The organism is Patulibacter ginsengiterrae (genome assembly GCF_056269115.1).
Window position 1 is genome coordinate 114,224 of sequence record NZ_JBWDOG010000009.1, and the last position, 57,145, is coordinate 171,368.

General features: G+C 71.9%; 50 protein-coding genes (2 of these 50 cut by a window edge). 30 read left to right on the forward strand and 20 right to left on the reverse strand.

Annotation, left to right across the window (positions count from 1 at the left end; all coding sequences use genetic code 11):
• On the reverse strand, positions 1-240 hold the 5' portion of the coding sequence (locus tag ACVUH9_RS13660) for a hypothetical protein (RefSeq protein WP_475757791.1). Its footprint begins 120 nt before the window's first position; only the first 240 of its 360 coding nucleotides appear in the window; it begins with the start codon at positions 238-240; its stop codon lies beyond the left edge, outside the window.
• Between the two features lie 347 nt (positions 241-587).
• On the opposite strand from ACVUH9_RS13660, the gene ACVUH9_RS13665 reads away from it, so the two are divergent.
• Complete coding sequence (locus tag ACVUH9_RS13665; protein WP_475757793.1) at positions 588-995, forward strand: helix-turn-helix transcriptional regulator; 408 nt, start codon at positions 588-590, stop codon at positions 993-995.
• Between the two features lie 126 nt (positions 996-1,121).
• On the opposite strand, the gene ACVUH9_RS13670 is transcribed toward ACVUH9_RS13665, so the two are convergent.
• The 3 genes from ACVUH9_RS13670 to ACVUH9_RS13680 all read right to left on the reverse strand — a co-directional run bounded on the left by ACVUH9_RS13670 (position 1,122) and on the right by ACVUH9_RS13680 (position 5,066).
• Positions 1,122-1,535 carry a VOC family protein gene (locus ACVUH9_RS13670; RefSeq protein ID WP_475757795.1) on the reverse strand — a complete coding sequence of 138 codons (414 nt, stop codon included), beginning with the start codon at positions 1,533-1,535 and terminating at the stop codon, positions 1,122-1,124.
• 159 nt (positions 1,536-1,694) lie between these two features.
• Positions 1,695-4,385 carry an MMPL family transporter gene (locus ACVUH9_RS13675; RefSeq protein ID WP_475757797.1) on the reverse strand — a complete coding sequence of 897 codons (2,691 nt, stop codon included), beginning with the start codon at positions 4,383-4,385 and terminating at the stop codon, positions 1,695-1,697.
• 69 nt (positions 4,386-4,454) lie between these two features.
• A complete protein-coding gene (locus tag ACVUH9_RS13680) occupies positions 4,455-5,066 on the reverse strand; it encodes a TetR/AcrR family transcriptional regulator (protein ID WP_475757799.1) in 612 nt (203 codons plus the stop codon).
• A 288-nt stretch (positions 5,067-5,354) separates the two neighbouring features.
• Between ACVUH9_RS13680 and ACVUH9_RS13685 the strand changes: the two genes are divergently transcribed.
• Positions 5,355-5,693 (forward strand): hypothetical protein, encoded by a 339-nt coding sequence (locus ACVUH9_RS13685; protein WP_475757801.1) that lies wholly within the window; start codon positions 5,355-5,357, stop codon positions 5,691-5,693.
• Between the two features lie 90 nt (positions 5,694-5,783).
• Here the strand turns inward: ACVUH9_RS13685 and ACVUH9_RS13690 are convergent, their stop codons facing one another.
• The 3 genes from ACVUH9_RS13690 to ACVUH9_RS13700 form a co-directional block, all read right to left on the reverse strand.
• Complete coding sequence (locus ACVUH9_RS13690) at positions 5,784-6,017, reverse strand: hypothetical protein (RefSeq protein WP_475757803.1); 234 nt, start codon at positions 6,015-6,017, stop codon at positions 5,784-5,786.
• A gap of 1,712 nt (positions 6,018-7,729) precedes the next feature.
• Positions 7,730-8,041: a hypothetical protein gene (locus tag ACVUH9_RS13695; protein ID WP_475757804.1), complete on the reverse strand. Its 312-nt coding sequence runs from the start codon at positions 8,039-8,041 to the stop codon at positions 7,730-7,732.
• Positions 8,042-8,887: 846 nt separating this feature from the next.
• The gene (locus ACVUH9_RS13700; protein WP_475757806.1) at positions 8,888-9,625 is read right to left on the reverse strand and encodes a hypothetical protein; all 738 of its coding nucleotides are present in this window, start codon (positions 9,623-9,625) and stop codon (positions 8,888-8,890) included.
• 537 nt (positions 9,626-10,162) lie between these two features.
• Here ACVUH9_RS13700 and ACVUH9_RS13705 point away from each other — a divergent pair.
• From ACVUH9_RS13705 to ACVUH9_RS13735, 7 genes are read left to right on the forward strand one after another with little or no spacing between them, the layout of a single operon-like run.
• Positions 10,163-11,473, forward strand: a complete 1,311-nt coding sequence (locus ACVUH9_RS13705; RefSeq protein ID WP_475757808.1) for an MlaD family protein — start codon at positions 10,163-10,165, stop codon at positions 11,471-11,473.
• Positions 11,473-12,945: an MlaD family protein gene (locus ACVUH9_RS13710; RefSeq protein ID WP_475757810.1), complete on the forward strand. Its 1,473-nt coding sequence runs from the start codon at positions 11,473-11,475 to the stop codon at positions 12,943-12,945. Before ACVUH9_RS13705 ends, ACVUH9_RS13710 begins: the two co-directional genes overlap by 1 nt.
• Positions 12,942-14,384 carry an MlaD family protein gene (locus ACVUH9_RS13715; RefSeq protein WP_475757811.1) on the forward strand — a complete coding sequence of 481 codons (1,443 nt, stop codon included), beginning with the start codon at positions 12,942-12,944 and terminating at the stop codon, positions 14,382-14,384. The genes ACVUH9_RS13710 and ACVUH9_RS13715 overlap by 4 nt, the downstream gene beginning before the upstream one ends.
• On the forward strand, positions 14,381-15,898 hold the full coding sequence (locus ACVUH9_RS13720) for an MlaD family protein (protein WP_475757813.1): 1,518 nt from the start codon (positions 14,381-14,383) through the stop codon (positions 15,896-15,898). The genes ACVUH9_RS13715 and ACVUH9_RS13720 overlap by 4 nt, the downstream gene beginning before the upstream one ends.
• Positions 15,895-17,250 carry an MlaD family protein gene (locus ACVUH9_RS13725; protein ID WP_475757815.1) on the forward strand — a complete coding sequence of 452 codons (1,356 nt, stop codon included), beginning with the start codon at positions 15,895-15,897 and terminating at the stop codon, positions 17,248-17,250. The genes ACVUH9_RS13720 and ACVUH9_RS13725 overlap by 4 nt, the downstream gene beginning before the upstream one ends.
• Entirely contained in the window at positions 17,247-18,758 is a 1,512-nt protein-coding gene (locus tag ACVUH9_RS13730; protein WP_475757817.1) for an MlaD family protein, read from the forward strand. The genes ACVUH9_RS13725 and ACVUH9_RS13730 overlap by 4 nt, the downstream gene beginning before the upstream one ends.
• Positions 18,755-21,418, forward strand: coding sequence for a lytic murein transglycosylase (locus ACVUH9_RS13735; protein WP_475757819.1), 2,664 nt, complete (start codon positions 18,755-18,757; stop codon positions 21,416-21,418). Before ACVUH9_RS13730 ends, ACVUH9_RS13735 begins: the two co-directional genes overlap by 4 nt.
• A gap of 312 nt (positions 21,419-21,730) precedes the next feature.
• Here the strand turns inward: ACVUH9_RS13735 and ACVUH9_RS13740 are convergent, their stop codons facing one another.
• The gene (locus ACVUH9_RS13740) at positions 21,731-21,994 is read right to left on the reverse strand and encodes a helix-turn-helix domain-containing protein (protein WP_475757820.1); all 264 of its coding nucleotides are present in this window, start codon (positions 21,992-21,994) and stop codon (positions 21,731-21,733) included.
• A 193-nt stretch (positions 21,995-22,187) separates the two neighbouring features.
• On the reverse strand, positions 22,188-22,448 hold the full coding sequence (locus ACVUH9_RS13745) for a helix-turn-helix domain-containing protein (protein WP_475757822.1): 261 nt from the start codon (positions 22,446-22,448) through the stop codon (positions 22,188-22,190).
• A 354-nt stretch (positions 22,449-22,802) separates the two neighbouring features.
• Between ACVUH9_RS13745 and ACVUH9_RS13750 the strand changes: the two genes are divergently transcribed.
• A complete protein-coding gene (locus tag ACVUH9_RS13750) occupies positions 22,803-23,345 on the forward strand; it encodes a hypothetical protein (protein WP_475757824.1) in 543 nt (180 codons plus the stop codon).
• Positions 23,346-23,982: 637 nt separating this feature from the next.
• Here ACVUH9_RS13750 and ACVUH9_RS13755 read toward each other — a convergent pair.
• Positions 23,983-24,702 (reverse strand): TetR/AcrR family transcriptional regulator, encoded by a 720-nt coding sequence (locus ACVUH9_RS13755; RefSeq protein WP_475757826.1) that lies wholly within the window; start codon positions 24,700-24,702, stop codon positions 23,983-23,985.
• 137 nt (positions 24,703-24,839) lie between these two features.
• Positions 24,840-25,325: a hypothetical protein gene (locus ACVUH9_RS13760; protein WP_475757827.1), complete on the reverse strand. Its 486-nt coding sequence runs from the start codon at positions 25,323-25,325 to the stop codon at positions 24,840-24,842.
• Positions 25,326-25,631: 306 nt separating this feature from the next.
• On the opposite strand from ACVUH9_RS13760, the gene ACVUH9_RS13765 reads away from it, so the two are divergent.
• On the forward strand, positions 25,632-26,561 hold the full coding sequence (locus ACVUH9_RS13765) for an SDR family NAD(P)-dependent oxidoreductase (protein WP_475757829.1): 930 nt from the start codon (positions 25,632-25,634) through the stop codon (positions 26,559-26,561).
• On the opposite strand, the gene ACVUH9_RS13770 is transcribed toward ACVUH9_RS13765, so the two are convergent.
• From ACVUH9_RS13770 to ACVUH9_RS13785, 4 genes are all read right to left on the reverse strand, one after another.
• Positions 26,553-27,659, reverse strand: a complete 1,107-nt coding sequence (locus ACVUH9_RS13770; protein ID WP_475757831.1) for a hypothetical protein — start codon at positions 27,657-27,659, stop codon at positions 26,553-26,555. The two genes, ACVUH9_RS13765 and ACVUH9_RS13770, sit on opposite strands and share 9 nt — an antisense overlap.
• 55 nt (positions 27,660-27,714) lie before the next feature.
• Positions 27,715-28,566 carry a hypothetical protein gene (locus ACVUH9_RS13775; RefSeq protein WP_475757832.1) on the reverse strand — a complete coding sequence of 284 codons (852 nt, stop codon included), beginning with the start codon at positions 28,564-28,566 and terminating at the stop codon, positions 27,715-27,717.
• Positions 28,567-28,590: 24 nt separating this feature from the next.
• Positions 28,591-29,271 carry a hypothetical protein gene (locus tag ACVUH9_RS13780; RefSeq protein ID WP_475757834.1) on the reverse strand — a complete coding sequence of 227 codons (681 nt, stop codon included), beginning with the start codon at positions 29,269-29,271 and terminating at the stop codon, positions 28,591-28,593.
• A gap of 801 nt (positions 29,272-30,072) precedes the next feature.
• Positions 30,073-30,291, reverse strand: coding sequence for a heavy-metal-associated domain-containing protein (locus tag ACVUH9_RS13785; RefSeq protein ID WP_475757836.1), 219 nt, complete (start codon positions 30,289-30,291; stop codon positions 30,073-30,075).
• Positions 30,292-30,420: 129 nt separating this feature from the next.
• Here ACVUH9_RS13785 and ACVUH9_RS13790 point away from each other — a divergent pair, with 129 nt between their 5' ends.
• The 3 genes from ACVUH9_RS13790 to ACVUH9_RS13800 all read left to right on the forward strand — a co-directional run bounded on the left by ACVUH9_RS13790 (position 30,421) and on the right by ACVUH9_RS13800 (position 34,020).
• A complete protein-coding gene (locus tag ACVUH9_RS13790) occupies positions 30,421-30,792 on the forward strand; it encodes a metal-sensitive transcriptional regulator (RefSeq protein ID WP_475757838.1) in 372 nt (123 codons plus the stop codon).
• A 105-nt stretch (positions 30,793-30,897) separates the two neighbouring features.
• Complete coding sequence (locus tag ACVUH9_RS13795; RefSeq protein ID WP_475757840.1) at positions 30,898-31,902, forward strand: lysophospholipid acyltransferase family protein; 1,005 nt, start codon at positions 30,898-30,900, stop codon at positions 31,900-31,902.
• 9 nt (positions 31,903-31,911) lie between these two features.
• Positions 31,912-34,020 (forward strand): AMP-binding protein, encoded by a 2,109-nt coding sequence (locus ACVUH9_RS13800; RefSeq protein WP_475757841.1) that lies wholly within the window; start codon positions 31,912-31,914, stop codon positions 34,018-34,020.
• A gap of 9 nt (positions 34,021-34,029) precedes the next feature.
• Here ACVUH9_RS13800 and ACVUH9_RS13805 read toward each other — a convergent pair whose 3' ends face one another.
• The gene (locus ACVUH9_RS13805) at positions 34,030-35,031 is read right to left on the reverse strand and encodes a cupin domain-containing protein (RefSeq protein ID WP_475757843.1); all 1,002 of its coding nucleotides are present in this window, start codon (positions 35,029-35,031) and stop codon (positions 34,030-34,032) included.
• Positions 35,032-35,107: 76 nt separating this feature from the next.
• On the opposite strand from ACVUH9_RS13805, the gene ACVUH9_RS13810 reads away from it, so the two are divergent.
• Together ACVUH9_RS13810 and ACVUH9_RS13815 are read left to right on the forward strand one after the other, a co-directional pair.
• Positions 35,108-36,604 carry a MurL-like N-terminal domain-containing gene (locus ACVUH9_RS13810; protein ID WP_475757845.1) on the forward strand — a complete coding sequence of 499 codons (1,497 nt, stop codon included), beginning with the start codon at positions 35,108-35,110 and terminating at the stop codon, positions 36,602-36,604.
• A gap of 118 nt (positions 36,605-36,722) precedes the next feature.
• Positions 36,723-37,967 carry a winged helix-turn-helix domain-containing protein gene (locus ACVUH9_RS13815; protein WP_475757915.1) on the forward strand — a complete coding sequence of 415 codons (1,245 nt, stop codon included), beginning with the start codon at positions 36,723-36,725 and terminating at the stop codon, positions 37,965-37,967.
• 79 nt (positions 37,968-38,046) lie between these two features.
• On the opposite strand, the gene murD is transcribed toward ACVUH9_RS13815, so the two are convergent.
• Positions 38,047-39,552 carry a UDP-N-acetylmuramoyl-L-alanine--D-glutamate ligase gene (murD, locus tag ACVUH9_RS13820; protein WP_475757847.1) on the reverse strand — a complete coding sequence of 502 codons (1,506 nt, stop codon included), beginning with the start codon at positions 39,550-39,552 and terminating at the stop codon, positions 38,047-38,049.
• A gap of 165 nt (positions 39,553-39,717) precedes the next feature.
• Here murD and ACVUH9_RS13825 point away from each other — a divergent pair, with 165 nt between their 5' ends.
• Positions 39,718-40,893, forward strand: coding sequence for a PQQ-dependent sugar dehydrogenase (locus ACVUH9_RS13825; protein ID WP_475757849.1), 1,176 nt, complete (start codon positions 39,718-39,720; stop codon positions 40,891-40,893).
• Positions 40,894-40,915: 22 nt separating this feature from the next.
• On the opposite strand, the gene ACVUH9_RS13830 is transcribed toward ACVUH9_RS13825, so the two are convergent.
• Complete coding sequence (locus ACVUH9_RS13830; RefSeq protein ID WP_475757850.1) at positions 40,916-41,734, reverse strand: NlpC/P60 family protein; 819 nt, start codon at positions 41,732-41,734, stop codon at positions 40,916-40,918.
• Between the two features lie 58 nt (positions 41,735-41,792).
• Between ACVUH9_RS13830 and ACVUH9_RS13835 the strand changes: the two genes are divergently transcribed.
• The 13 genes from ACVUH9_RS13835 (at position 41,793) to ACVUH9_RS13895 (ending at position 54,765) form a co-directional block, all read left to right on the forward strand.
• The gene (locus tag ACVUH9_RS13835) at positions 41,793-42,113 is read left to right on the forward strand and encodes a hypothetical protein (RefSeq protein ID WP_475757851.1); all 321 of its coding nucleotides are present in this window, start codon (positions 41,793-41,795) and stop codon (positions 42,111-42,113) included.
• Positions 42,114-42,246: 133 nt separating this feature from the next.
• A complete protein-coding gene (locus tag ACVUH9_RS13840) occupies positions 42,247-42,939 on the forward strand; it encodes a hypothetical protein (protein WP_475757852.1) in 693 nt (230 codons plus the stop codon).
• Positions 42,936-44,819 (forward strand): copper resistance CopC/CopD family protein, encoded by a 1,884-nt coding sequence (locus ACVUH9_RS13845; protein WP_475757854.1) that lies wholly within the window; start codon positions 42,936-42,938, stop codon positions 44,817-44,819. The genes ACVUH9_RS13840 and ACVUH9_RS13845 overlap by 4 nt, the downstream gene beginning before the upstream one ends.
• A gap of 353 nt (positions 44,820-45,172) precedes the next feature.
• Positions 45,173-45,892 (forward strand): YcnI family copper-binding membrane protein, encoded by a 720-nt coding sequence (locus tag ACVUH9_RS13850; protein ID WP_475757856.1) that lies wholly within the window; start codon positions 45,173-45,175, stop codon positions 45,890-45,892.
• A gap of 106 nt (positions 45,893-45,998) precedes the next feature.
• The gene (locus ACVUH9_RS13855; protein ID WP_475757858.1) at positions 45,999-46,838 is read left to right on the forward strand and encodes a DsbA family protein; all 840 of its coding nucleotides are present in this window, start codon (positions 45,999-46,001) and stop codon (positions 46,836-46,838) included.
• The gene (locus tag ACVUH9_RS13860; protein ID WP_475757859.1) at positions 46,838-47,590 is read left to right on the forward strand and encodes a DsbA family protein; all 753 of its coding nucleotides are present in this window, start codon (positions 46,838-46,840) and stop codon (positions 47,588-47,590) included. Before ACVUH9_RS13855 ends, ACVUH9_RS13860 begins: the two co-directional genes overlap by 1 nt.
• 101 nt (positions 47,591-47,691) lie before the next feature.
• On the forward strand, positions 47,692-48,537 hold the full coding sequence (locus ACVUH9_RS13865) for a thioredoxin domain-containing protein (protein ID WP_475757861.1): 846 nt from the start codon (positions 47,692-47,694) through the stop codon (positions 48,535-48,537).
• Positions 48,537-49,046, forward strand: a complete 510-nt coding sequence (locus tag ACVUH9_RS13870) for a vitamin K epoxide reductase family protein (RefSeq protein WP_475757863.1) — start codon at positions 48,537-48,539, stop codon at positions 49,044-49,046. Before ACVUH9_RS13865 ends, ACVUH9_RS13870 begins: the two co-directional genes overlap by 1 nt.
• 147 nt (positions 49,047-49,193) lie before the next feature.
• On the forward strand, positions 49,194-49,973 hold the full coding sequence (locus ACVUH9_RS13875; RefSeq protein WP_475757865.1) for a thioredoxin domain-containing protein: 780 nt from the start codon (positions 49,194-49,196) through the stop codon (positions 49,971-49,973).
• Between the two features lie 13 nt (positions 49,974-49,986).
• Positions 49,987-50,214, forward strand: coding sequence for a ribbon-helix-helix domain-containing protein (locus ACVUH9_RS13880; protein ID WP_475757867.1), 228 nt, complete (start codon positions 49,987-49,989; stop codon positions 50,212-50,214).
• Entirely contained in the window at positions 50,211-50,627 is a 417-nt protein-coding gene (locus ACVUH9_RS13885) for a type II toxin-antitoxin system VapC family toxin (RefSeq protein WP_475757869.1), read from the forward strand. The genes ACVUH9_RS13880 and ACVUH9_RS13885 overlap by 4 nt, the downstream gene beginning before the upstream one ends.
• A 34-nt stretch (positions 50,628-50,661) precedes the next feature.
• The gene (locus ACVUH9_RS13890; RefSeq protein WP_475757870.1) at positions 50,662-53,490 is read left to right on the forward strand and encodes an aconitate hydratase; all 2,829 of its coding nucleotides are present in this window, start codon (positions 50,662-50,664) and stop codon (positions 53,488-53,490) included.
• A 117-nt stretch (positions 53,491-53,607) separates the two neighbouring features.
• Positions 53,608-54,765: a M20/M25/M40 family metallo-hydrolase gene (locus ACVUH9_RS13895; protein WP_475757872.1), complete on the forward strand. Its 1,158-nt coding sequence runs from the start codon at positions 53,608-53,610 to the stop codon at positions 54,763-54,765.
• Between the two features lie 77 nt (positions 54,766-54,842).
• On the opposite strand, the gene ACVUH9_RS13900 is transcribed toward ACVUH9_RS13895, so the two are convergent.
• Both ACVUH9_RS13900 and ACVUH9_RS13905 read right to left on the reverse strand, forming a co-directional pair.
• Entirely contained in the window at positions 54,843-56,060 is a 1,218-nt protein-coding gene (locus ACVUH9_RS13900; protein ID WP_475757874.1) for an HtaA domain-containing protein, read from the reverse strand.
• Positions 56,061-56,130: 70 nt separating this feature from the next.
• On the reverse strand, positions 56,131-57,145 hold the 3' portion of the coding sequence (locus tag ACVUH9_RS13905) for an HtaA domain-containing protein (RefSeq protein ID WP_475757876.1). The gene runs 239 nt beyond the window's last position; 1,015 of the gene's 1,254 nt are visible here — the last part of the coding sequence; its start codon lies beyond the right edge, outside the window; the stop codon is at positions 56,131-56,133.

Genomic DNA, 57,145 nt, shown 5'->3' on the forward strand with positions numbered 1-57,145 from the left:
CCGCAGGTCGTCGGTCGCGTCGCGCACCTGCAACCGCCAGCCGCGTCGGCGCGCGTGCAGTTGCAGGCGGAGCAGCGCGTCGACGACGTCGAGGTCGACGGCGCGCGTGCACGCGTGACCGACGATCCTCTCGCGCCCGTCGGCGAGGACCATCACCACGGTCATCGGCTTGTCTCTCGGATCGTGCACGAACCCCTCGTCTCGCTTGCCATCAAGACGGCAGGGAGACGACGAACTCATCGGGCGGCGTGGTGGACGCCTGCCTGGCGGCGGGGCGGGCGGGGCGGGCGGGACGCGGAAGTCGGTGGGGGCGACGGGGGCCGGCGGGCGCCCGGGCGGGGCGACGGGGCGGGGCGACGGGGCGGGGCGACGGGGCGGGGCGACGGGGCGGGGCGACGGGGCGGGCGGGACGACGGGGCCCGGCGGGACGGCGCGGCGCGCCGGGGCGGGTCCTGGGGTCAGCTTGCGTCGGACGATCCTTCCGGAGTCATCTCGCGTCGCATAGCGGGGCCAAATGACCCCACCCGCCAGGCCCGACGCAACGTGACCCGCTTCGTCGGCCGGCCGCGCCGTACGATCTCGGCGAGATGGCCCTGACGATCGCCGACCTCGCCCACCTGCGCCGTGCGCGGGACCTGATCGACCGCGAGTACGCACGCCCGCTCGACGTCCCGGCGATGGCCCGGGCGGCCCATGCGTCGCCGTCGCACTTCGCCCGCCAGTACCAGGAGGCGTTCGGCGAGAGCCCCTACCAGCACCTGCTCACGCGGCGGGTCGAGCGGGCGATGGCGTTGCTGCGGGCGGGGGAGCTGTCGGTCTCGGAGGTCTGCCTCGAGGTCGGCTTCCGCAGCCTCGGGTCGTTCAGCGCGCGGTTTCGCGAGATCGTGGGGATGACGCCGAGCGCCTACCGCGCGGCGGTTCGGGAGGCGCCGGGGGTGCCGGCCTGCGCCGCCCGCGCGCTGAACCGCCCGCGACGCCACCCGGCCAGCGGCTGAACGGGCCGGCCCGCGGCGCCACCCGGCCAGCGGCTGAACGGGCCGGCCCGCGGCGCCACCCGGCCAGCGGCTGAACGGCGGCGGCGCGCGGCGCCCCCGGCGGCTGACGAGCCGGCCCGCGGCGACCTAGCCGTTCAGCAGCTGACTGAAGCGGAGGTGGTTGCCGGACGGGTCGCGGAAGCCGCAGTCGCGCACGCCGTAGGGCTGGTCGATCGGCTCCTGCGTGACCTCGGCTCCGGCGGCCCGGAGCCGCTCGAAGGTCGCGTCGCAGTCGTCGGTGACGAAGATCAGCGAGGGCATCGAGCCCTTCGCCACCAACTGCCGGATCGGCTCGTGGTCGGCGGGCGGGAGCGGGCTCCCGATCGCCTGCAGGGTGATCTCGACCCCGGGCTGGTTCGGCGGCCCGACGGTCAGCCAGCGCATGAAGTCGAGCGGCGCGTCGGTCCGGACCTCGAGGCCGACGGGCCCGGTGTAGAAGGCCAACGCCTCCTCCTGGTCGCGGACGTAGAGGAAGACGTGGGAGAGGCGGGTCGCGGTCATGCAGGTGACCCTAGGCGACGCTCCCGACGGTCGTTTCTCCGTTTCTGCTCGGTTGCAGTCCGAGGACTCCGTGTGCCAGTGGGACCGCGTCCCGCAACTGGTGGGAGGCAGCACGGGACGGGCCACGCCGGACGCGGTAGGTCGGCCCCGGGTGGCGCGTTATCGGAGGGGAGACGGAGGCGAGAGCGGTTGCGTGGAGGGCGGCGGGGCGGGGGAAGGAAGAGCGGGCGGGAGCGGCTGCGGGCAGGGGAGCGGCTGCGGGCGGGGGGAACGGGGTCCGGCCGGGGAGCGGGGTCCGGCGGGGGAGCGGGGTCCGGCGGGGGAGCGGGGCCTGGCGTCATCTCGCGTCGTTCGCGCCGCCCGACCCACGAAACGGTGCGTTCGATCGGCGTTCGCCCGCGAGCGCACCGCGATGGGGAATGAGACGACACAACGGTGCGTTCGTCGCCGCCCTGTGGTGAGCGCGCTGATCCCGCTGTTCGGGGGCGAGCCGAGCGGCGGCAGGCCCCCCCCGGGGCCGACGACCCCCCCGCTACACCGCGTGCCGCTTGCTCCCGCGCCGCCTCCGCACCCCCCGACCGCTCCCGCACCCCCGACCCCCCGCCATACCGCCTGCCCTCCCGCGCCGCCTCCGGCGCCCCGACCGCCTCCGCGGCCCCGACCGCTCCCGCACCCCCGCCCCCCCCCCCACACCCCCCCCCCCCTTCCCTCCCGCGCCGCCTCCGGCGCCCCGACCGCCTCCGCGGCCCCGACCGCCCCCGCACCCCCGACCACCGCCGGCCGCCCCCAGAGTCGATCGCCCAGCAGGGTCAGCGCGGCGGGGGCGAGCAGCAGCCGCACGAGCGTGATGTCGACCAGGATCGCGCTCGCCAGCCCGAAGCCGGACATCTTGATCGTCGAGTCCGGGTCGGTCGCGAAGCCGAGGAAGACCGCGATCATGATCGCCCCGGCGGCCGTGATCGTCCAGCGGGTGCGGGCGGTCGCCTCCGCGACGGCCGGCGGCACGTGTCCGAGCCGCTGCCACTCCTCGCGCACGCGGGAGAGCAGGAAGACGTTGTAGTCGGTCGAGAGCCCGAACAGGATCGCGAACATGAACAGCGGCACGTAGGGCACGACCGGCTGGACCTCGACCCCAATCAGGTCCGCCCCGCCGCTGGTCTGGAACAGCAGGTGGATGATCCCGTAGGCGGCCGCGATCGAGACCAGGTTCAGGACCGCGGAGAGGACGGCGACCTTGAACGAGCGGAAGGTCAGCGCGAGCAGCAGCAGCGAGAGCCCGACGACGACCAGCGCGAAGGCGGGCAGCCGGTCGCTGATCCGCTGGGCCTCGTCGACCAGCCGCGCGTTGTAGCCGCCGACCAGCGCCTCGACCTGCGTGCCGTCGACCGCGGTCGGGATCGTCGTGTCCCGCAGCCGGTGGACGAGGTCGGCCGTGCGGCTGTCCTGGGGCGAGCTGCGCGGGAAGACGGTCAGCAGGGCCGCGTCGCGCTGCTGGCTGAGGACGGGCGGCGTGACGGAGGCGACGTCACCTTCGGCGGCGATCGCCCGGCGCAGCTTCGCGGCGGTCGCGGCGGCGTCCCCGCCGCGCTCGGCGTCGACCGCGATCACGAGCGGCCCGTTGAAGCCGGGGCCGAACGCGGCGGCGAGCCGGTCGTAGGCGACGCGCTGCGTCTGGTCGGTCGGCAGGTTGCCGTTGTCGGGCTGCCCGAGCTCGAGGCCGGTGGCGGGGATCACCAACGCGACGGCGACGATCCCGCCGAGCAGCAGCGCGAACCACGGGCGCCGCACGGCGAAGCCCGGATGCGCGGTCCCCGGATCCGGGGCGAGCGGGTGGCTGCGCTCGCGGCGGGGCAGCATCTTGTGGCCGGCGGCGGCGAACAGCGGCGGCAGCAGCAGGACGGCGACCAGCGCGGTCACGAGCACGAAGAGCCCGGCGACGACGCCGACCTTGCCGACGAACGGGATCCCGGTCACGAGCAGGCCGCTGATCGAGATCAGCACGATCGCGGCCGCCGTCACCGCCGAGTGCCCGGCGGTCTCGTTGGTCCGGATCGCCGCGGCGGTGGGGCGCTTCCCGCGCCGCAGCTCCTCCTGGTGGCGAGCGGCACTGAGCAACGCGTAGTCGATCCCGGCCCCGAGCCCGAGCATCGCGGCCATCGTCGGCGCGAGGCTGGGGATCTCGACCCCGGTCGCGGCGAGCCTCATCAGCGCGAAGCCGAGCGCGAGACCGACGAACGCGGTCAGCAGCGACGAGAGCGCGGCCCGGACCGAGCGCAGGACGAGCAGGAGCAGGAGCAGCGCGACGACCACGCCGGCCAGCTCGCCGATCGGCAGCTTGCCCTCGTTGCCGGCGTCGACGATCTGCCCCGACATCGCGACCCGCACGCCGGCCCGTTCGAGCGGGGCGGTGGCGTGCTCCAGCCGTTCGCGTGGTTGGGCCTTCAGGTCGTCGGCCTCGGCGTCGTAGGAGACGGTCGCGAACGCGGTCCGGCCGTCCCGCGAGAACCGGCCGGCGGCGAACGGGTCGTCGACGGCGGTGACGTGCGGTTGCCGCTCGATCGCGGCGAGCGCGTCGCGGATCGCGGCGGTCCGGGCGGGCGTCTCCAGCTTGCCGGCCGGGACGCTGAGGACGATGGTGGCGGCGTCGCCGCGCTGGTCGGGGAAGCGCTCGGCGATCAGGTCCTGGGCCTTCTGGGACTCGATCCCCGGGACGGTGAAGTCGTCGACGGTCTGGCCGCCGACGGCGAACCCGCCGCCGATCAGGCCGATCAGGAGGACGAGCAGGAGCACGATCGACAGCCGTGGCCGGCGGGTCGTCGCTCGGGCGAGGGTGCGGAGCAGGGCGGTCATGCCCCGAACGTAGCGAGACGCAGTCCAGAAATCGACGGAGTCTCGGAAATATGCCAGCTGGCCGGAGGGTTAGGCGGGGGTTTTCCCCAGTCGTGCGAGTCCGCCGTCGACGAAGGCGATCGCGTCGTCGAGCAGGCGGTCGACCTCGGCCGGCGAGAGTGCCTGTCCGCTGCTGCGCATCCGCTGGGCGGCCTCGTGCTCGACGGCGGCGAGCGCTGCGGTCAGCGAGCTGGCGACGAGCCGCGGCGCGAGCGGGCGGGCCGGGTCCATGGTGGGGGCGAGGGCGGTGGCGATCGTCGTCTCGACGCTGCGCAGCATCCGCGAGCGAGCGGCGTTGACGGCGGGGACCTCCTCCGCGAGCTGGCTCTGGAGCAGCAGGTCCGGCTCCATCCAGCCGGCGAGCGTCCGCAGCCACTCGCGGACGGCGGTGATCACGCTGGCCTGGTCGCTGGTCTCGGCGAGCAGCGCCTGGAGTGCCTCGATCGCCAGCGGGGCCTCGCCGAGGACGATGTCCTCCTTGGCGGGGTAGTAGGTGAAGACGGTGGCGCGCCCGACCTCGGCGGCCTCGGCGATCTCGGCCACGGTCACGGCGGCGTACCCGTGCTCGGCGAACAGCCGCATCGCGGCCTCGTGGATCGCGGTGAAGGTGCGGTGACGCTTGCGTTCGCGGAGCCCCGGCATGGCGATCGATCCTACGTGCGGGCCGGGGGCGGTGGGCCCGGCAGGGGGAGGTGGTTCGGTGGGGGGAGGCTGGGCCCGGCGGAGCGTCGTGGGGCGTCCATCGGGTCCTGACTGTCGTCCCGAGTGTGGTCTGCCCCTCGACTTGAGGGTCTGGGTCGTCGTCCCTCGTCCGCCCTCGCGTCGTCGATCCGCCCGGGCCGGGGGTTTCCCCCACCGGCGCGGATGGGGCCTGCTCCAGAATTCCTGGACGCCGTTGAAATCCAGACGGCGACCAGCAATCCTCGGCCCATGTCCACTCGCTCCGCGCCCGCCGTCACGGCTGAGGACCTACGTGCCACCGCCGCGGCGAACGCCGAGCTCGGCCGCGACTACGAGGACGCCCTGGCGGCGTCGCTCCTCGAGCGGGTCGACGCCCACATCGAGCGCGGCCCGCGGGCCGACAGGCTCTCGCTCCTCCACGACCTGGTGACGATCACGATCGCCCTCGGCTCGATCGGCCTCGGTGTCCTCGTCTTCGCCTCCTCCGACGGCCTCGGCCCCTTCGGCGGCACCCTCGCCGTGATCGTGGCGTGGGTGGGGATCGCGGTGATCAACGTGGCGCATGCGCGAGGGCGGCGATCCCGGTAAATACAGAAGGCCCTCGCTGGTTGCGAGGGCCTTCTCATCCGTCTACTCGCTTCGTGCGGCAGGCTGCCGAGCTGCCGGTACGAATTGGGGCTACGGTGCCTTCGGCGCGCCGGCGGGGACGGTCCGCTCCTCGCCGTTGGCCTCGCGCCACGTGAACGTGGTCGGCCCGCCGCCAGCGACGACCGTATCGACAATGTTCTCGGTCACCGGAATCGCCTCGGTGGTGCCGTCCTTGAGGGCGATCTTGAACGTCTCGACCCCATCGGGAAGCATGAACGCGACCCGCCAGTGATTGGCGTCGACGACGTCGAGTGCGCCGAGCATCGGGACCTTCTCCAGGCCTGGCCCGCAGCCAAAGCTGGAGCCGTACTTGCCGGTGAGGAGGGAGGCAGGTGCCGTTCTGGTCGTCGACGACGGCCAGCGACCGATCCACAGTCCCGCTCGGGGTACGCGCACTGTGGCGCTGGCGTTGTTCAGCGTTGCGGGGCCTTTCCCGCCGTCTGCTGCCTTGTCTCTCAGTTTCGCGAGGGCCGGGGGAATGATCGTGCCTGCCGTCGGCCCCCGTTCGGGTAGCGAGACGCGAGCGCCGGGACTTGCGGCTTGCATGGCGACCGCGGGGCGTTTGCGTCGGCGCGGTGGGCGCGCTATCCGCGCCGGCGATGATTGGACTGCGGTGGCTGCGCCCGCCGCTAGGGCGAAAGCACCGAAGGTCAGCGCGCCGCGTCGGGCGCGTGAGACATTCTGGCTTGACGTAGACATACGGGTTCGTGCTTCCTGAATCATCTTAATTTTCGCGGCGCTTCTTCCGTCATTTTGGGGCATGGCTAGGTATCTGACCTGCCGGCTATATACGGCGCAATTACGGTGCATCCTCCGCGGAATACGTATCCTCTACTGTACGGGGTGGGCCCTGAAAGAATGGAGCCTTGGTCCGCCACTCCATATTGTATCCTGACCCTGTGCGAATATTTCCGACTGCTGTGGATGCGTAGGCGCGAATTGTCTCTACGGCTCGACTGTTGCCCGAGGCATCCGACGTGCCGGCGAATACCCACGCCCAGGAATGGAGGGCCACCTCCGGGTCATACTGTGTCGTCCACTCAAGGTCGGCGGTGGGACCCCAAAGGTGGGTGAGGGCCTGGGCATCGCTGGGTACCGTCATTGCCAAAGCGGCAGGCAGGCTGACAAGTGTTGTAGCGATGCGAGATCGACTCATAGGTTTCCTCGGTTGTGGTTCGGTGAGCTCGCGCGGTCTGTGTCGCCGCGTCTCGGTCGATTGCTTCGCAAGCGTTTCACGCGGCGCACGGCTAGAGTCGATCGTCTTAGTCGTGGGGCTCATTAGGCCGTTCTGGTAAAAGGGTATCTGTCGAACTCGGGCGCCTCCGGGTATCGTTCGGGTTGGCCGTCGCCCATTCGTGGTTGTCGCGCCATATCCTCGGTAGTCCGAAGGGCCTCTCCTCCTCGCCACTGGGCGGTGGAGCTGGGGCGAGTGGGCCATGTAGTGGCGCGGTTCGGTCTGCGAGGCCTCCAACGACTCGGGCCCCTGATTCAGGGGCAGGCGCTCTTGTGGGGGTCCTGGCAGAGCTATGACTGGATGCTCTTCGGGGCCTTTGCCGTCGTTGTAGAGCCAGCCCTTCGGGAGCTTGATGGCGACCTTCGTCACGATCGGCTGGCTCTCGCCGTCTTCGCCGGTGGCCGTGACCGAGCCCGTGACGCTAAGGGCGATGGTCTGCGTGAGGCCGACGGTCTGGGGCTTCTTTTCGTGCCCGCCTTGTTCGACGAGGCGGTCGGCTTGACGTCGATCGACGTGACGGGCCGGGGGCCACTGGGCGTACGATGATGGGACGTCCATGACCGCGATCAGGGCGACGATGGATGGGGGCGCTGTGATGAGCGTGGCGCATGCGCGGGCCGGCTCGCGAGGAACGACGAGGGGCCCCGCCGAGGCGGGGCCCCTTCGTGCGCCGCCCTTTTGGTGGCAAGACCAGTCGCGGGAGGTGGCGCGCGCATGCGTGCGGGCGGGCCCCCAGGTACTGCTAGGGGGCGCAGGTCGACTGGTTGATGACCCAGCGTGCCATCTTGCCCGAGGGCTGCGATGTGCCGTGGCCGATGTAGCTCGTGATCCCGGGATTCATGATCGGCCCGTAATCTTCGATGCGAAAGTAGCCACCCTCGGGAATGATGTAGAGCAGGGTGCCGATGGTGGTGTGAAACACGGGTCCCCCTCCGGTTCCTCCTGCCACGCGGCAGAGGTCGCCCGGTGTGCCTGCCTGCGCGGCTCCCGGCAGGCCGAGTGCCGCGGTTGCGGCCAGCACGGTGGCGGTGGTCATGATCGACTTAATCTTCATGTTTTCTCCACGGTTAGTACGGGACAATGCGCGAAGCTCGCGTCTGTCCTTTGACAGGGCACAGGTCCTCATCGGGCGCCCTCGCAGGAGAGCACCTGCGGGCGCCGCCCGTTGAAGCGGCGCAGCGTGTGGTGGGGCGTAGTGCCGTGTGCCGGTCTACGCCTCCATGGCCGCGAGACCGAGTCTTTCATCCAAGCGGCAGGGCGGCCAGAGTCGGTCGTCATAGTCTAGGTGCGCGTTGGACTGTACCGCATCGGAGTTCTATATTAGGTAGCTACCCCCGGGGTTTGCCCTGCTCGCCGTATTTTGCTCAGGGCTCTCTCGCCCGTCGCGCCCCGGGGTAAGAGGGCGCAAGGGATCTCTCCACTCTCGTGGTGGCGTTGCTAGGGCGCGTGCCAGCGCGGGCGGGATGCCGCGGAAGGGGGACGGCTACGACGCGTTCTGAGCCTCTGGGATAGTGGGCCGGGTGTTGCTTGGCGGCGCTCGTTGAGATGGCGAATCAACTAGCGGTTACGACCGCGGGTCGGGGGTCGCGGCGGCGGTGAGCTCTGCGTTCGGCCGCGACTGCCGAGGGGTACTTGGCGCCGTGTGGGGTGGCGAAAATCTCGCTTCCCCTCGAGTGCTCGCCTGCTCCTGGCCTGGCCCTGGCCGGTGCGGTCGGCCGTGATTCTGGCTTGGCGCGTAGGCGGAGTTGTGTCAGCCGCGCACCGCTTCGACAGCGAAACGGGGCCCCTGAAATCAGGGGCCCCGAGGAACTGTCGGACGCCGTAGGTGTCCGTGGCAACGTCGAGTCCGCTGCGTCGCACTAGGGCGACGCGCAGATTCGCGCTGCTGTAAAGCGGTCTGCTACTTGCAGGGCACCGAGCTGGCGAAGGTCGCGTCAGCCGTGGTGTTCTGCGAGCTGATGACCTCGAAGGGCCACTTCTTGTCCTTCGGGCAGGACGTCGTCTGCAGCCAGTTCTGCTTCTTGGCGTTGGCGTTCGTCTTGATCTTCATCGTGCGAAGGGAGATCGGCACGCCGCCCACGACCTGCAGCTTCTGTGGGACGACCGCCGTGGCGATGTACGCCCACTGGCCGGTGCCCTTCTTGATGCTGACCGGCACCGGGGTCTGCACGACGGCCGGGTTGGTCATCTCGGTGTAGAGGAAGGCCTTGTTGGCGCCGCCGTTGACGAGCGTGAACTTGGCCGTCGTCGAGACGGTGTCGGCCCAAGCCGTTGCGGAGCCGGCGCCCATGATCGAGCCCGCCGGGCACTTGGCCTTCGGGAGGCCTGAGTTGATCGCCGATTCACTGCACTTCGGGGCCTTGCCGCCGTTGTAGAGGCTGCCCTTCGGGAACTTGATGACGACCTGCTGCACGATCGGCTTGTTCTCGCCGTCCTCACCGGTGGTCGTGACCGAGCCCGAGACGTCGAGGCTGACGGTCTGCGGCTTCTTCTTCGTGCCCGCCTTGTTGGGCGAGACCTTCGGCTTGACCTCAATGGTCGTGACCGGCGTGGGTCCCTGGGCGTAGGACGGCGCGACGGCCGCGGCCGACAGCGCAATCAGGGCGACGGTGGGGATGGCGAGCTGGAGCTTGCGCATTGGGAGACCCTCTTCTCCTCGGGGATGAACCTCAGGGCGCTCGCGCAGGTCGCGTTCGACGCGACCGACGGTAGAGCCGACCCCTGAATAGGCCAAACGTACACGTTTGCCACGATCTGTGACGCAGTTCGCTTGACGGCCTCCTGTCCGCCTGGCCAGCCGTCGCGCTGGACGTCGGCTATTGTGCGCCCCGTCACGGCGCGGCCGGCAGGTTTCGCAGCGACGGGAGAGGGACTCTGCAAGATGTCGACCGTCCGCGCGACGGCAGGCGCTGGGAGAAGCAGAGAAGGCGCGCCTGCGTCATGCTCTCGTCGGACCCGAGGTAGGAACGATGTTCCTGGCCGAGGGGTCAGCAGCACCGCGGCATAACGAAAACAAAACCGGTTTTCAGCCTGAGACTCGATGTATAGTCAGATCGCTCGCGCAGCTCGTCGGCCCTTCGGCGCCGCGTGAATTAGGAGAAAAGCCCTGTCCCGTTCCGCCATATCCCTGCGCCGTACCCGGCGCTGGACGCCGATTGCCCTCGCTCTGATCGTGGTGGCCGTCGTTGCGTACCTGCTGTTCGCGCCGGAACCATCGCGCGAGTACCGACTGGTCTTCCAGAACTCGAGCCAGCTCGTCAAGGGCGGCGTCGTGCGCATCGGCGGGACGCCGGTCGGGACCATCAAGAACATCCAGCTGACGCACGACGACCTCGCCGAGGTTCGCGTGTCCGTCAGCGACGAGTTCGCCCCCCTGCACCAGGGGACCACCGCGGGCGTTCGCGCTCAGGGCCAGGCGGGCGTCGCCAGCCGCTACGTCGACATCAGCCCGGGCTCGAACCTCGAGCCCGAACTGCCCGACGACGCGGTCATCCCGGTCGACGCCACGGCCTCGACGGTCGACCTCGACCAGATCTTCAACGCGATCGACGGCAAGACCCGCGCAGGCCTGCGCCGGTGGATCGACGGCTTCTCGCAGTGGTATGACGGGCGCGAGGCCGAGGGCAACGCCTCGGCCGAGCAGCTGCCGAAGGCGCTCGCCGCCTTCAAGGACCTCGGCGCCCAGATCAACGCGCAGAACTCCGACTTCGAGCGCCTGCTCACGACCAGCGGTCAGGCGCTCGGTGCGCTGGGCCAGCACAGCCAGCAGCTGACCGGCGCCGTCGGCGGTGCCCGCGGGACCGTCCAGGCGATCGGTGCCGACACGGCCGCGCTCAACGGCGTGCTCGACGACATGCCCGCCACGCTCAAGAACGGGAGCGAGGCGCTCGCCAGCCTGCGGCCGGCGATCGACGACTTCCAGAAGCTGGTCGACGCGTCCGACGAGCCCTCGCGGATCCTCGCGTCCTACTTCCGCAACGACCTGCGGCCGGTCCTCAACGACTCGGTGCCGGTCATCAAGAGCTTCCGCACGCTGCTCGAGCGTCCCGGCGCCGGCAACGACCTGCTCGACTCGCTGCGCGACCTGCCGGCGGTCGCCAAGGCGACCGACTCCGCCTTCCCGCAGGGGATCAAGGGCCTGAAGACCTCGACGCCGATGCTCTCCTTCATGCGCCCCTACGCTCCGGATCTGATGGCCTGGTTCCGTGGCTTCGGCGCGGCGGCAGGTACCTATGACGCCAACGGGCACTACGTCAGCTCGCTGCCGGTGACCGACGCGTACAAGCTGGTCGAGGACGGCGCGGGCGGCAAGCTCGAGCCGAAGCCGCCGTCCGAGCGCGGCAAGGACTTCAGCACCGGCAACCTCAAGCGCTGCCCGGGTGCCGCTGCGCCGGCCCCGAGTGACGGCTCCGCGCCGTTCCGCGACAAGGGTCGGCTGGCCAACGTCGACTGCGATCCGTCCCAGACGCCGGGAGCCAAGAAGTGATGCGTCGTCGTTGGTGGGTTGCACTCGCGGCGGTCGTCGTCGCGCTGGTGGTCGCGGTCAGTGCTCTCGGGTCGAACGGGAGCGACGAGGGCGGCGACCGGTACCGCGTGCGCGCGGTCTTCGACAACGCCAGCTTCATCATCCCGGGCGAGGACGTGAAGGTCGGCGGCGTGATCGCCGGCAAGATCGAGAAGACGGAGCTGAGCGACGACAACAAGGCGATCGTCGTCTTCAGTCTCGATCCCGCCTTCCAGAACCTGCGTCAGGACGCGACCTGCCACGTCGGCCTGCAGTCGCTGATCGGCGAGCAGTTCATCGAGTGCGTGCCGACGCAGCCGCGCGGCGAGGGCGTCGCCCCGGTCGCGCCGCTCGCGGTGATCAAGGACGGCCCGGGCAAGGGCCAGCGGTTCCTGCCGGTCACGCAGACCAGCAGCCCGGTGGGTCCGGATCTGCTTGCCAACATCATGCGGGTCCCGCAGCAGGAGCGCTTCCGCCTGATCCTCGCCGAGTTCGGCGCCGGCTTCGCGGGCAACGGTACGGAGCTGCGCGCGGCGATCAACCGGGCCAACCCGGCGCTGCAGCAGACCAACCGCGTGATCCAGGTCCTCGCGGACCAGAACGAGCTGATCGCGCGGCTGGCCACGCAGTCCGACCAAGCGCTCGCGCCGCTGGCGGCCAAGCGCAAGGACCTCAGCGGCTTCATCCGCACGGCGGGCCAGACCGCACAGGCGACCGCGGAACGTGGCGACGCGTTCGAGAAGAACCTCGAGCTCTTCCCGGCCTTCCTGCAGGAGCTGAAGCCGGCGATGGAGCGGATCAGTGCGCTCTCCGACCAGCTCGGGCCGAGCGTGGCCAACCTCTCTGCCCAGGCCGACTCGCTGAACAAGGTGACGACGAACCTCGGGCCGTTCTTCAAGGCGGCGACCCCGGCTTTCGTGAGCCTCGGCGACGTGGCCGATCGGGGTCGCAAGACCTTCCCGGAGATCTCGACCCTGGTCGACCGGGCGGGCAAGCTGACCAAGCCGCTCGGCCCGCTGGCGAAGGACCTCGCCAACCTCGGTGACGACTTCGACAAGAACAACGGGATCACCAACCTGTTGCGGACGATCTACTACTACACGGGCGCGATGAACGGGAAGGACGAGACGTCCCACTACATCCGTGCCAGTCTCTTCGTCGGTGTCTGCGCGGATCGCGTCGCCCGCTTCGATGCAGACTCCTGCTCGGCGCGATTCTCCACGAAGGCGGATCCGCAGCCGAGCGGGCAACCCCTGGGTACGGCCGGTCCGCTCATGGGGCCGACCAGGACGCCCGCGGGTACGACGCCGGTCGCAGGAGCGCCGGCTGCGCCGGGCGCGGCGGCACCTGCTGCTTCCCGTTCCAACGCCGAGGTTGGCGATAGCGCCGAGACGAAGCAGTTCGTAGAGAAGCTGGACTCGCTGCTCGGCACGGCACCGAAGGGCACCCGATGAACCCGCGCACGAAGCGCAGCTCGCTGGCCGCCAACCCGGTGCTGATCGGCGCGGCGACGATCCTGATCGCGATGGTCGCGATGGTCCTGGCGTACAACGCCAACAAGGGCCTGCCGTTCGTCAAGACCTACGACATCAAGGCCCAGCTGCCCGATGCCTCGGGTCTGATCGTCGGCAACGACGTCCGCAAGGGTGGCGCCCGGATCGGCGCCGTCAGCAAGATCTCCCCGCGGACGGCGCCCGACGGCAGCGTCGGCGCGACCGTCTCGCTCAAGCTCGACGACTCGGCCCGCCCGTTGCCCGTCGACAGCGTGATCGCGGTACGCCCGCGCTCGGCGCTCGGTCTGAAGTACGTCCAGCTCGTCGCGGGCACGTCGAAGCAGATGCTGCCGGCCGGGGGAACCATCTCCCTCCAGTACGCCGATTCGAAGCCGGTCGAGCTGAACGACTTCTTCACGATGTTCGACGAGCCGACGCGCACGGGCTCGCAGGAGAACCTGCTCGAGTTCGGCAATGCGCTCGCCGGTCGTGGCCCGGACCTCAACCGTGCCTTCAAGGACCTGCTGCCGCTCGTCGAGCACCTCGAGCCGGCGATGCGCAACATCATGCGGCCGGAGACCGGGTTCACCCGCTTCTTCCCGGCGCTGGCCCAGGCCGCGGGCGAAGCCGCCCCGGTCGCCCAGCAGCAGGCCACGGCCTTCGTCGGCCTGCACCAGACGTTCGGTGCCCTGGCCAGCGTTCGCGACGACCTGCAGCAGACGATCGCCTACGGGCCCGCCGCGCTGCAGGCGGGGATCGACGAGTTGCCCAAGCAGGCCTCGTTCCTGAACGAGTCGACCGAGCTGTTCCGCCGGTTGCGGCCGGCGTTCGCCTCGCTCAGCAACGCGGCACCGAGCCTCGCCGGTGCGGTCACCGCCGGCGTGCCGGCCCTCCGTCGCTCGCCGGACCTGAACAAGCGCGTTGTGACGACGCTCGAAGCGGTCAACCGCTTCGGCACGGATCCGAGCGTGCTCAACGGCATCAGCGAGCTGAGCAGGACGGTCAACGTCCTCAAGCCGACCGTGGCCTTCATCACGCCGGCGCAGACCGTCTGCAACTACTACGGCCTGCTGACACGCAACCTGGCGAGCACACTGTCCGAGTCGACCTCGACCGGCAGTGCCTTGCGGACCGGGGTCATCGTCCTGCGCCAGCAGCCGGGTAGCGAGATGGGTCCGGCAGCAGTTCCGGCCAACGGGCCGCAGATGTACGACCCGTTGAACAACGCGCAGTACGACAGCTTCCTGCACAGCAACCCGAACCCGAACACCGCGGCTCCGGGTCAGACCCAGGAGTGCGAGGCAGGCAACGAGCCTTACGTCATGAACAGCGGCAAGGTCATCGGCAACGTTCCGGGCAATCAGGGCAAGAAGACCATTCGTACGAAGGGCACCCCGTGAAGAAGGCTCACGCGAAGCGCCCGGGCCCGGGCATGAGCCCGATCAAGGCGGGCATCCTCCTGATCGTGCTGATCTTGATCGGCGTCTTCTTCGCCTTCACGAAGCAGATCCCGGGCAAGCAGCACTACGAGATCAAGGCCGTGGTCCAGACCTCGAACCTGCTCGCCAAGGGCGCCGTGGTCCGGATCGCCGGGGTCAACGTCGGCAAGGTCGTCGACAGCGGTCGCTACCGCGACAGCAACCTGGCCGAGATCACGATGCGGATCGACGGCAACGGCCGTCCGGTTCGCAAGGACGCGACGATCAAGATCCGCCCGCGGCTGTTCCTCGAGGGCAACTTCTTCGTCGACTTGCAGCCCGGGACCCCCGGTTCGCCGCAGCTGCCCAACGGCGGGGTGATCCCGCTCGGCAAGACGGCGGTCCCCGTCCAGTTCGACCAGGTCCTCAGCTCGCTGAAGGCCGACTCGCGCAAGGCGCTCCAGCAGACCGTGCAGGGCCTCGGTGCCGGCTTCGGCTCGACGCCGACCGCGCAGGAGGACGTCAGCCAGGATCCCGAGGTCGCCGGCCTGACCGGTGGTCAGGCGCTCAACCGCACGCTCGAGACGAGCGTCGACTCCCTGCGTGGCGGGGCGAAGGTCGCGAACGCGCTCGGGGGCGAGAAGCCGGGTGACCTCAGTCGTGCGCTCGAGGGCATCGGTGACGTCACGACCCAGCTCGCGGCCAACCAGGGGCAGCTCGTGAGCCTCGTCGACCACTTCGACAGCACGATGCGCACGATCGCCAGCCGCTCGCCCGAGCTGCGGGCCACGATCCAGAAGCTCAGCGTGACCGCAGCCCGCGGCAAGCTGACCTTCGCCCAGCTCAACGAGGCGTTGCCGCCGACCCGTGCTGCGGTCCGCAACCTGACCCCGGCGATGGCCGAGGTGCCCAACGCCGTCGAAGCGTCGCGTCCGTGGCTCAAGCAGGCCAAGTCGTTGGTCTCGCCGGCGGAGTTGCAGGGTTTGCTCGACGACCTGACGCCCTCGCTCGGCGACTTCGCCCAGCAGCTGCACACCTCCCGCACCTGGATCCCCGAGATCGATGCCTTCTCCCGCTGCATGAACGAGGTCTTCCTGCCGACCCTGTTGGTCAAGGTCGACGATGGTCCGCTCTCCTCGGGTGTCGAGAACTACAAGGAGTTCTGGTACGCGATGGTCGGACAGGCTGGGATCGGCCAGAGCTTCGACGGGAACGGCAGCAAGCTGCGGATTCTCGCTGCGGGCGGCACCAACTCGATCAAGAGTGGACTGGTCAACTTCACCGGGCGCCCGCTGTTCTCCAACATGACCTCGCCGTCCGCAGGCACGAGCCCCGCCTTCAGCGGGCAGGTGCCGCTGGTGCGTCGCGACGTGCGCTGTGACCAGAACCCGGTGCCGGACATCAACGGGCCGGCGTCACGCGGCACGGGCGACGGCGCGACGCCGAGCGCCACGGCTCCGCCGTTCCCGCCGATGAACGTGGAGGCGAAGAAGTGACCCGCGGATGGCGTGGACATCTCGTCGAGAGTGGCTTCATTCTCGTCATCGCCCTGCTCGGGATCCTGGTCGGCGGTTACATCTTCGCTCACCAGAAGGTCACCGCTCCCGGCTGGGTGCCGGTGATCGGGCAGGAGTACTACAAGCTCGAAGCGCGCTTCACCAGCGCCTCCGGCGTCATGCCGGGTCAGGGCCAGACGGTCACGATCGCGGGCATCAACGTCGGCAAGGTCCAGGGCATCCGTCTCGACCAGGGCAACGCCATCGTCACGATGCGGATGGAGGTCAAGTACAAGGACCGGATCTTCCCCGACGCGACGATGCTGCTGCGTCCGAAGACGACGCTCAAGGACATGGTCATCGAGCTCGATCCGGGCCACCGCGCGTCCGGTCCGCCGCTCGAGCCGGGAACGGTGCTGAACACCTCGGCGACCGCGCCCGACGTCAACTTCGACGAGATCATGGCCACGCTCGACACCGACACCCGCGCATCGCTGGCGATGCTGCTGGGCGAGGCGGGCACCGCGATCGGCGGCCAGAAGGGCGGCCGGGCGCTGGCCCGGGCCCTGCGGCGGTTCGAGCCGCTCTCCCGCAACGGCAAGACGGCCTCCGAGCTGCTGGTCACCCGTGAGGCGTCGCTCAAGCGCGTGATCACCAACCTCGGTCTCGTGACCAAGGAGCTGGGCAGCAATGACGCTCAGCTGGCCGGCTTCGTCCGCGAGAGCGACAAGGTCTTCCGGCGCTTCGCGGCGCAGAACGCCAACATCGGCAAGACGCTCGACGCGCTCCCGGGCGCGCTCGACTCGACCAACGTCGCGCTGCAGAAGGCGGGCCGGCTCTCGGTCACGCTCGAGGACGGCCTCCGCAAGTTGAAGCCGACGACGGAGAACCTCGCGCCGGCGCTCAAGCAGGTCGCACCGTTCTCGCGCACGACCACCCCGGTCCTGCAGAACCAGCTGCGGCCGTTCGCCCGCGACGCCCAGCCGGTTGCTCGCAAGCTCGTTCCCGTCGCCGATCAGCTGGCCAAGGCGACGCCGGACCTCGACCGCTTCACCGGCTTCCTCAACAACCTCTTCGACTCGATGGCCTACGACCCGCCGGGCAACGGCAAGAGCCAGCAGAGCTTCCTGTTCTCGCTGCCGTGGGCCAACCACAACAGCAACTCGGCTCTGTCGGTTCAGGACGGGGTCGGCCCCCTGCAGCGCGGCTTGCTGCTGATCTCCTGTGGACAGCTGAATCTGCTTGAGCCGTTGCGAAAGTACAACCCGACGGTGACCGTGCTGACCCAGCTGCTCAACCTGCCGCAGTTCAGCGACCCCAACGGCTGCAAGAGCAGCATCACCACCAAGTGATCAAGACGATCCCCACCATCCCGAAGCTGTTGGCCATGGTGATCTTCGCCTTGGGCAGCTTCAGTGCGCTGCTGTTCCTCTGGGTCTCGTTCGGCGGCCCCGTGCCGCTGCACGCCAAGGGCTACCGCTTCGAGGTGCTCTTCCCGCAGGCCGCGCAGCTCGCGCGGCAGGCGGACGTCCGCATCTCCGGCGTCACCGTCGGCAAGGTCGTCGCGCTCGAGAGCGGCGTCGGCAACCGGACCCGGGCCACGATCGAGCTGCAGCCGCGCTACGCGCCGATCCCCGCGACGGCGAAGGCGATGCTGCGCTCGAAGACGCTGCTCGGCGAGACCTTCGTCGAGCTCGCTCCCAACCGCTCGGCTGCGAACGCGCGCCCGCTGCCCGAGAACGGCAGCCTCCCGGCCTCGGCGGTCTCGCCGACCGTCGAGCTCGACCAGCTGCTGCGGGCCTTCGACCCGAACACCCGCAAGGCCTTCCGGGTCTGGATGCAGACCCAGGCCGGCGCGATGCGCGGGCGTGGACAGGACATCAACGCCGCGCTCGGGCAGTTCCCCGGCTTCGTCGACGAGATGGAGAAGCTCGTCGCCACGATCGACACCCAGAGCACGGCCGTGCAGCGGTCGGTCTCCGGCACGGGCCAGGTCTTCGACGCGATCAGCAAGCGTCAGGGCGACCTGCGGGGCCTGATCGAGGCGAGCAGCAAGACCTTCGGCACGATCGGCGCCCGCAACCAGCAGCTGGCGGCGATCTTCAAGAACTTCCCCGCCTTCGAGCGTGAGGCGACGGAGACGCTGCCGAAGGTCACCGCCTTCGCCGACCGCTCCCAGCCCGTGGTCGAGCGCCTGCAGCCGGTGGCGACCGAGATGGCCCCGACCTTCCAGGCCATTGAGCGGCTGAGCCCCGACCTCGAGCGGCTGATGAACCAGCTCGGGCCGGTCATCGACGCGTCCGACAAGGGCCTGCCGGCGCTCGATCGGATCCTCAACGGCCTGCCGCCGTTGCTGGACGCTTTCGATCCGTTCCTGCAGAACATCAACCCGTTGCTGCGCTACTTGGGCGAACACAAGGGCGACTTCACCTCGTTCGCGGCCAACATGGCGATGGCGTCACAGGCCAGCCAGTTCCTCGGTGGCGATGACTCGCCCCCTGGCTTGTCGGGGGTTGCGAACTACCTGCGGGTTGCGCAGACCATCTCGCCGGAGAGCCTGGTCCTCCAGAAGCGCCCGCTCGGGCAGAACCGGAGCAACGCCTACGTTGCGCCGGGCGGGATGAGCAAGCTCGCAAGCGGACTGGAGTCCTACAGCGGGGCCTCCTGCAACAATGGGGATCCGGCACCGCCCACGCTTGAGCCTGGCGCACCGGACTTGGCCCAGTATGTGTTCCGTAGCAGCGGCCGCGATTCAGCGCGACCGGCCTGCACGGTGCAAGGCAAGCAGCCCGGATACCAGACGATCTTCCCTCAACTGCAAGCCGATGCCCCCGTGGGCACCGAAGGAGGCGCGCGATGAGCGCACCCCGCACGACGAGCGGTGTCCTGGTCGTCGTTGCTGGCCTGTTGGTCCCGAGTGCAGCGCATGCGCTGCCGACGACGACGTCTACGACGCCGACGACCACCAGCACCAGCGCGACGACCACCAACGTGGTCCCGCCCCCGGCGGCGACCACCACGGAGACGGCACCGGCGCCGACCACGGAAGCGGCACCGACCACCACGACCGCACCGCCGGCGACCCCGCCGGCGGAGCCCCCTGCCACGACGACGCCGAAGGCGTCGACGAAGGACAAGGGCAAGGACAAGACGCCGGAGACGCCCGTCGCCGACGACAGTGGTGGGGACGGCCGCGCCGCGGCCCGTCGTGCTCGGCGCGCCGAGGAGCGTCGCGCCGCCCGCGAGAAGGTCAAGGCCGAGAAGCAGGCCGCGCGGGACGAGAAGCAGCGTGAGAAGGCGGCCAAGGAGAAGGCCGAGAAGCGCAAGAAGAAGCAGGCCGAGAAGCAGGCCCGCGAGGCGGCGGCGCAGGCCGGCGGCACGACCGGCGGCAACGCGGGCGCAGCCGGCGGCAACGACGGTGGCATCCCCGGGGGCGAGATTCCGGCCCCGCCGGCGTCTGCCGTGCCCAACTTCTTCATCGACCAGTTCCAGATCCCGCCGTTCCTGCTGCCGATCTACCAGGCCGCGGGCATCCAGTACGGGATCCGCTGGGAGATCCTGGCCGCGATCAACGAGATCGAGACCAACTACGGGCGCAACCTGAGCATCTCCAGCGCCGGTGCCCTCGGCTGGATGCAGTTCATGCCGCCGACGTGGAAGTCCTACGGCGTCGACGCCAACGGTGACGGCAAGGCCGACCCGTTCAACCCGGTCGACGCGATCTTCGCCGCCGCGAACTACCTCAAGGCCGCCGGCAGCGACACGGACATCCGCAAGGCGATCTTCGCCTACAACCACGCGGACTGGTACGTCAACTCGGTCCTGGCCCGGGCCCGTGTCATCAGCGGCCTGCCCGCCGACGTCGTCGGTTCGCTGACCGGTCTCACGCAGGGCGTGTTCCCGGTCGAGGGCGACGAGGCGACCTACCCCGGCGACACGACCGGTGACGCCGGCGGCAACGACGAGGCCGCGAAGGCCGACGCCGCTGCGGCTCCGGACGACGCCCAGAAGCGCAGCATCGAGATCGAGGCCCCGAGCGGCTCGGACGTCGTCGCGGTCCAGGACGGCACCGTCACCAGGATCGGCGAGAGCGAGCGACTCGGCAAGTTCATCGAGCTCCGCGACGTCTACGGGAACCGCTACACGTACGGCCACCTCGCGTCGATCGCCAAGACGTACCCGGCCGCGGCCGAGGACAAGACGGCGGACCCGAAGGCCGAGGACGGCAAGCCGGCCAAGCTGCCGGCGCCGACCGAGCCCGCGACCGCCGGTACGCAGCAGCCCGGCGACACGAGCCCGGCGACCGACGCCAAGGCCGACGCCAAGCCCGCCCCGACCGACGGCCCGATCGCGACCGATGTTCCGGTTGCCACCGACGGCGAGCTCGGCAAGGAGCGCCTGTTCGCCAACCCGGATCGTCCGGGAGCGCAGCAGGCCGACGTGTCGACGGAGGAGCCGGCGGCTGAGGAGCCGAAGGTCGAAGCCGGCGTGACGATGAAGCCGCTCGTGCGTGGTGCGCGGGTGGTCAGCGGCACCAAGCTCGGCACGGTCGCCAAGCTGGCCGGTCGCAAGAAGGACGCGGCGAAGGACGACGAGACCACGGCGCTCGACCAGGACGCGACCGTCCCGGCCGACACGACGAGCCCGAACGATCCGAACGCCCTCACCGGCGTGACGACCGACGAGGCGCTCGCGACCAACCCTGACGCGGGGACGCCGGAAGGCAGCGAGCCGGGGGCGATGACCTTCGAGATCCGCCCCGCCGGCAAGGGCACGCCGCGGATCGACCCGACGCCGATCCTCGAGGGCTGGAAGCTCCTGCAGACGACGTCGACCTACCGCGCGAAGGGCAACAACGCGCTCTTCGGCGGTGCCGGCAGCCTCAACGCCTCGGCGGGCCAGGTCCTGCTGATGAGCAAGGAACAGCTCCAGCGCCGGGTGCTCGCCGACGACCAGATCGAGATCTACCCGCGGGGGATCGAGCAGATCCGCGCCGGGATGATCGACCGCCGGATCCTGGCGACGCTGGCCTACCTCTCGGCCAACGGCCACAAGCTGTCGGTCTCCTCGCTGGCCCGACCCGGGGCGATCACGAGCTCCGGCAACGTCTCCGAGCACGACTCGGGCAACGCGGTCGACATCGCCAGCGTCGACGGGCAGGTCATCTCCTCGTCGACGCAGGGCAAGGGCACGATCACCGAGGACGCGATCCGCCTGCTGCTCCAGCTGCAGGGGACCGCGAAGCCGCACCAGATCATCAGCCTGATGACGCCGTCGGACTTCGGTGGGGCGGACAACATCCTCTCGCTCCCCGACCACGACGACCACATCCACGTCGGCTTCCGGTCCGAGGACAGCAACGACCCGACGCTCGGCCGCCAGCTGACCTCGGTCCTCAAGCCGGGCCAGTGGGACGACCTGATGGCCCGCCTCGGGAAGATCGAGAACCCGAAGGTCGCCTCGAAGCCCTCGAAGTACGCCCTGCGGACCACGGTCCCCAAGCGCGCCAAGAAGAAGTAGCCACCGCCACAGAGCGGTAGCGGTCGAACGGGGCGCGCTCACTGAGCGCGCCCTTCTTCGTGGTGCGGGCAGGTCTTCGCGCAGGGTGGGGGCGGTGTCCTCGTGAGACGGGTCTGCCTGTGGCCTTCCCGGGCCTCGGGGACGACCTCCGGGCGGGCGGCGTCCCAGAACGCGAACGGCCGCCCCTCATCGTGAGAAGCGGCCGCCTACGGCTCTCGTCTGCCGGGCACGGACGTCGGGAGGGCACACGCTTCCCTCCGGACAAGTCCTCCCGTGCCGCGCTGAGCGGCCCTCGGGCCCTGCTGCGCCCCCCTAGGGCACCACCCGCGGCATGATCTGGGACGGTTGGACGCCGAGACCGATCGCGAGCTTCTGCAGGACGCGGTAGCCGACGTTGCGAGTGCCGCGCTCGACCTGACTGATGTAGGTCCAGTGGAGCCCAGCCCGGTGGGCGAGCTCCTCCTGGGTCAGATTGCGGACCTTCCGCAGCTCACGAACCTGATCCCCGAGAGCCAGCAGCTCGGGGTCCTTCTCTGGTGACGCAGGTGTGGTGTCTGGCGTTTGGGACGGGACCATGCCGATGGATCAACTCACGCAGTCGGCCACCACTCCAGAGATCATGCGTCCAGTGCCGGCCGCGACCGCCCGCGCTGCTCCCCGGTGGGGCGGAGACGACCTCCGTCGGGCGACTCCCGGGACACGCTCCCAGGGCCACGCGACGCGGTCGCCTTCCGGCGGGCCGGAGTGCGAGAACGGGCCTCCGTGCAGGTCAGGGGCGGTCGGGCATCACCTGGGACGGCGACAGGTCGAGGCCGCGGGCGAGCTTTCTCAGCGCCTTGTAGCTGATGTCGCGTTTGCCTCGTTCGACTTGGCTGACATACGTCCAGTGGAGCTCGGCGCGATGGGCCAGCTCCTCCTGGGTCAGCTCGGCCGAGTGGCGCAGATGGCGCAGGTGGAGCCCGAAGGAGATCAGCTCCGGGTCCTTGCTCGACGGTGAATCCTGGTGCGAATCGGGACGGTTCTTCGACATACCCTTCCATCAACTCATTCGGCAGACGATCCATCCAGAGACGATAGGCTCAAAATGCCACGTAAATGTACGTTGTCCGGGCCGGGACTCCCACGCTTTTCCCGTTCCCGCTGTAGTAGTTCGCACGGGAATCACTTTCGAGCGGCAACCCGCCAGAATTCGCGAAGACCGCTTTCCCTACTGGCGTTTGCGCATCTTAGGGCTCGGCGCGGAGGGCCGCGTCCCAGCGGGGTTCGCGATTCGTTGCACGATTCCCATGAAGGCGTTGGACGACGTAAACGAATGTTGGCTTGCCCTGGACGTTCCGGTCAGTTAGCTTCGCGTCCTGAGCTGCCCCGGCAGGAGGAGTGTGGTATGCAAGTTGATCATCCGCGTGACAGTCAGGCCCGCCAGGACCAGACGGGACCGCTGCTCACGGCGTGGGAGCAGGCGTTCACGGCGCCAACTTCCTGGCGAGAATCACTCGCCGCAGGCATGGACGCCATGATCGAGCTGTTGGAGGCTGATCGCTCCGTCGCCAAGACGTGCGTCCTGGCCCAGCTGCCGGTCTCGACCGGAGGGCCACTGGTCTGGCACCGAGAGCTGGTCCGTGGTCGCATCGTCGACGTGATGCACCGTCAGTGGGACCGCTGCGGCGGCCCGCCGGTGCCCTCGGTGCACTTCGAGGTGTTCCTGGGCGAGGCCTGTACGTTGCTGCGCGACCGCGCAGCGAAAGGCACCAGTTACGCCGACCTCACCGGCCTCGTCGTCGCCCTCTGGGGCAACGAGGGGGGCCCTGGTGTGAGCGAACGGTCGTCGAGCATCGATGCTGATGCCGGCGCCGCGACGGACGACGGGGTGCAGCACCGCCCCGCCCGGAAGCGCCCGAGCGGGCACACCCGCCCGGCGGCGCACTAGACGTTCCCCGAGCAGTACGCCGTCGCGCCTGCGCGCGGGGTGGGTATCCGGGCTTCAGTGCCTGGATCCCGCCCGATCGGTGTCCGGCGGCGCAGCCGCCGCCCCCTTCGCGATCAGGGCCGCGATCCGCGTCCCCGGTCGCGGGGGTGTTGGGCCATGGCCGTGGCCGAGGCCGAGGAGGGATGGCGGACGGGCCTCGGGGTCAACGAGCGCTCGAGCCGGCGGCCGAGGCTGGAGGAGTTGGTTCGGAGGGGTCGGCCGGGGCTTGCTCGGAGGGCCTTCCCGAGGAGCTTGCCTGGAGGGGCCGACGGACTGGCCTGGAGAGGCCAGCGGACTGGCGTGGCGGGCCGTCGGACTGGTCTGGAGAGGCCAGCGGACTGGCCTGGAGGAGTCGCGGACTGACCCGGAGGGGGCAGGGGGAGCTGGCCTGGAGGGCCGGAGGTGTCGGCCTGGAGGGGCCCCGGAGGACTGGCCCGGAGGGGCCGGCGGGGCGCTTGGAGCCGGTCGGGGGCCGGCGGGGCCTGAGAGGGGAGCGTCGGGGAGGCTGCCGCGGGAAGGGACACGCGCGACGGCAGGGCCGGAGCTGCTCGGTGACCGGAGGAGGCGTCCTGGCCCGCCTCCGTGTCGACCCTCGGTACTAGGAGGTCTTCTCGGTCTGCTGCTGCTCGCGGCGGACGCGCTGATGCTCGACCGCGGCTTCGCGGGCGGCCGTAGCGCCTGCGGTCCCGGCGTAGGGGAGGAAGAGGCCGTAGACGAGGTCCGGGACGGCCTCGCGCAGCTCGTCGAGCTCGCCGCGCAGAACGCGGGCGTAGACGACCTCGTGGATGCCGCCGGCGATCGTCTCCGCGGTCAGCGGGGGAACGCCCTCGCCGCCCTGGGCCTGCTTGACGCCCTCGGAGATCAGCCCGGACAGGATCTGCATCGTCTTGTCGCGGCGGGCCACGGCATCGGGGCCGGCACCGAGGACCTCGACGACGCACATCTCGGCCATCGCCGGATCGTCCGCCAGGCGCTCGACGAGGACCGCCACGGCACCGGTGGCACGCTCGATCAGCGACCCCTCGCCCCGGAAGACCTCGGCCATCTCGTTCTGCAGGGCGCCCGTCGCTTCGTCGTACGCTGCGAGGAAGGCTGCCTCCTTGTTGGAGAAGTGGTCGTAGAACGTGCGGCGTGAGACGCCGGCCGTTCCGATGATGTCCTCGACCGACATCGTCCCGTAGCCAGCGATGCTGGCGACGTCGACGACGGCACGGAGGATCCGCTCTCGCTGGTTCTGCGCGACGGTCTCGCGGGTGAGACCGTGGCGACCCGGAGGCAGTTGCCCGGGCCGCCTACCGCGGCTCTTTGTCTCGTTCACACGAGGAACATAGCCGTTTCGGAGGACAGATTCCTCCCCCCGACCGGGGGGACTGTTACTGAACGGTGGCCTGCCGGTGCCGCAAGGACGCCGGCTCCACCCGTCCGAACGGGTGGTAGGCCGGCGGGCTGTTCCGATCAGGCGATCGAGAAGCCTTTGCCCTGTTTGCGGATCCGCCCCGAACGCTGGAGCGGCGGGAGCAGGCGGAAGAGGGCGCTGACCGGGACGTTCAGTCGCTCGGCCATCTGGCTGGCGGTCAATCCCGGCTCGGTCGCGATCAGCTCGAGCGCCGCGCGCTCGTAGTCCGCGCCGGAGGGCTCGGGCTCGGGCTCCGGCTCGCGCCGCGCCGGAGCAGCCCGACCGGTGCGCTTGCCTGCGGCGGTGCGGCTCTGCTGGCGCTTGCCGCGCGCGCGGCTTCCTTCGGCCTCGCCGAAGCCGTTGCCGCCGAGGAGGTCGCCGCCGCCCGGAAGCGGGAAGGCGCTGACGTGCGCGGCCACGGCCTCGGGGTCGAGGCTCGTGATGGCGCTGCGCAGCTGCTGGAGCGCGTGGTACTCCTGGACGAGCGGCTGGATCTCAGCCATTCGTTCGTCGATGCGCTTCTGGAAGTCGTCGATGAGGTCCAACGGAACAGGCTCCACTATGGGGTGGTGAGCGGGTGAGACAACGGGGCACGCACGACTTACCGCCCTGAACCGTAGCGCGTAGACAAGACGTCACACGCTCAGGTGTCGTTCAGGGGCCGTCAGGAACGCGGGAGGCAATCAAATACGACCGGTCCTACCAGGAGTAGGTACTGTCCTGGAATGTCGCTCGTCCCCCGTCCTGATCGGGCCTTCGCCGCCGCCCGTGCCGTTGTCGCGCCCCGTGCCGACGAGTTGCGGCACGGACTCCTGACCCTCGGGTCTCGGACGCCGAACACACCGGCGCGTGTGCTCCGGCGTCTGACCTCGGGAACGTTGCGGGGTGCGGTCGACGGACGCGTGGTGCTCGTCACCGGCGCGTCGTCGGGTATCGGGGAGGCGACGGCGCTGCGGCTCGGCCGCGCGGGGGCGACCGTGATCCTGGTGGCGCGGACGCGCTCGGCACTCGAGTCGGTTCGCGACCGGATCGTCGCCGACGGCGGTCGCGCGGTCGTCCATCCCTGCGACCTGAGCGACCTCGAGGCGATCGACGCGATGGCGGCCGAGGTGCTGGCCCACCACGGTGCGGTCGACGTGCTCGTGAACAACGCCGGTCGCTCGATCCGCCGCTCGATCGGTGACTCGTACGACCGGATGCACGACTTCGAGCGGACGATGCAGATCAACTACTTCGGAGCGGTCAAGCTCGTGCTGGCGCTGCTGCCGGCGATGCGCGCCCAGCGGCGCGGGCAGATCGTGAACATCCTCTCGGAGGGGCTGCAGCTCCAGACGCCGCGGTTCTCCGGATATCTGGCGTCGAAGGCCGCATTGGACACCTTCTCGCGCTGCGTGGCCAACGAGGTCCGCGGGGACGGGGTCCGGGTCAGTGGCGTCCACATGCCGCTGGTGCGCACGCCGATGATCGCGCCGACCGCCGAGTACCAGAGCGTCCCGGCGCTGCGGCCGGACGAGGCCGCTGGGCTGGTCTGCGAGGCGATCGTGACGCGGGCGTTCGCCGTCACCCCGCGGGAGGGGCAGGCGCTCGCCGCGCTGCGGGCCGTCGCGCCGAGCACGTTGGAGGCGGCGATCGCGGGCGTCACGCGGCGGCTGAGCGGGCCGGATGGGCGCGCGGACGGCGGGCGGGAGGCCGAGGTCGACGCCGCGAGCGTCAACGGCGACGACCCGGCGCCGGGCTCGCGGGAGGGGGCCGGGGTGAACGGCCCCGGCCGATCATTCTGAAACGGGTGCTTCGTCGCGGGGCCGGCGCAGGGCCAGGTACTCGGCCCGCGCGGCGAACGTCTCGCGCATCTGGCCGGTCAGCTCGTCGAGGAACTCCTCGCGATAGGAGGAGTCGGTCAGCACGCTGATCGCGTAGTAGAGGCCGGAGAGCGCGCCGATCGCGACCGAGACGCGGACCAGCTCGTCGGTGAGGCGCAGGGGAACGCCGGCGATGGTCGTGGCGAACAGCTGCTGGCCGCCGGTGGCGATCCACGCCTCCATCGTCTCGGCGTCGATCACGAGCATCCCGAAGGCGACGAAGAACCCGGTGACCGCGAGCGTCACGACCAGCATCTGGAGGCCGTGGCTGATCAACATCACCAGCCCGACGTTGGCCCGTTGCGCGCGGCGCAGGGGCACGAACGGCGGCGGGCCGGGCGTCGCGTCGGCCACGCTCGCCTCGAGCGAGCGCACCTCACGCGGGATCCGGGCCCCCAGGAACGAGACCACGACCACGGCGAGCAGCAGTCCGACGCCGTTCATCGAGGCGGTCGGCATGTCCCCGAACACCTGCCACATCTCGGTGTTGATGAAGAGGACGACGGCGAACAGCAGCAGCAGGGGGACCGCCCGGGCGAGCAGGGTGACCGAGACCGCGAGCTGCCCGGCCATGCGGCGGAGCGCCCAGAGCAGGATCGCGCCGATCCCGAAGCCGAAGCCGAGCGCGACGACGCCGAGCAGCAGCAGGTTGCCGGCTGCGGTCACCAACGCGCTGGTCAGCTGACCGTTGAACACCAGCGGCAGCAGTGCGGGTACGAGCACGAAGCCCGTGAGCTCGGCCGTGCCGAGGTCCTCGGGGATCGCCAGGGCCGGGCGGCCGCGGCGCCGGTTGGCGAGCGTGACGGCGACCAGGGCGATCCCGACCGCCCCGGCGATCGCCGCCAGATTGGCCACCACCGACCAGTCGAAGTCGAGCGCCCCGAACAGCTCGGCGACGAAGACCAGGGCGAGCAGCGGGAACGCCCGGTTGAACGCGTCGGTGCGCGCCGACCAGTCTTCGACGAAGAGCGGGAGCCCGGCCCGCCGGAAGCGTTGTTCGTAGCGCTCGAGCTGATCCACCGCGCCATTCCATCGGGCGGGGCGGACGACGGGCGTGGCCGTCCCCGTCGGCGGGTCAGTGGCGGGGCCGCGCGAGCGTCGCGACGACCGCGAGCGCGGCCCCTGCGGCGGCGCCGATCAGCGCGGCCGTCCGGAGCCCGTCGAACAGCTCGTTCCAGACCGCCGAGGCGATGTCGCGGGTCGAGCTGCCGCTGACGCTGTCGGTGGCCAGCGCGTGCCCGAGCAGCTCGGCGGCGACCACCAGCAGGCAGGCGATCGCCACGCCGACCCCGATCCCGATCGCGATCCGGCGACGGTTGCCGGCGGCGAGCAGGGCGACGAGGAACGTCACGAGCGCGGCGATCAGGGCCGGGATGCCGAGGCTGCTGATCGTCTCGAGCCGGTCGACGGCCTCGGCCTGGGCGCGGCTCCGGTCGAGGGTCACGACCGTGACCGCCCCGGCGCGCCGCAGCGGTCGCGCGATCTCGGCGGGGAGCGGGCCGGTCGCCTGTTCGACGAGCGTCGCGGCGTCCTCGACCGTGATCGCGATCTGGCGGTTGCTCGGGTCGAGGATCTTGCGCAGGGCCAAGCTCACCGACTGCCGCCAGACGGCGGCGAACTGGGGGCTGTCGACGACCCGCTGGGTCAGCGGCTCGACGATCCGCCGCGTGCGCTGGGCCGAGGTGCCGGTGAGCTGGACGATCTCGCGGGTGATCGCGGTCGTGAACTCCTCGTTCAGGCGCTCGCGAACGGCGGGCTCCTCGAGCACGGCCGTCGCGTGGTCCGCGAAGCGGTCTGGTTCGATCGTGCGGTGGGCGTGGGCGAGCGGGAGGCCGACCAGCACCAGCAGGGCGCCGACGACGAGAAGCGCGGCGAGGCCTTGACGCCCCCGGCTCGTGGGTCGGGCTCCGGAGGCGCGGGTGCTCACCCCCGCAGGATCTCAGCTCGTGGGTCAGGCCGTGCCGCTATGGCGGGTGGGCGCCGTGCCGTGCGCGTGGTGGGCGACGCCGATCGAGGCTGCCGTGACCCGATCGTCGAGCGCGACGCCGGTGTCGCACCAGGGGCAGCGCCGGTCGCCGGCGACCAGCACGTGCTCGGTGCAGGTCGGGCACCAGCCACGCTCGATCGCCAGGTCCTCCAGCGCCATGGGGTCGAGGCCGGCGTGGACGGCGACCGACGCACAGACGTGGGTCACGCGGGCGCCGTTGCCGGCTCGCCCGAAGGTGATCTGCTGGACGAACCGCTCGGCTCGGGGCAGCTCGATCTCGAGCTGCTGGGCGAGGCCGTCCGGCCCGAGCTCGAGCAGCAGATCGCCGAGGCGGTCCTGGAGGACGCCCGGGAGCGGGACGTGGAGGACCCCGAAGGTCTCCGGGCCGTGGGTGATGATGTCCTCGACGCAGCCGCGGTCGAGGAAGTGCGCGTGCTGCCCACGGGTCGTGCGCAGGGCGACGATCGCGCCGAGGCGCCGACGGCAGAGGCGAAAGCGCTGGCAGGTGACGTCGACGCCGTAGCGTTCGACATGAGTCCGGAGGAGGGCAGCGGTCGGGCGGATATCGACCCGGTCGCGGGCGGGAGCGGTGGAGGCCGGGGCGGGTGCCGAGGCCGGCGTCTGGGCACGACGTGAGTGGGGCATGCGGATCATCAACCGGGGTAGCAAGCGGTGGCGTCCGTCGCGGTGGGGGGAGCACGACCGGCGCCCGGTTGCGGCCCAGCATACGCCCGTACGCGCCAATAGTCGAGTATTGAAAAAGCACGCGCTGTCACTGGAGATACGGTGTATGTGGATGGCGTACGGCATCCGCCTCAGACCATCGTCTTAGGGCGTCTGGCGGGGTTAGTGGTCAGCGACTAGCGTGCACCCGCCACATCCGATTTGAAGACGTAGTCGTCCGGTGTGGGGATGGGTGGTTCGGTGGGATGGTGCGGTGTCCGAAGTGTCCATGTCGTCGCCGGCGTTGATCAGCGCTGCGCTGTCGGGGCGTTCGAGATGCGGTTCTCCCTGCTGAACGGGGGAATCTGGGGCGGCGTTCGGGTGCGGCCGGCCTCCCGGAAGCCGTGCCGTCGGGGCTCGGAGACGCGTTGTGTTGCATGCTCGGCGTCGGTTGCTGCGCGGCGGGCGTTGCGGAGGCTGGGACGACAGCCGTCACCGGGTGTCAATCGCTCTCGACGGGGCGGCGGTGGGGCCGCGTGGGGCGGCTCGGGGCGGCCCGGTGGGCGGCGCCGCCCCGGTGGTCTGTCGGGTGGTCGACGAGCGGTGTTCGATGGCCGTCGGTGTCGCCGCGCAGTCGGTGTTGACTGGTCAGCGAGCGGCGGGTGTTGACCCGGCGCAGGCGTGCGTTCGGGGGCCGCGCCTGCGGGGGCCGTGCGGCCCTGCGGCGGCGCCGGGTCGTGCGGCGGCGCGGGGTCGTGCCGCCGACGTGTCGCCGGCGGTCGGTCAGCCGGTGACCGTGTAGCCGGCCTCGGCGACCGCGGCGCGGACGGCTGCGTCGTCGAAGGCCTGTCCGTGGACGTTCACGCGGCCGGAGCTGAGGTCGACGTCGACCTGCTCGACGCCCGCGACCTCGGAGATCTCCTCGGTGACCGAGGCGACGCAGTGCTGGCAGGTCATGCCCTCGACGACGTACTGGTGGGGGCTGGCGGCGCTGGTGCTCATGGTCGTCCTTCGGTTGCGGCGCGCGGCGCGCGTGGCCGTGGCGTGGCGTCGGCCGCGGCTTCGGTGGGACGTCTCACGATACACCCTGGGGGTATTGATAGAATCGGTCCAGACCGACAGGAGAGCCACGTGTCCCCGACGCCCCGAAACGCCCCGAGCCCGACCACCCCGACCGCCGACGCGGCGGCGACCGGTGCCGCGCCCGACGCTGCCGCGGGGACGCCGACCCGTGGCTACAGCTCCAGCAAGGACGCGCTCCGCAAGCGTCTCAAGCGGATCGAGGGGCAGGTCCGGGGGATCGACGGAATGGTCGAGAGCGACCGCTACTGCATCGACATCCTGACCCAGATCAGCGCCGTCCAGGCCGCGCTCGACAAGGTCGCCCTCGGGCTGCTCGACGATCACGCCCACCACTGCGTGATCGGCGGCGACCCGGCTCAGAGCGAGGAGCGGACCGAGGAGCTGATGTCGGCCGTCGGGCGCTTGATGCGCCGCGGCTAGGACCCGGGCGACCGTTGTCGCTCGACGGCCCGACGCCCGGGGGATACGCTCCCGGGAACCGCTCCCTGTCCCGCGCTCCGCGCGGCGGGTGCCGCCGTCTGCCGCATGCCGCCCGTTCCGCCGACCACCGACGCCCCGACCGACACCGTCACCGTGCCTGGTGACGGAGGCGCACTCGTCGGCCGGGCCGCCCGGGGGTTCCTCGGGCAGCTGGCGTCGGCTGCGGCCGGCGTCGGCCGGACCGCGCTCCAGCCCGCGCAGCTGCCGGCTCGGACCGTCCTGCGGGTGGCCGAGGCGGCCATCCGCTCCCGGATCCGGCCGGCGGACATGGACGAGCGCGACAGCTACCTGGTCCGCGACGTGATGCCCGTGGCGTGGCTCGTCGCGAGCCTCTGGTTCCGGGCCGAGGTCCGCGGGCTCCATCACATCCCCCGTGACCGGCCGGTGCTGCTGGTCGGGAACCACTCCGGCGGCAACATGACCCCGGACTCGTTCGTCTTCGCGCTCGGCTTCACCAGCCACTTCGGTCCCGAGCGCCCGCTCCACGTCCTGGTCCACAACCTCGTATCCGCCTACCCCGGGCTCGGCGTGCTGCGTCGGCTCGGAACGTTGCCCGCCGATCCCGACGTCGCCCGCGACGCGCTCGCCGCCGGCTCCTGCGTGCTCGTCTACCCGGGCGGTGACTGCGAGGTCCACCGTCCGAGCTGGGAGTCGGCGACGATCGAGTTCGGCGGGCGCGCCGGCTTCGTGCGGCTGGCACAGGAGGCCGGCGTGCCGATCGTCCCGGTCGTCTCGATCGGGGGCCAGGAGACCGCGCTCTTCCTCGGCCACGGCGAGCGGGTCGCCCAGGCGCTCGGGCTCGACCGTCACCTGCGGCTGAAGACGATGCCGCTCTCGCTCGCGCTGCCGTGGGGGATCAACGTCGGCGACCTGCTCGGCCACCTGCCGCTGCCGGCGAAGATCGTCGTCCAGGTGCTGCCCCCGATCGACGTCAGCGACGCGTTCGGCGACGACGCGGACGAGCGCGAGGTCTACGACCACGTCACCTCGACTATGCAGGAGATGCTCACCGAGCTGCAGCGGCGACGCCGACTGCCGGTCGTCGGGTAGCGCGACAGCATGCGGATCACCGAACGGATCGACTTGCCCGTCTCCCCCGAACGCGCGTGGGAGGCGATCGTCGACGAGCGCGTGATCGCCCGCACGATGCCGGGCCTGAAGTCGTTCGAGGTCCTCGACGAGGGGCCGGTCGGCCCGGGCACGCGGATCCGGGCGGTCCTGACCGTCGGCCCGGCCGAGCTGGGCAGCGAGCTCGAGGTGACCGTCTACAACCCGGGCCGTGACGTGGTTGCCGCCGGCGTGACCGGGATCGACCTGCACATCGGGATCCGGGTCCGCCCGCAGTCCGACGGAGCACGGGTCACGGTCCGGCTCGGCTACAACCCGCCCGGCGGCATCCCGGGCTCGGTCGCCGGGATCCTGGCGCTGCCCGAGATGCGCCGCCGCACCCGCGAGATGCTGCGGGCGGTCGAGCGGCTGCTGCTCGCCGAAGAGCCGCCGCCCCGGCTGCCGCGCCCCAGCGACGTGGCGCGGCAGGCGATCCGGTCGGTCGACGTCTTCGCCCGCGCGGGCGTGCTGCGGCCGATGCGGCCCGACAAGTACCTCACGGTCGGCCGTCAGCTGACCCGCTGGGGCGCGACCCCGGCCGGCGCCTACTCGGCGGCGGCGGTCCGCGACCCGCAGCGGCTGGCGATCGTCGACGGCGATCGCGCGCTGACCTACGCCGAGCTCGACCAGCGGACGACTGCGCTGGCGGTGGCCCTCCGCGATCGTGGCGTCAGCGAGGGGCACCGGGTGGCGATCGCGTGCCGCAACCACCGCGGGTTCGTCGAGGCGCTGGTCGCCGTCAGCAAGGCCGGGGCCGACGCGCTGCTGATGAACACCGCGTTCGCGGCGCCGCAGGTGCGGGCGGTCTTCGACCGCGAGCGTCCGACGGCGATCATCTGCGACGCGGATCTGCTGGCGACGATGGACGCCGCGCTCGGCGAGGTCCGTGGTCGCTCCGGCGTGGCCGGCACGGCGACCGTCTCACGCGTGGTCTCGGCCTGGGACGACACGAGCCCGGACGCGATCCGCCCGAGCGGGGTGCGAGCGCTCGACGAGCTGATCGTGGAGGGGGCCGGCCGGACGTTGCGCCTGCCCGGGGCGCCCGGCCGCGTGGTCCTGCTGACCTCGGGCACGACCGGGACGCCGAAGGGCACCCGGCGCAGCCGGATCTCGCTCGACGCACCCGTCTCGTTCCTCGACCGGATCCCGTACCGCGACGGCAGCACCTTCATGATCGCGCCGCCGCTGTTCCACGCGTGGGGCTTCGCCAACCTGCTGCTGGCGCTGCTGCTCGGGTCGACGGTCGTGCTGCAACGTCACGTCGAGCCGGAGGACGTCTTCCGCTCCGTGGCGCGGCACGGCGTCGACGTGCTCGTCGCCGTGCCGGTGATGCTGCAGCGGATCCTCGACGTCGACCCCGAGGTGCGGGCGTCGTACGACCTCTCGAGCCTGCGGGTGACGGCGAGCTCCGGATCCGCGCTGCCCGGGGACCTCGCCCACCGGTGGATGGACGCCTTCGGCGAAGGGCTCTACAGCGTCTACGGCGCGACCGAGGTCGGGTGGGCGGCGATCGCGAACCCGGCCGACCTGCGCGCCGCGCCGAACACCGCCGGACGGGTGCCGCTCGGCGCCACCGTACGGATCTTCGCCGCCGACGGCGTGCCGTTGCAGAGTCACCGGATCGGCCGGATCCACGTCGGCGGCGGGTTGGCCAACGACCGCTACACCGACGGGACGCGGCTGCCGCGGCGCGACGGCCTCGCCGACACCGGTGACGTCGGCTACTTCGACGACCTCGGCCGGCTGTTCGTGCTCGGGCGCGAGGACGACATGATCGTCTCGGGCGGGGAGAACGTCTATCCCCGCGGCCTCGAGGACCTGCTCGCCGACCACCCGCAGATCCAGGACGTCGTCGCCGTCGGCGTCGAGGACGCGACCTACGGGGAGCGGCTCGCCGTCCACGTGGTCCGGGTCCCCGGCTCGCGGCTGAGCGCGAAGGCCGTCCGCGAGCACGCGCGCGCCAACCGCCCGAACTTCGAGGTCCCGCGTGACGTCGTCTTCGTCGACGAGCTGCCGCGCGGGGCGACCGGCAAGGTCATCAAGCGCGAGCTCGCCGGCTAGCGGCGGGAGCTACGCCGGCGGCCACGGGGCCTCGGCGTCGGGCTCGCCGTCGAAGTACTCGAGCGCCGAGATCGGCAGCAGGACCCCCGGCCGAACCGCGATCTTGCCGCTGTCCGGGTAGACGGCGACGTCCCCGTCGACGAGGTCGCCGATCGTCACGTACTCGATCCCCTCCGGGCCGACCTCGATCCGGTGGCCGACGCCGGGCTTCGGCGGGCGCAGGAAGAACGAGCCGGGGCGGAGCGGGTGGGCGGCCTCGCCGATCCGCGCGATCCCCGTCCCCCGCAGGACGTAGAAGCACTCCTCGGCGATCGTGTGCCAGTGCAGCGGCGTGTTGATGCTGCCGGGCGGCAGCTCGTCGGTGGCGAGCACCAGCCGTCGCGCGCCGGCCGCCGCGGCGGCGTTGCGGGTCGCCCAACGGAAGCGGCCCCGGCCACCGACGTCGACCGGACAGTCCTCCAGCGCGACGATGCCCGGCGGCCGCACGGGGGAGACGGCCGGGACCACGAGCGGTCCGGCGTCGGCGTCGGCGCGGTAGGGGTGCGGGGTGGCGGCCGGGGACCAACGGGGCCCGAGCCAGAACTGCTCCGTCCGCGGCAGGTAGGTGATCTTCGTGCGGGAGCCCTCGGAGGCGGCCAGCACCGTCAGGCCCCGTGCGCCGGCGATCAGCGTGTGGGCAGGGCCGTTCGCGCGGTGGACGAGCACGTCGCCGGTGGCGACGCGGTAGGCGTGGGCCCGACGGTCGCTCGTCGCCTGCCAGCTGACCCCGTTGCCCGCCAGCACGAGGAAGGCCTCCTCCTCGTCGGCGTGGCTGTGGGGCGGGGTCGAACGCCTGCCGGGCGCGATCGTGATGATCGAGACCCCGAGGCGGTGGGCTCCGACGGCCGCGCCCAGGCGCTTGCGACGGGCCTCCAGCTCGCCGATCTGCCAGCTGGTCTCCGGCACGTCGTCGACGTGGATCGGGGGATCGTTCGGGCCCGCGAAGGCGTCGGACGAGTCGTCGTGCACCATCGGGGCCGACCCTATCCTGCGGTTCGGGCGCCGCGGCCGAGGTCGGGCGGCTGGACGACCCCGCTACGCTCGAGAGGTGACCGAGGCTTCCCAGGCGCCCGCTCCGACGGCCCCGTCGACGACCTTCGACCCGACCGCGTTCGCGAGCTTCCGGTTCGTGGCGGTCGAGGTCGACGAGCAGGCTCCGGCCGTCACGCTGCGCTACGCGCTCGACGACGCGGTCGCGTTCGTCGAGACGATCCGCTTCGAGGGCGTCGACTGGCCGAGCGACCCGGCTCGGCAGGAGGCGTTCCGACGTCTGGCCCGCCTGCTGCACCTGCTCGCCGGCGTCTCCTACTACAAGACCGCGGTCCCCCCGGCGATGGTGGTCGAGACCGGCCCGCTCTCCCCGCGGCTGCGGACGCTGCTGCAGGACGTCTACACGCTGGGCCTGGGCGAGTTCGCCTACCGCAACCAGATCGACATCCGCGAGCGGGTCGCGTTCCCGCCGGCCGCGGCCGACGGCGACGCTGCCCCGGAGCCGGTGGCGCTGCCCGAGACCGGCCGCACGCTGGTCCCGATCGGGGGCGGCAAGGACTCGGTCGTCGCGCTCGAGATCGTCCAGCAGGCCGGACGCGAGGCGGTCTGCTTCTCGGTCGGCCGGGCGACCCCGATCGTGCGCTGCATCGGGGCAACGGGCCCGCCCGCCCTGCCGCATGCCGTCGCGCTTCGCTCGCTCTCGCCGAACATCGGCGAGCTGAACGCCAGCGGGGCGCTCAACGGGCACGTTCCGGTGACGGCGGTCGTCTCGACGATCGCGCTGATGACCGCGGTGCTGCACGGGGCGGATGCCGTCGCGATGGCGAACGAGCGCTCGGCGTCGGAGGGCAACCTGGTCTGGGACGGCCTCGACGTCAACCACCAGTGGAGCAAGGGCGCCGACTTCGAGCGCGAGCTGCGCGGGCTGATCGAGGCCGAGATCGCCGTCGGGCTCGACTACCGCTCGGTCCTGCGTTCGGCGAGCGAGCTGACGATCGCCCGCGCGTTCAGTCGCCTCGAGCGGTTCCACCCGCACTTCACCTCCTGCAACACCGTCTTTCGGATCGATCCCGCCCGCCGCCGCTCGAACTGGTGCGGGGACTGCCCGAAGTGCCGGTTCGTCTACCTGGCGCTCGCCCCGTGGCTCGACCCGCCGGCCCTGCAGGCGACCTTCGGCGTCGACATGCTCGACGATCCCGATCAGTACGACGGCTTCTGCGACCTCGCCGGCCTCCGCGAGCACAAGCCGTTCGAGTGCGTCGGCGAGGAGGCCGAGTCGCTGGTGGCGATGCGGCTGATCGCCGGGGCCGACACCTCGGGTGCGGTCCTTCCGGGGCAGGAGGCGATTGCCGGGGCTCGTCGTGGGCCGAGCCCGTGGGCCGGTCACGTGGTCGTCCGGCGGCTGCGCGAGGAGCACCTGCGTGAGGTCGCCGACGGGCGCGGGCCGGCCGAGCTGGCGGTGCCGTTCGCGCTCGAGCCGACAGCGCTCGCGGCGCTGCCGGCGGAGTTGCGCCCGGCCGCCGAAGTCGTGCTCGGGAACCACGCCGGGACGTGAGCCGCGACGGGGTGGAGGGGCGAACGTGCGTTCGGTCCGAGCGGGCTGGCATGATCGTCCCGATGCCCGGATCCGCCTGTCCTCGCCGTCCGTCGTACTCGGTGCGGGGCCGGTGAGCGTGACCACGGAGGTGCTGGCGCTGAGTCGACTCCAGGCCCGCCGGATAGCGCTGGCCGCGCAGGGATTCGCCGACCCGGCTCCGCGCGGGCCGGTGACCGCACGCCACCTCCAGCGCGTGATCGACCGGGTCGGGGTGTTCCAGATCGACTCGGTCAACGTCGTTGCCCGCGCGCACCTGATGCCGCTGTTCAGTCGGCTCGGCCCGTACGACCCGGCGCTGCTGGACCGGGCGACGAGCCGCCGGCCGCGGCGGCTGGTCGAGTACTGGGCGCACGAGGCGTCGTTCGTCCCGCCCGAGACCCACCGGCTGCTGCGCTGGCGGATGCAACGGGTCGACATCGAGGGCTGGGGGATGATCCGGCGGGCCGCGGAGCAGCCCGAGGTGCTCGCGATCGTCGAGGCGGAGATCGCCGCCCACGGTCCGATGACCGCCGTCGAGGTCGAGCGGCGGATCGAGCGGGACGGCGCGCTCGGGCTGCTCGGCGAGCGGAGCGGCAACGGCTACGCCTGGAACTGGTCGGCGGTCAAGCGGGCGCTCGAGTACCTGTTCTTCTGCGGTCGGGTGACCTCGGCCGGGAGGACGCCGCAGTTCGAGCGCCGCTACGACCTGCCCGAGCGGGTGCTCCCGCCCGAGGTCGACAGCGCCCCCGACCCGGAGCCGGAGGACGCGATCCGCGAGCTGGTGCGGATCTCCGCCCGCGCCCACGGGGTCGCCACCGAGCAGTGCCTGCGGGACTACTTCCGCCTCCGGGCGCAGCAGGCCCGCTCGGCGGTCAGCGACCTGGTCGAGGCCGGTGAGCTGGTGCCCGCCCGGGTCGAGGGCTGGGCGCGTCCGGCCTTCCTGCACGTGGAGGCTCGTCGCCCCCGCCGGATCCAGGCGCGGGCGCTGCTCTCGCCGTTCGACCCGCTGGTCTTCGAGCGGACCCGGACCGAGGCCCTGTTCAGCTTCCGCTACCGGCTGGAGATCTACGTCCCGCGCGAGAAGCGGGTCTACGGCTACTACGTGCTGCCGTTCCTGCTCGGCGACGAGCTGGTGGCCCGGGTCGACCTGAAGGCCGACCGGGCGGCGGGCGTGCTGCGGGTCCAGGCGGCGCACGTCGAGGCGGGCGTCGCCGACCGCGAGCACGTCGCCGCTGAGCTGGCGGCCGAGCTGCGGACGATGGCCGGCTGGCTCGGGCTCGGCGACGTGGCGGTCGAGGGGCGCGGGGACTTGGCCGGGGCGCTGGCCGTCGCCGTCCGCTAGCTGCCGCCCGCGGGCGCGTCCGGCCCCGCGGGCCAGTCCGGCCCCGCGGGTCGGTCCGGTCCGCGGTCGCGCGTCCCGGTCAGGCGTCCGGATCGTCGGGCAACGCCGCGACGGCGGCGGCGAAGCGGTCCCCGCGGTCCTCGAAGTCCCGGAACACGTTGTGGCTCGGCGCGGCCGGCGAGAGCAGGATCGTCGCGCCGGGCGGAGCGATCTGGCGGGCGGCCGCGACCGCGGCGTCCATCACCGGGCCGGGCTCGGTGCCCTCGATCCGCCGGACCGCCAGTCCGGTGCCCGCCGCCTGGACGGCGTCGGCCAACGCAGGCCCGGTCCCCGGGAGCGTCACCAGGCCGGCAACCGTGACCGAGGCGGGCGGCTCGCCGATCGCCCCGGTCGGGATCTGGCCGCTGGCGAGCGCGCTGGCGAGCGCGTCGTAGTGCTGCTCTCGGTGGTCGCCACCGGCGAGCAGCACGACCGGACCGGGGCCGAACGCGGCGACCGCGGCGAGCGCGGCCTCCGGCGTGGTCGAGATCGAGTCGTCGACCCAGACGTGCCCGGCCCGCTCGGCGACGACCTGCTGGCGGTGGGGCAGCGGCTCGAAGTCTCGCAGTGCCGCGGCCAGATCCGGGATCTCGTACCCCAGCGCCCGCACCGACTCGAGCGCGGCCGACGCGTTGCGTGCGCCGATCACGCCCCGCAGTGGGAGCGCGTCGATCGAGCAGACGGTCTGGGGACCGTCGAGCAGCTGACCTTCGGCGACGTGCAGGCCGTCCGGGTGGTCGACCCACAGGATCGGGCAGCGGAGCGACGCCGCCGCCTCGCGCAAGGCCGGGTCGGCGTACGAGAGCACCGCCAGCCGCGGGTTCGACCTGCCGCCGGCCGGCGCGCCGGCCTCGGCGGTCAGGATCCGCAGCTTGTCGGCGTGGTAGGTCGCCTCGTCGCCGTGCCACGGCACGTGGTCGCGCAGGAGGTTGGTGACGACCGCGACGGTGGGGGCCCGCGGCAGGTCGGCCAGCTGGTAGCTCGACAGCTCCAGGACCCAGACCTCGGGCGGGTTCGCCGGGGTCAGCTCGTCGAGCAGCGGACGCCCGATGTTGCCCGCCAGCTGGCTGCGGACCCCGGCCTTGCCGAGCAGGTGGTGCAGGAGCGACGCGGTGGTGCTCTTGCCCTTGGTGCCGGTGACGCCGACGACGGTCTCGCGGTCGGCCCGCTCGGCGAGCCAGAGCGCGGTGCCGGTCGTCAGGATCGCGCCGCCGGCGCGGACCTGCTCGGCCTCCGGGCCGCGGACCGGCACGCCGGGAGAGCGGATCACCACGTCGCAGGCGGCCAGCGCCTCGATCCCGTCGGGGCCGAACAGCCACGGCACGGCCGGCCCGGCGGAGGCGGGCGTGCCCGAGGCCAGCGCCGACGACTCGACCGACGGCGGAGTCGACGTCACGACCAGCGAGCTGGCGTCGGGAGCGTGGCGGACGAGCGCCCGCAGCGCGGCCGAGCCTTCGCGGCCGGCGCCCCAGATCCCGACGCGCTTGCCGTTCAGATCGGCGATCCGGAGAGCGGGTGGCGGCAGGGGAATCGGACCGGTCTTCACCGAGCGGAGGTTATCCCGCGGGATGGGCTCCACTCTCCGAGGCGTCGCCCGAACGACGGTCATCCGTATCCTCCCTCGCTGATGTGGCGGTCGCTGACAGTGCTCCCGGTGGTCTTCGCCCTGGCTCTCGGGGTGGCGGGTTGCGGTGACCAGACGGAAGCGACGGTGACGCGCCCGACCCCGCCGGCCGCCGCCAAGCCGTCGGCCCAGTCGGTCGCCGCGACCCCGCCGCTGGCGCGCCGGACGATCGCCTCCGGCTTCCAGCGCGCCGCCGGACTGGTCGAGGAGCCGGGGCCGCAGGGGCGCGTGCTGGTGCTCGAGCAGGCCGGCACCGCGCGCTGGCTCGACGGGCACGGTCCGACCGCCGGCCCGCCGTTCCTGGACCTGCGCGGGATGATCAAGCTCGACGAGGAGCAGGGCCTGCTGGGTCTGGCGTTCCTCCCGGACTACCGCAAGGATCCGCGGGTCGCCGTCCACTACAACGACCTCGACGGCAACACCCGGGTCGACCTCTACCGGCTGCACGACGGCTTCGTCGACCCGCTCTCGCGCGAGCCGATCCTGGCGGTCGAGCAGCCGTACGGCAACCACAACGGCGGCGAGCTCGTGGTCGGACGCGATCGGCGGCTCTACCTCGGTCTCGGCGACGGCGGATCGGCCTACGACCCGCGTGAGAACGGCCAGGACCTCGACTCGCTGCTGGGCAAGGTGATCCGGTACGACCTGCGGAGCGATCGTGCTCCGCGCGGCGCGGCGGCGGTCCCGCCGTCCGACGAGACCGTCTCCGCCTCGCGCTGGCGGATCGTCGCCTACGGGCTCCGGAACCCGTGGCGGATCAGCTTCGACAAGCGCACCGGCGACCTCTGGATCGGCGACGCCGGCCGGGACGCCGCGCAGGAGCAGACGGAGGAGATCGACCGGCTGCCGGCCTCGCGGATCCGCGACGCGACGCCGCCGACGAACTTCGGCTGGGCCGCCTTCGAAGGCGCGCGCGACCAGCCCAACCGGGAGCTGAACACGACCGGGCCGCTGACCTGGCCGGTCGCCTCCTACACCTCGCGCAGCGGTTGCGCGGTGAACGGTGGAGTGGCCGTCCGCGGTCCGGGGAGCGTCCCCGCGAGCCTCCGCGACCGCTACCTCTTCGGCGACTTCTGCTCCGGCCGGGTCTGGTCGATCCCGGCCGACGCGAAGGCCCCGGTCGAGCTGCGCGACGAGGGCCTGCGGATCCCCCGGCAGACCTCGTACCTCCAGGACCGCCGAGGGCGGGTGCTGGTGAGCACGCTCGGCGGCGGGGTCGTCCAGCTGCTGCCGGCGCCGGTCGCGCGCCACGACGGCGACTGACCGGCGCTGCTGCGGCCAGGGTCTAGAGGCCCTTGGGGTGGACGACCCGGAAGCCGCTGGTCCCGCGCGACGCGACCTGCCAGCGGGAGCCGGTCGTCTGCCGACCGGAGGTGTCGAACCGCAGCCCGGCGACGTACATGAACGTGTGGCCGGCGTTGGCGTAGATCGTCACCCACTTGCCGGGGCCGGGCTCGCCCCAGTCGGCCAGGCCACCCGAGGTCATCGGGGCATCGATGATGCCGGCGGCGGCCAGCGCGAAGCTGATCGACCCGGAGCAGTCGTAGGCGGTGTCGATCCAGGTCGAGCCGGCGAGGCGCCCGTGGCCGCCACCGTAGACGTACGGCTTGCGCGCGACCTGGTTGCCGGCCCGGATGATGTCGGCGACCTTGCCCGGAGCGTCGAGCGGGATCGTGGCCATGCCGTCGGCGGTCAGCGAGGCACCGCTGATCATGGCCTCGTCGCTGGGCGACTGGCCGCCGGAGGTCTTCAGCGACCGGCGCAGCTCGGCGGCGACCTGGGCGTCGGTCGGGGCGCCCGACGGCAGCGTGTCCGGCGCCTTCTCGGGCGTCGTCGTGGTGGTGGTCGACGACTGACGGGCGTCGTCGGCGGGGGCCGCAGGCGCGGTCTCGGCCGCGTCGCCGCCGGCTGGGACATCGACGGGGACCGCGAGCGCGGGCGCGACGATCGGCCACGCACGCAGCTGGGCGACTGATTGACCGTCGGCGCCCGTGGCGCCGCTGACGGCGATCCCGCCGGCGACCAGCACCAGCACGCCGCCACCGGCGACGAGCGCGGGGCGACGCCACCGCTGGCCTTCTCGCGTTCGACGTCGTTCGCCCATCGCTCCGCACCATACCCCGACGGGCGGGAAGCGGTGGCGGTCGGTACGGTTGGGCCTCTTGTCGGGAACGCGCCATACGACGCTGCGCCTGGCCGCCATCCTCGGCGGCGTGCTGCTGGTCCTGGGCCTCGCCGTCGCCGCGGGCGGGCACGTGGCGCTCGAGCTCGCGCCGGCGCTGCTGCTGCTCGGGCTGGTCGCCGTCGGCTGGATGCCGGGCGAGGACCGTCTGGTCCGGGCGATCCGCCGTCGCCGCTCGACGCGCGGCCGTGGCCCCGCTCCGATCGTCCGCCTGCGCGGGCCGCGTCGCCAGGGTGGCGGCGGTCGGATCCGGATCGGCGTGCGCTCGACGCGGGGCCCGCCGGCGCCGCTCGCCGTCTGAGTCGTCGCCGCGGCTGCTTCCGCAGCGTCGCCGTCTCCGTCCGACGTGGCCTCCGCGTCGGCGCTCTAGGTCTTGCTGGCTCCACCTCCGGGTGTCGAGCCGTTCCACCGTCCGCATCGCCCCGAGGATCGTCGTGCTCCGTCCTTCCCGCCGTTCGCTCACCGTCGCGGTGGCGAGCGCCTGCTCGCTGCTGCTGGTCCTGGCCCCATCGGCCGGCGCCCACCAGGCGGATCCCGCCTACGACTCGATCCTCGCCGGCGTCAGCCCGGCGGTCCCGGGCCTCCAGGTCGCCGTGGTCTCGCGCGGGGACCACCTGACGCTCGCGAACGAGACCGGCAAGACCGTCGAGGTTCCCGGGTACAAGGGCGAGCCCTACCTGCGGCTGCTGCCGGACGGGACGGTCCAGGAGAACCTGCGGAGTCAGGCGACCTTCGTCAACAAGGACCCGAAGGGGGCCACGCCGGCGCCGGCCTCGGCCGACGCGACCGGGCCGCGCTCGAAGCCCGAGTGGCGGACGATCGACAAGTCCTCGCGCGTGGAGTTCCACGACCACCGGATCCACTGGATGGGCGAGGCCGGGACACCGGCCCCGCAGGTGAAGGACAGCTCGAAGCGCAGCAAGGTCTACGACTGGAAGGTGCCGATCCGGGTCGACGGCAAGCCGGCCACGATCGCCGGCACGCTCTGGTGGACGCCGGAGGAGGGCGGGGTGCCGACCGCCGCGATCATCGGCCTCGTCGCCGTCCTGCTCGCGGCCGTCGCGCTGGTGGTCGTCGTCCGTCGCCGCCGAGCCGGCAGCGACCCGACCGCGGAGGACGTCTGGTGACCGTCGGTCGCCCAACGACCCGGCTGCTCGGACTGGTCGCGCTGCTGGTCGCGCTCGCGGTCGCCTTCCCGGCGCTCGCCGGCGCCCACGCCTCGCTCGAGCGCTCGACCCCGGCCGCGGGAGCGGTGCTCGAGCGGGCGCCGCGCCAGGTCGTCTTCGTCTTCAGCGAGCAGGTCGAGGGATCGTTCGGGGCGCTGCGCGTCGTCGACGAGCACGGCAAGCGGGTCGACGACGGCCGCGTCACGCGACCCCGCGGTCGCAACGACGCGCTCGCCATCGGGGTGCGCCCGGGGACGCCCCACGGGGCGTTCGCCGCGACCTACCGGGTGATCTCGTCCGACGGCCACCCGGTCGTCGGCGGCGTGACCTTCGCCGTCGGTCGCGACGTGACCGCGGCCCCGCCCGACATCCGCGCCCTGACCGCCGACCAGGCGGCGCCCGCCGGCATCGGCACGGCGCTGTCGGTCGCGCGGGTCGTCCGCTACCTAGGGATCGGTGGGTCCTGCGGGCTGCTGATCCTGTTGATCGTGGTCTGGCTGCCACTGCGGCGCGCAGGTCGGATCCCGCCGGAGGCCGACGACGCGTTCGTCGGTGCCGCGGGCCGCTGGCTGCGAGTCGTCGCGTGCGTCGGCCTGGTCGGTGCGCTGCTAGCGGTCGTCCTCCAGGCGGCCAACGCCGGCGGCACCGGCATCGGCGATGCGCTCCGGGTCGACACGATCCGCGACGTGCTCGGGACGAAGACCGGCGCCTGGTTCCTGGTCTCGGCCGCGGCCTTCGCCGGGATCGCGCTGATCGCGGGTCGGGCGGTCCGGGCCGCGAGCCTGCGGACGTCGCCGGCGTTGCTCGCGGCGGTCGCGTTGCTCGCGGTGCTGGTGGTCTCCCCGGCGCTCGGCGGCCACGCGGCGGCCTCGTCCCCCGCCTGGGCGCTGGTCCCGCTCCAGATCCTGCACGTGGCGATGATGGGGGCGTGGATCGGAGGGCTGCTGGCGTTGCTGCTGGTGCTCCCGCGGGCCACCCGCGCGATCGAGCCCGGTCCCCGGCGGACCGGCCTGCTCGCCGCCGTGCTGCTGCGGTTCTCGCCGATCGCGCTGGTCTCGGTGGCGACCCTGACCGCAGCCGGCACGGTGCTGGCGATCCTCCACCTGACGACGCTCTACGACCTCACCGACACCGCCTACGGCCGGGCGGTCCTGATCAAGGCCATCCTGCTCGTGACGGCGGTCGGGGTCGCGGTCGTCCAGCGCGAGTGGCTAGTGCCGCGCCTGCGCAAGGCCGCCGACGCGGAGGACGTCCCTGCCGGGGGCGGTGCCGCTGCGGCTGCGGAGAACGACGTCGTGCCCACCGCCGCGCCGGCGCTCGCCGACGATCCGGCAGCCCCGGCGGGACCCGGGACCGCGGCGGCGGCCGGCCCCGCAATCCCGACGGTCGCCACCGCGGGACGCCAGATCCGGCTCGCCCTGCGGGCCGAGGTGCTGCTGCTGGTGGCGGTCCTGGCGGTGACCGGCGCGCTCGCCGGCTACGCACCCCCGAAGTCGCTGCTGTCCGGTCCGGCCACCGTCACGAGGACGGTCGGGGAGATCCAGCTGCAGCTGATCGTCGACCCGGCCCGCACCGGCGCCAACGCCATGCACCTCTACGCCTTCGACCGCCGCGGTCAACCGGTGGCGGGCGCCGAGCAGCTCGAGGTCCGGGCGATTCCGCCGGGCCGGAGCGGCGGCAGCGACGTGCCGGTCAAGGTCCCGTTCGTGGTCGCCGGTCCGGGGCACTGGACGGCGGCCGCGGTCCCGCTCGGCACCCCCGGGGGCTGGCGGATCGAGGTCGTGCTGCGCCGGTCGGCGTTCGACCAGACCGAGACGACCCTGCCGGTGCGGATCCGATGAACGCGCGGACGACCGCGACGGGGAGGGACCGGGCGGCGTGAGCAGCCTGCCGCAGATCCTGCTGCTGCTCGCCCCGGCGCTGTTGCTCCTGGCCGTCCTGGCCCTGGGCCGCTACCCCGGCGAGCGGACGCTGCGGCGCCTGCGTGAGCGTCGCTCCGCCCTGCGTCGGCGACCTGCCGTGGCGCGGCTCGGCCGGCGCCGCGGCGCGTCCCGGATCCCGCCGCGCGGAGGACGGCTGATCGGCGCGGGCGTCGCCTCGCGACCACCACCACGGTGCCGCGGAGCCCGCCGTCACGACGGGCACCGCTCCCTCCCGCAGCCGATTCCTTCCACCGTAGGAGCACCACATCACCATGTTCACCAAGAAGACCACCGTCCTCGGCGGGTTGGCGGCGTTCGCCGTCCTCGTCGCCCCGAGCGCCGCCAGCGCCCACGTCACGGTCCAGCCGCCACAGGCCGCGGCCGGGGGCTACACCGTGATCGACGTCCGGGTCCCGAACGAGCAGGACAGCCAGGGCACCGTCAAGGTCCAGGTCCAGTTCCCGCCCGGCGTCGCCAGCGCCAGCTACCAGCCGCTTCCCGGCTGGAAGGTCCGCGTGGCCACCCGCAAGGCCGCGAAGCCGATCGAGGTCCACGGCGAGCAGGTCGCCGACGAGATCGACACCGTCACCTGGACGGGCGACGGACGCACCGGGATCGTGGGTCCGGGCCAGTTCCAGGACTTCCCGCTCTCGATCCGGGTGCCCGACGGCGCCCCGGGCACGGCGCTGACGTTCAAGGCGCTGCAGACCTACGAGGACGGCGAGGTCGTGCGCTGGATCGGCGCCTCCGACGGCGAGTCCCCGGCCCCCCAGCTGACGCTGGAGGCCGCCGCCGACGAGCACGGCGCAACCGCCAGTGCCGCGAAGCCGGACGCCGCCGCCGACGACCACGCCGATGCGGCCGAAGACGACGGCGACGGCGACGGCGACGGCGACGGCAGCACGTTGGCGATCGTGCTCGGCGCGCTCGGCCTGATCGCCGGGCTCTCCGGGCTCGGCGTCGCGCTGGCCGGCCGCCGCCGCGCGAGCTGACCGACGCCACCAGCGCTCCCGCGTCCCGGCCACGGTGGCCGGGACGCTGAGGTTGCGTTTACAACCGCTTCAGGACCGATGACTGCCGATGCGCCACAATGCTCGAATGTCCGGAGCGAACAAGAAGAAGGAGGCCGCGCAGAAGGCGCGGCTCGAGCGGGAGGCCGCCGAGCGTTCGGCGCGCGAGCGCACGCAACGCCTGAAGATGCTCGGGGGCGTCGCGGCGGTGGTCCTCGTGATCATCGTGGCGGTGCTGCTGGTGAACCCGTTCAAGAAGGACGCCGCCGAGGGCGCGTCCGAGGGGAAGTACAACGTCGACGGTCAGGAGGTCACGATCAAGGGTGGCCCCGAGACGACGAAGATGATCAAGGGCCTGCCCCAGAGCGGCACGACGCTGGGGAACCCCGACGCGCCGGTGACGATCGTCGAGTTCGCGGACATGAAGTGCCCGGCGTGCAAGGAGCACGAGATCACGTCGCAGTCCGAGATCGTCGACAAGCTGGTGCGCACCGGCAAGGCGAACCTGCAGGTCCAGCTGATCAACATCATCGACCCGAACATGGGCACGACCGACGGCGCCGCTGCTCGCAAGGCGGCCCTGAACTTCGCGGCCACCAACACGTTCTGGAACTTCTTCCACACCAGCTACTTCAACCAGGGCGACGAGCAGGATCAGTGGGCGACCGAGAAGCGGCTGCGGCAGATCGCGGCCGGCTCGCCGGGGATCGACTACAAGACCGTGAACACGCGGGAGACGCCGGGGACCCGCAAGCTGGAGGCGGACGCGGACAAGCTCGCCGAGGCGCTCAAGGCGAGCGGCACCCCGGCGATCTTCGTCAAGCCGCGCGGCGTCGGGGCGTACACCTCGGTCCCGAGCTTCAACAACGTCGACGACATCGCCGCGGCGGTCGACGAGGCCGGCAAGAAGGCCAAGGCCACGCGCTGATGACCGGCGACGCCGAGCGGCGGCTCGCCCGCCGCAGTCAGCTGCTCGGCGTCGCCTTCCTCGTGGTCGCGGTCCTCGGAGGCGGCCTGATCGCCTTCGGGGCCTTCGGGGGCGATGATCCAGCCAAGGACGCCTCGGTCACCGACGGCGTTCGCGGCGTCACGGAGACGACCGCGCTGCTGCGGGGCGTGCCGCAGCACGGGATCGTGCTCGGCCGGCCCGACGCGCCGGTCACGATCGTCGAGTTCGCCGACCTCAAGTGCCCGGCCTGCCGCAGCTACACGCTCGGCCAGCAGCCGCAGGTCATCCGCGACCTGGTGCGGACCGGCAAGGCGAACATCGAGCTGCGGCTACTCGGGCTGGAGTCCTTCCGGCCCGACACCCTGCTCGGCCGCAACGCCGCCTACACGCTCGCCGGGCAGGACCGGATGTGGCCGTTCGTCGAGCTCGTCTACTACAACCAGGGCGACGAGCGCGACCCCTGGATCACCGAGCCGCGACTGCGGGCGATCGCCCGGCCCGCGCCGGAACTCCGCGACGTCACCGTCAGCACGGCGGCGACCCCCGGCTCGCAGGCGCTGTCGGAGCAGGCCGATCGGCTCGCCCGCAAGCTCGAGGTCGAGGCGACGCCGACCTTCTTCGTGCGCCCGCGCGGCAGCGACGACTACCGCAAGGTCGACAGCGGATCGTTCGGCGGACTCGCCGACAAGCTCGCCCGGGCGGTTGACGCGGCGACGCCGTCCAGTCGCTAGACCCAGGTACGTACCCGAATCGGGGCAGACGCGTCCAGGACTCAGGAAGCGTTTACGAAAGTTTCAGCGTCGGGCTGTGATGATGCGCCAGAATGCCCCGCATGGCCGACGCGAGCAAGAAGAAGGAGCTAGCCCAGAAGGCGCGGCTTGAGCGAGAGGCGGCCGAGCGTTCGGCGCGCGAGCGCAAGCAACGATTGAGGCTACTCGGCGGTGTCGGGGCGGTGATCGTCGTGATCATCGTGGCGGTGCTGCTGATCAACCCCTTCAAGAAGGACGCCGCCGAGAACGCGGCGGAGGGGAAGTTCACCGTCGACGGTCAGGAGGTCACGATCAAGGGTGGCCCCGAGACGGCGAAGATGATCAAGGGCCTGCCCCAGAGCGGCACGACCCTGGGCAATCCCGACGCGCCGGTGACGATCGTCGAGTTCGCGGACATGAAGTGCCCGGCGTGCAAGGAGCACGAGATCAACTCGCAGGCCGAGATCGTCGACAAGCTCGTGCGCACCGGCAAGGCGAACCTGCAGATCCAGCTGATCAACATCATCGATCCGAACGTGGGCACGACCGACGGGATCGCCGCTCGCCGGGCGGCGCTGAACTTCACGGACCAGAGCAAGTTCTGGAACTTCTTCCACACGAGCTACTTCAACCAGGGTCTCGAGCAGGATCAGTGGGCGACCGAGAAGCGGCTGCGGCAGATCGCGGCCGGCTCGCCGGGGATCGACTACAAGACCACGAACACGCGTGAGACGGCCACGACCCGCAAGCTCGAGGCCGAGGCCGACAAGCTGTCCAAGGCGCTGAAGGTCCAGAGCACCCCGTCGATCTTCGTCAAGCCGCGCGGCGTCGGGGCGTACACCTCGGTCCCGAACTTCAACAACGTCGACGACATCGCCGCGGCGGTCGACGAGGCCGCTGCGAAGGCCAAGAGCGAGGCGACGCGCTGATGCTCGACCGTCGACTGCGGTACCTGTCGTACCTGCTGGCCCTGATCGGGATCGGCTGTGCGATCTACCTGACCTACACGAAGTACGCCCACAACGGCGTCTGCGGGGTCAGCGGCGGTTGCACGACGGTGCAGCAGTCGACCTGGTCCGAGCTGTTCGGGATCCCCGTCTCGGTGCTCGGGATCGCCGGCTACGTCGGCATCCTCGCCCTGCTCACGTTCCCGCAGCGGAACGAGAACGTGCGGCTGCTGCTGGTCGTCGCCACCGGCGTCGGCTTCCTCTTCTCGATGTTCCTGATGTACCGGGCGTACATCACCCTCGAGGCCTTCTGCCCGTTCTGCACCACGAGCGCGGTCATGATGACCCTGCTCTTCCTGATCAGCACGTTCCGCTTCGTGCGCGGTCCGGGGCTGGCCCCGGGCGCCTTCTCGGAGCCGCTGGACGCGGACGATTCCGTCGACGTCGCGGAGCTGGCCGAGCCCACCCGGACGTCGGGTCCGGCGAACTAGGCCGTGCGCCCGCCCGCGTCCGAAGGCGCCGCGCCGGGTCCGGGCGGCGACGACGGCCCGGCGGGCCCCGCAGCCGGGCCACCGTCGCCGGACGGCGGATCGCCGGCGCCGGACGGATCCGGCCCGGGGCCGCGGCGGGCGCGGCGGTTGACCGTCGCCCTTCTGGCGGCGGTCGTGGTCGTCCTCGGGGTCGTGCTCGCCGGTGCCTTCAAGGGCGACCCGGCCGCCGATGCGCCGGTCACGACCGTCGCAGTCGGCGGCCAGTCGGTCGGCCTGAAGGGCACGGCGGAGACCGAGGCCCTGCTCCGGGACCTGCCGCAGCGCGGTCTCATGCTCGGCGACCCGAACGCTCCGGCGACGATCGTCCAGGTCGCGGACCTCAAGTGCCCGGCCTGCCAGAGCCACGAGATCGAGACGCAGCCGGCGATCATCCGCGAGCTGGTGCGGACGGGCCGGGCGAACTTCGAGATGCAGCTGGTCAACTTCCGCGACCGGGCAGCGGGCACCACCGACGGCGCCACCGCGCGGCGTGCGGCCCTGAACTACGTGGGCGCGAACACGTTCTGGAGCTTCGTCCACACCCTCTACTTCAACCAGGGCGACGAGCGGCAGGCGTGGGCGACGGAGCGGCGCCTGACGCAGATCGCGACGGCCGCGCCCGGGGTCGACCCGGCGAAGCTGGAGGTCCGCGAGACCCCGGCCAGCCGCAGCCTGTCGGCGGCGGCCGACCGGTTCGCCCGGCAGGTCAACGCCCCCGGTACCCCGGCGATCTACGTCCGGGCCCGCGGGGGCAAGCGGTGGGTGGCGGTACCCCAGGCGAACGACGTCGCGGCGATCGGGGCGACGGTCGACGCGGTCGCCCGGCAGGCGGGGATCTGGACCGCCGCGGCGCCGATCCCGACCAAGAAGCTCGGATACGTAGGGTGATACCCTACGTGGGGTGAAGAAGACCAGCGTCTACCTCGAGGAGCAGTTGGACGAAGCGCTCGCGCTTCGTGCTGCCGAGGAAGGCGTGACGAAGGCCGAGTTCATCCGCCGGACGCTGACCGGAGCCGTCGGCCGGCCGCAGCGTCCGCAGTCGAAGTCGATCGGGGTGATCGACAGCGGTCGCTCGGACCTCTCGACGCGGGTCGATGAGGTCCTGGCGGAGACGGGCTTCGCGCGATGAGCGTCGTCCTCGACACCAGCTTCGTCGTCGCGTTGGTCGATCGCGGCGACGCGCACCACAGCGCGGCGCTGGAGCTGTTCCGGTCGACCGACCAGGACTTCGTCACCACGCCGCTGGCGCTGGCCGAGATCGACCACTTCGCCGGCCAGATCGGCGGCCCGGTCGCCCAGCAGGCGATCTGGGACGACTTCGAGAGCGGGGTCTACGGGCTTCGCTGGTGGGCCGACGGCTTGCGCGACGCGCTCGCCGTCTCCCGTTCCCGGCCCGGCGTCGATCTGACCGACGCCTCGCTCGTCGCGCTCGCCGGGCGTCTTCACACCACGCGGATCGCGACCCTCGATCACGAGCCCTTCCGCAGCCTCCAGACCCGTGACGGGCAGCCGTTCGTGTTGCTCCCCGCCGACGCGCCCTGATCCAGTCCCTCACCAAGACCGAAGGACCCCTCGCATGACCACCAACAGCTTCGGCGCCAAGGACACCCTGTCCGTCGGCGACCGCACCTTCGAGATCTTCCGTCTCGACGCGCTCCAGTCGCAGTTCGACGTCGCTCGGCTGCCGTACTCGCTCAAGATCCTGCTCGAGAACCTGCTGCGCACCGAGGGCAACGGCTCCGTCACCAAGGCGCAGATCGAGGCGCTCGCCAGCTGGGACGCGAAGGCCGACCCCTCCCAGGAGATCGCCTACACGCCCGCCCGCGTGGTCCTGCAGGACTTCACCGGCGTGCCCGCGGTCGTCGACCTCGCCGCGATGCGCGACGCGATGGCCGACCTCGGCGGCGACCCGTCGAAGATCGAGCCGCTGGTCCCGGCCGAGCTGGTCATCGACCACTCGGTCCAGGTCGACGCCTACGGCACCGCCCAGGCCTTCGCCTTCAACTCCGCCAAGGAGTTCGAGCGCAACGAGGAGCGGTACCAGTTCCTGCGCTGGGGCCAGGACGCCTTCGAGTCGTTCAAGGTCGTCCCGCCGGAGACCGGCATCGTCCACCAGGTCAACCTCGAGTACCTCTCGCGCGCCGTCTTCGTCAACGACAAGACCGGCCAGGCCTACCCCGACACGCTCGTCGGGACGGACTCCCACACGACGATGGTCAACGGCCTCGGCGTGCTCGGCTGGGGCGTCGGCGGGATCGAGGCCGAGGCCGCGATGCTCGGCCAGCCGATCCCGATGCTGATCCCGAACGTCGTCGGCTTCCGCCTCAAGGGCGAGCTGCCCGAGGGCGCGACCGCGACCGACCTCGTCCTCACGGTCACCGAGCTGCTGCGCCACACCGGCGTCGTCGGCAAGTTCGTCGAGTTCTTCGGCGAGGGCGTCACCCGCCTGCCGCTGGCCGACCGCGCCACGCTCGGCAACATGAGCCCGGAGTTCGGCTCGACCTGCGCGATCTTCCCGATCGACGCCGAGACGCTCCGCTACATGGCCTTCACCGGCCGCCCGAAGGAGCAGCTCGAGCTGGTCGAGGCGTACGCCAAGGCCCAGGGCCTCTGGCACGACCCGTCCGAGGAGCCGACCTTCAGCCAGGTCGTCGAGCTCGACCTCGGCGACGTCGTCCCGTCGATCGCCGGCCCCAAGCGCCCGCAGGACCGCGTCTCGCTGTCGGTCGCCAAGCCCGCCTTCCGCGACTCGCTCGGCGAGCTGCTCGGCAACGGCAACGGCGGCAGCTCGTACGACGAGGTGCTGGCCAACAGCTTCCCCGCCAGCGACCCGCCGAAGAACACCCCGGGCTCGTACGGGGCCGACGAGGACGCGCACGCCGCGACCGCCGACGAGCACGACCGCGGCATCGCGGTGATGGAGTCGAAGACGGCGACCCAGGTCGAGTACGACGGCAACACGTTCCCGCTCGACCACGGCCACGTCGTGATCGCCGCGATCACCTCGTGCACCAACACGTCGAACCCGTCGGTGATGGTCGCCGCCGGGCTCGTGGCGCGCAAGGCGAAGGCGCTCGGCCTGAACCGCAAGCCGTGGGTCAAGACGTCGCTCGCCCCGGGCTCGATGGTCGTCACCGACTACCTCGAGCGGGCCGGCCTCAACGTCGACCTCGACGCGCTCGGCTTCAACCTCGTCGGCTACGGCTGCACGACCTGCATCGGCAACTCGGGCCCGCTCCCGGAGCCGATCTCGAAGGCGGTCAACGAGGCCGACCTGTCGGTGACGTCGGTGCTCTCGGGCAACCGCAACTTCGAGGGCCGGATCAGCCCCGACGTGAAGATGAACTACCTGGCCTCGCCGCCGCTGGTGGTCGCCTACGCGCTGGCCGGGACGATGGACTTCGACTTCGAGACCGACGCACTCGGCGTCGACCAGGACGGCAACGACGTCTTCCTGAAGGATGTCTGGCCGTCGACGCAGGAGGTCGCGCAGACCGTCGAGGAGTGCCTGCAGGCGGACATGTTCCGCAAGAGCTACGCGCAGGTCTTCGACGGCGATGACAACTGGCGCAACCTCGACGTGCCCGAGGGCGACCGCTACGCCTGGGACGCGGCGTCGACCTACGTCCAGAAGGCGCCGTACTTCGACGGGATGCCGGCCCAGCCGAGCCCGATCGAGGACATCTCCGGTGCCCGCGTGCTGGCCAAGCTCGGTGACTCGGTCACGACCGACCACATCTCGCCGGCCGGTGCGATCAAGCGCGACGCCCCGGCGGGCAAGTACCTCGAGGGCCGTGGCGTCAAGCCGGCGGACTTCAACTCCTACGGCTCGCGTCGTGGCTCGCACGACGTGATGATCCGCGGCACGTTCGCGAACATCCGCCTGCGCAACCAGATGGCGCCGGGCACCGAGGGCGGCTTCACCCGCTACCTGCTGGACGACGGGCAGCTGCCGCAGAACGAGGTCACCTCGATCTACGAGGCGTCCGAGGCGTACATCAAGGCCGGCGTCCCGCTGGTCGTGCTCGGCGGCAAGGAGTACGGCTCCGGCTCGTCGCGCGACTGGGCGGCGAAGGGGACCAACCTGCTCGGCGTGCGCGCCGTGATCACCGAGTCGTTCGAGCGGATCCACCGCTCGAACCTGGTCGGGATGGGCGTGCTGCCGCTGCAGTTCCCGGAGGGCCAGACGGCTGAGTCGCTGGGGCTGACGGGGGAGGAGACCTTCACGATCACCGGTCTCGCCGACCCGCTGAACGCCGGTGAGCTGCCGAAGACGGTGCGGGTCCAGGCCGGCGACGTCGCGTTCGACGCCCGCGTCCGGATCGACACGCCGAAGGAGGCGGACTACTACCGCCACGGCGGGATCCTCCGCTACGTGCTGCGGCAGCTGGTCGCCGAGGCCTGAGCCGCGGATCTTCGGCCTCGGGCCGGCGGCGACCGCGAACGTGCGGCCGCCGCTGGCCCGAGCCAGGCGGGATCTCGGCTTCCGATGGGATCCCCGCGCCCGCTACGTTCTGTGCCTGTGTCCGTGACCTCGCGCCGCCCCCTGGATCCGTCGGTCGAACGGGTCGTCGCCGTGACCTGCGAGCTGGTGGCGATCGCGGCACCGACCGGCCACGAGCAGGCCCGGGGCGCGGAGGTCGCGGCCCGCTTCCGGGCGGCGGGCCTGAACGTCCGCACCGACGAGGTCGGCAACGTGCTGGCGTGGCGGTCGCCGGCCGGTCAGGGCACGGGGGTCGCCGGGGCGGGATCCGCGGGCGACGCGGGCTCGTTCCCGTCGGCGCCCGCGATCGTCGTCTCGGCCCACCTCGACACCGTCTTCGCGGCCGACGTCCCGCTCACGCCGCAGCGGGAGGGCGAGCGGCTGCTCGGGCCGGGCATCGGCGACAACACGGTCGCGGTCGCGGCGCTGGTCGTGCTCGCGGAGGAGCTCGCCGCCGGGGACTACGACGACGCGCACCCGGTCGTCTTCGTCGCGACGGTCGGCGAGGAGGGCCTCGGCGACCTGTGCGGCGCCAAGCACCTGCTGCGGACCGTGGCGGTCCGGGCGTACGTCTCGCTCGAGGGCCATCTGCTCGACGAGCTGGTGGTCGGGGGGATCGGGTCGGTTCGCCTGCGCGCCGCCTACCGCGGCCCGGGTGGGCACTCGTGGGGCGACCGCGGGGCTCCGAGCGCGGCCCACGTGCTGCTGCGGGCGGGCGCCGCAGCGGTCGCGGCGGTGCCGGCGGGACGGCACGTCAACGTCGGCGTGATCGGGGCAGGCACCACGGTCAACGCGATCGCGGCGGAGGCCGAGCTGCTGGTCGACCTGCGCGACGCCGACGAGCAGCGGCTGGAGCAGACCACCCGCCTGGTGACCGCCGCGCTGGGGCAGACCGAGCCCGGGGTGACGGCCACGGTCGACCGGATCGGGCACCGCCCCGCGGGGCAGATGTCCGGCCGCGATCCGCTCGTGCGCGCCGCCCGCGCGGCGCGGGCCGACGCGGGCCTGCGCCCCGCCTCCGAGGAGATCGGCTCGACCGAGTGCAACGCCGCCTTCCCGCTCGGGATCCCGACGATCTGCGTCGGCCTGACCCGCGGGGGCGACATGCACCGCCCGAGCGAGTGGATCGAGATCCCGCCGCTGATCGACGGCCTCGCCCTGGTGCGGGCGCTGCTGCGGCGGCTGGCGGCGGGCTGAGGCGGTGGCCCTTCGGGGGCCCGGCCGGCCGTGACGCTGGCGGGCCCGAAGGACGGCGGGGAGCCCCGAGGCCCCGCTTACTGCCCCAGCGTCAGCTGGAGCGTGTCGATCGAGCCGTACGGGTCGCCGTCGGGGTAGAAGCCCTGGAAGACGCCGGCACCGGCGCCGGTCGGCACCCGGCCGGGGATCCCGGTGATCGTGACCACGTTGCCGCTCTGGGTCCGCGGTGCGGCGGAGGCGTCGAGCGACGCGTAGGTCCCCCGGGCGCCCGTGAGCGCCGAGCCGGCGGTGCCGCTGACCGTCGCGGCGATCCTCGAGGCGGCACCGTTCAGCAGCACGCTGGGGTTGCGCACGTACATGTCGATGCCGTGGGCGGAGAACTTGTGCCGGAGCGCCCCGGCGAAGTCGACGGCGGCCTGGCCGCTGACCGGGTCATACCAGCCGCCGGCGAACGGGAAGCCATAGGTGTAGGGGATCGCGACCGGATCGCCGTTGCCGGCGGTCGGCAGCGACTCGACGGGACCGGCCACGGCGCCCTCGAGGACGGTCGTGCCGCCGTCGACGGCGGTGCCGCGGCCCGAGTGGACGTACTGGAGCCACGAGCTGCGCTGCCGCCAGACGACCGAGGCCGCGGCGATCGGCACGGCCGTCGCCGGACGGTCGAGCGGTGCGGTCGGCGCGGCGGGGGCGGCGGGGGCGGTCGTCGCCGGAGCCCGCACGACGGCGTTGGTCGTGAGGGTGCCGAAGCGCCCGGCCCGGATCGCCTGGCGCCCGCTCAGCCGCAGGGCACGGTTGACGGTCTTCGCACCGCCGGCCGTCAGGTTGACGTAGACGTTCTGGATCGTGGCGGTCTGCGCGGGACCGTTGAGCCGCACGCTGCCCTTCGGACGGCGCACCACGAACAGCGCCTGCGAGCGCTTGCCGATCGTCGCTCGGAGCGACGAGGCGCGGCCGATCTTGAGGACCGGGGCGCGGAGGACGAGCGAGCGCGAGCCACGCTGCAGCTTGATCGTGCCGCGGTGCTCGACGGTCCCGACCGCGCCCTTGGCGTCGATCTTGCCCCCGGAGGTGGGCAGCGTCACGACGCTGCCCTTGCGGGTGGCGGGCTTGCCGGCCGTGACCCGGACCTGCTGCGTGCCCAGGCGGTCGGGCACCGAGCCGCGGAGGGTCAGCAGGGAGGTGCCCTGGGGACCCTCCGCGGGCGACTGGGCGACGGCGGGCGCCGCGCTGGCAGCGACCAGGCCGACGGCGAGCAGGGCGGTGCCGGTCAGGGGGAGGAAGCGGGGGTGGGGCAAGATCGGCCTCGAGGCGAGTTCACGGAGCCTGGCGGCCGTCCGGGGACGACCACCAGGCGGGCGGGGTGGGTCAGTCGGGCAGGACCACGGAGAACGTGATCGGGTCGAGCGACGACCCGGCAAGGTAGAAGTCGCCGAACGCGTCCTGGCCCGCGGCGGTCAACGTCGGGGTGACGCCGGTCCAGGTGACGCTGCCGCTGCCGCTGCGCTTGCCGGCCAGGTCGACCGTGGCGAAGGCGACGTCGTCGAGCGTGGTCGGGGCCGGCGGCGGCGCGGACGGGTTCTGGCCGGCGAACGGCACCCGCAGGAAGTCGGCGCGGAGGCTGCCGATCTGCCCGTCGGTGCTGACCACGCGCAGGTTCTTGAGGGTCATGTCCAGCAGTGGACCGCGGCCGTAGTTGTGGCCGACGAAGCGGACGCTGCCCGGGAACGTCGCGGCGACGGTGTTGGTGCCGGGCGTGTAGCTGAGGGCGGTCGCGGCCGCGAACGTGAACCCGTTGACGTCACCTGCGGCGTGGGTGCCGAAGGCCCCGTCGCCGCAGCCGACCGCGCCTTCGGCGATCGGGCCCTGGATGTAGGTGAGGAACGAGGTCTTGACCGTCCACGTGGCCCCGGCGACACTGCTGGCCGGGGCGTCGGCACAGGTCAGGACGGGGTTCGGGACCTTGGGCGCCTCGGGAACCGGCGGCGTGACGACCGGCGGGGCCGGCGGCGGCGTGACGACCGGCGGGAGCGACGTGGGGGGCGGGGTGACCGCCGGCGGGGCCGGGGTCAGGTCGGCCTTGACGGTCAGCGTGCCGAAGCCGCCGCCCTTGAGGGCCTTCTTGCCGAGCGCGCTGCGCAACGTCCGGAGGCCGGCCGGCGTCAGCTCGACGGCGGCGCGCTGGACCGACGCGGTCTTCGCGCCGGCGCTGAGCTTGACCTGCTGCTTCTTCGTCGGGGTGACCGTGAAGAGGGTGACCTTCTTGCCGCCGACGGACGCGGCGATGCTGGAGCGCGAGCCGAGCGTCACGCGCACGTTGCTGAGGACGGCGCTGCGCTTCCCGGCCTTCAGGGTGAGCTTGCCGCCGTGCGAGATCGTCGCC

What these genes read in the sequence shown, in the direction of transcription:
- ACVUH9_RS13665 (WP_475757793.1), top strand. Translation starts at nt 588, where the DNA reads ATGGCCCTGACGATCGCCGACCTCGCCCACCTGCGCCGTGCGCGGGAC.
- ACVUH9_RS13670 (WP_475757795.1), bottom strand. Translation starts at nt 1,535, where the DNA reads ATGACCGCGACCCGCCTCTCCCACGTCTTCCTCTACGTCCGCGACCAG.
- ACVUH9_RS13675 (WP_475757797.1), bottom strand. Translation starts at nt 4,385, where the DNA reads ATGACCGCCCTGCTCCGCACCCTCGCCCGAGCGACGACCCGCCGGCCA.
- ACVUH9_RS13680 (WP_475757799.1), bottom strand. Translation starts at nt 5,066, where the DNA reads ATGCCGGGGCTCCGCGAACGCAAGCGTCACCGCACCTTCACCGCGATC.
- ACVUH9_RS13685 (WP_475757801.1), top strand. Translation starts at nt 5,355, where the DNA reads ATGTCCACTCGCTCCGCGCCCGCCGTCACGGCTGAGGACCTACGTGCC.
- ACVUH9_RS13690 (WP_475757803.1), bottom strand. Translation starts at nt 6,017, where the DNA reads ATGCTCGGCGCACTCGACGTCGTCGACGCCAATCACTGGCGGGTCGCG.
- ACVUH9_RS13695 (WP_475757804.1), bottom strand. Translation starts at nt 8,041, where the DNA reads ATGAAGATTAAGTCGATCATGACCACCGCCACCGTGCTGGCCGCAACC.
- ACVUH9_RS13700 (WP_475757806.1), bottom strand. Translation starts at nt 9,625, where the DNA reads ATGCGCAAGCTCCAGCTCGCCATCCCCACCGTCGCCCTGATTGCGCTG.
- ACVUH9_RS13710 (WP_475757810.1), top strand. Translation starts at nt 11,473, where the DNA reads ATGCGTCGTCGTTGGTGGGTTGCACTCGCGGCGGTCGTCGTCGCGCTG.
- ACVUH9_RS13715 (WP_475757811.1), top strand. Translation starts at nt 12,942, where the DNA reads ATGAACCCGCGCACGAAGCGCAGCTCGCTGGCCGCCAACCCGGTGCTG.
- ACVUH9_RS13735 (WP_475757819.1), top strand. Translation starts at nt 18,755, where the DNA reads ATGAGCGCACCCCGCACGACGAGCGGTGTCCTGGTCGTCGTTGCTGGC.
- ACVUH9_RS13740 (WP_475757820.1), bottom strand. Translation starts at nt 21,994, where the DNA reads ATGGTCCCGTCCCAAACGCCAGACACCACACCTGCGTCACCAGAGAAG.
- ACVUH9_RS13745 (WP_475757822.1), bottom strand. Translation starts at nt 22,448, where the DNA reads ATGTCGAAGAACCGTCCCGATTCGCACCAGGATTCACCGTCGAGCAAG.
- ACVUH9_RS13750 (WP_475757824.1), top strand. Translation starts at nt 22,803, where the DNA reads ATGCAAGTTGATCATCCGCGTGACAGTCAGGCCCGCCAGGACCAGACG.
- ACVUH9_RS13780 (WP_475757834.1), bottom strand. Translation starts at nt 29,271, where the DNA reads ATGCCCCACTCACGTCGTGCCCAGACGCCGGCCTCGGCACCCGCCCCG.
- ACVUH9_RS13785 (WP_475757836.1), bottom strand. Translation starts at nt 30,291, where the DNA reads ATGAGCACCAGCGCCGCCAGCCCCCACCAGTACGTCGTCGAGGGCATG.
- ACVUH9_RS13795 (WP_475757840.1), top strand. Translation starts at nt 30,898, where the DNA reads ATGCCGCCCGTTCCGCCGACCACCGACGCCCCGACCGACACCGTCACC.
- ACVUH9_RS13800 (WP_475757841.1), top strand. Translation starts at nt 31,912, where the DNA reads ATGCGGATCACCGAACGGATCGACTTGCCCGTCTCCCCCGAACGCGCG.
- ACVUH9_RS13805 (WP_475757843.1), bottom strand. Translation starts at nt 35,031, where the DNA reads ATGGTGCACGACGACTCGTCCGACGCCTTCGCGGGCCCGAACGATCCC.
- ACVUH9_RS13830 (WP_475757850.1), bottom strand. Translation starts at nt 41,734, where the DNA reads ATGGGCGAACGACGTCGAACGCGAGAAGGCCAGCGGTGGCGTCGCCCC.
- ACVUH9_RS13850 (WP_475757856.1), top strand. Translation starts at nt 45,173, where the DNA reads ATGTTCACCAAGAAGACCACCGTCCTCGGCGGGTTGGCGGCGTTCGCC.
- ACVUH9_RS13855 (WP_475757858.1), top strand. Translation starts at nt 45,999, where the DNA reads ATGTCCGGAGCGAACAAGAAGAAGGAGGCCGCGCAGAAGGCGCGGCTC.
- ACVUH9_RS13860 (WP_475757859.1), top strand. Translation starts at nt 46,838, where the DNA reads ATGACCGGCGACGCCGAGCGGCGGCTCGCCCGCCGCAGTCAGCTGCTC.
- ACVUH9_RS13865 (WP_475757861.1), top strand. Translation starts at nt 47,692, where the DNA reads ATGGCCGACGCGAGCAAGAAGAAGGAGCTAGCCCAGAAGGCGCGGCTT.
- ACVUH9_RS13870 (WP_475757863.1), top strand. Translation starts at nt 48,537, where the DNA reads ATGCTCGACCGTCGACTGCGGTACCTGTCGTACCTGCTGGCCCTGATC.
- ACVUH9_RS13885 (WP_475757869.1), top strand. Translation starts at nt 50,211, where the DNA reads ATGAGCGTCGTCCTCGACACCAGCTTCGTCGTCGCGTTGGTCGATCGC.
- ACVUH9_RS13890 (WP_475757870.1), top strand. Translation starts at nt 50,662, where the DNA reads ATGACCACCAACAGCTTCGGCGCCAAGGACACCCTGTCCGTCGGCGAC.